This is a genomic window from Opitutus sp. ER46 (assembly GCF_003054705.1).
Lineage (GTDB): Bacteria > Verrucomicrobiota > Verrucomicrobiia > Opitutales > Opitutaceae > ER46.
On record NZ_QAYX01000022.1, the window covers coordinates 113,634 to 171,304 of the forward strand.

Consider the following 57,671-nt stretch of genomic DNA (forward strand, 5'->3'; position numbering starts at 1 on the left):
ATCGCGTTTCCCGCCACCGGCGAGCAGCGACTGTACGCGCTGGACACGCCGGTGCTGAAGCGCGTGGTGTTCCGGGTCGGCGAGAGCATCGCCAACCGCCAGGATCTACGCCTCACGATCGAGGCGGTGGAGGACGACGGCGGAGTCCTGACATACGTCGGCGGCGGGGTTCGGCTCCGGGAAGACGAGGTGTCGGACGTGACGACGGTGGCATCGCCGCCGGAGCGCCTGCTGGCGGGACAGTGTGATCCAAGCGACGTCTTTGACCTCCGTTACCGGGCGCTGCAGGCGCGGGCGCGGCGGCGAAGCGCAGACGTGCGCGGATTTCTCGGCGGCCGGGTGGAGCTGATCCCGCACCAGTTCTACATCCTGCACGAGGTTGCAGCGCGACAGATCCCGCGCGTGCTGCTGGCGGACGAAGTGGGTCTCGGCAAGACAATCGAGGCGTGCCTGATCGTGCAGCGCCTGCTCGCGGTCGGGCAGGTGAGACGCGTGCTGGTGCTCGTGCCGGAGTCACTGACGCACCAGTGGTTCGTTGAGCTCCTGCGGCGGTTCAACCTCTGGTTCAGCATTTACGACGAAGGCCGCTGCGCGGCGCTCGAGGCGAGCGATCCGGGGGAGAACCCGTTCCTCGCGTCGCAACTGGCGCTGGCGAGCGTGGACTTCCTCACGCAGATGGAGACGCGGCGTGATCAAGCGATCGCGGCGGGCTGGGACCTTGTGATCGTCGACGAGGCGCATCACCTCGTGTGGACGCCGGAGCGGGCGAGCCCGGAGTACGCGCTGGTGGAGGCGCTGGCGCAGCGGGCGCCCGGCCTGTTGCTGCTGACGGCGACGCCGACGCAGCTGGGACAACAGGGGCATTTTGCCCGGCTGCGGCTGCTGGATCCGAGCCGGTACGACAACTACGACCGGTTCGTGGCGGAGGCGGAACAGTACGCGGCGGTGGCAGGCGTGGCGGAGAAGATCGTCGGCAGCGGGCGGTTGACGGCGAAGGACCAGGCGACGCTGCGGCGCGTGTTCACCCGTGACCCCGAGCGGCTCGCGCAGCATCTCGCCGGGCTGAAGCAGGCGAAGGCCGGGGCGCGCGAGTCGCTCTTGCGCAGCCTGCTGGACCAGCACGGGACCGGCCGCGTGATGTTCCGCAACACGCGCGCGGCGATGCAGGGCTTCCCCAAGCGGCGGTACTGTCCCGTCGAGCTGGCGGATCCGGGGGTGGCGCTGCATGCGCGCATTGCCCGGGAGCTGGCGGCGGAGGAGGCGGGGACGGATGGGACGCTGCGGTATGCGTTCAAGGAGGATCCGCGGCTCGAGTGGCTGGTGGGTTTCCTGCAGGCGCACCGCGAGGAGAAAGCGCTCCTGATCTGCCGCACGCAGCGCAAGGTCGTGGCGCTGGAGCATGCGTTGCAGGAGAAGCGGAAGGTGAAGGTGGCGCTCTTTCATGAAGGCCTGCCGCTGGTGCAGCGCGACCGCCACGCGGCGTGGTTCGCAGAGCCGGACGGCGCGCAGCTGCTGATCTGCTCGGAGATCGGCAGCGAGGGCCGGAACTTTCAGTTCGCACATCACCTCGTGTTCTTTGACCTGCCGCTGAACCCCGGGCTGATCGAGCAGCGAATCGGACGGCTGGACCGCATCGGGCAGACGCAGCCGATCCAGATTCACGTGCCATACGTGGCCGGCAGTGCCGACGGATGCGTGGCGGAGTGGTACCACCGCGGGCTCGACGCGTTCGAGACGCCGCTGCACGGTGGTGAAGAGTACCAGGCCGCGTTCAAGGCACGGCTGCTGGAGGTCGCGCTCGCCTATGGCAGCGGCAAGGCGGCACCAGATGCTCTCGCGCAGCTCGTGGCGGAGACGGCCGCTTTTCGGGAGAAGCTGGCAGCGAAGATGAAGCAAGGCCGCGACCGGCTGCTGGAGCTGAACTCGTTCCGGCCGGACGTGGCGGAGACCGTACTCGAGCGGGTGCGGGCGGCAGATGCCGACCGATCCTGGCGCGAATTCCTCGTCGGACTGCTCGATCACTTCGGTGTGCGCGTCAAGGAGCACGATGACGGTGACCTGTTTCTCGACCCGAGCCATGCGTACGTGGAGTCGTTCCCCTCGATCCCGGCGGACGGCATGCTGGCGACCTTCGACCGTCAGCGGGCGCTGGCGCGGGAGGACATCCGATTCCTCTCCGCGGACCATCCGCTCCTGGGCGACGCGATTGACCTGCTGGTGGATTCACCGGCGGGGACGACGGCGTTCGGGCGCCTGACCACGGCCAAGCCCGGATTGCTGCTCGAGGCGGTATTCGTGCTGGAAACGGTGGCGGAGACGCGGTGGCGCGTGGATCAGTTTCTCGCGCCGACGCCGGTGCGGGTGGTGGTCGACGTACGCGGCCAGGAAGTCACGGCTGAGCACGATTTAGCGTCACTCGAAGGCTACATCGAAGATGCGGACCTGCATCGGTTCCTGGAACTGCCGGCGTTTTCCGGCCGCGTGCTGAAGGCGATGCTCGCGGCGGCCACCAACCGCGCGGAGGTACGCGGGGCGGAGATCACCGGCGCGGCGAGTGCGCGGGCGCAGGAGACACTGGCGGCCGACGTGCAGCGCCTGGCCGACTTGCGGAAGCTCAACGACCACGTCCGCCCGGAGGAGGTGACGCAGGCCGGTGAGCGCCTGGAGCGGACCTCGGCGGCGATCGCGGCGGCGCGGCTTCGCCTCGACAGCCTGCGGCTCATCCTCGCGGGCGCCTGAGGCGCAGGGACTTGGTGAAGGGCGGCTCGGAGCGCGAGGCGCGTCCACGCGGGCGCGCGGCTGCGCATCAAGGCACCGGGACGAGACCTGACAGGTGGGAGATGGCAGCCCGGGCTGGCCGCGACGGAGATCGGGGCGCGGTGGCCACGTGGCGCCAGCCGAAGCGGGTGTGGCGGGAGGCGGCGTTGACCGTCTCGCCCGCGGCTTCACCGCGCTGCGGCAAGGTGAACCAAGGACCGTGGCGGACGTAGTGGGCGAGGATCCCGGCTTCCGGGAATTTCATCAGGTAGCCATCGATCCGGAGGTGCCTGGCCATGGCGATGTCGTCGGCGTCGTTGGAGTACGTCGCGACGATCACGCGGACGTCATCGTAGCGCGGATTGTGCCGCAAGCCGGCGATCAACTCGCGGGCGCCATCCATGCGGATGTCGATGAAGAGCCGCGCGGGCAGGACGCCCAGCACGGCCGCCGACTGGAGCCCGGATTGGGCGGCGGCGCAGCAGTCGAACGTCGTAACGGGATTGGCAATACCGCCGGTCCGGAGCAGGTGCCGGAGCTGAAAAACGTCATCCTGGCAATCGTCCACGATGACGATCGGGGGAAGTGTTGGATCGGGAAAGTTCATGGGCAAAAACCTCCATGCAGGCTCCAACCCGTGTGGGGGAGCATACCAATACTCCTCAACTCGCGACGTCGCCACCGGAAATCCGTCCGCAAGGGGGCGCAGAAACGCTTACGAGATTCTCCCACGCCGCCACGGAGTTGGTTCGTAGTATGCTCTGATCCGGGATTGCCCGACCGGCACGCGCGACCCTTGCTGGTGCGGCTCTAGACAAAAACCGCGCCCCATGACGCTTCCTTCGCAAACACCGCGAACAACGCATCTCATGGAGGTCGCTGCCGATGAAACTTGGACAAGCTGGTTCCAGCGCTATGGCCCCAGGCTCCTGCTCTGCGCCCGGCAATGGACGCATTCGCAGGCGGATGCGGAGGACGTTGTCCAGGAGGCATTCGTGCGCTTCTGGCGGCACCAGCGGCACCTGCCCGGGGAGCCGATGGCGCTCCTGGTCACGTCCGTGCGCCGCGCCGCTTTCGACCGGGCGCGAAGCGAGTCCCGCCGCACGGCGCGGGAGGAGGAGGCACAGGGCGAAGAGAGCGGCGCTCGCGTTTCCTGGTTTGAGCCGCCGCTCCTCCAGGAGGAACGCCGCGCCGCGCTGGAGCGGGCCGTCGCGCAACTGCCGCCCGAACAGCGGGAGGTGCTCGCGCTCAAAATCTGGGGCGAACTCACCTTCCAGGAGATTGCCACCACGCTGGATATTCCCGCAAACACCGCCGCTTCCCGGTACCGCTACGCGCTGGCCGGACTGCGCCAACTTCTGACCGCCGCCGACTGCCATGGATGACGAGCTTCAGTCCCTCGAAGCCGAGTTGCAGGCCCTGCGCCCCGCCGCTCCTTCCGCCGCGCTGCGGCAACGAATCGCCGCGGCGCTGGCCGAGCCGGCGGGAGCTGCCCGCCCATCGCGTTCGCGCTGGTGGTGGCTCGCGCTTGTGCCGGTTCCCCTCGCCGCAACCGTGGCGGTGCTGCTCACCGTTTCCCGTTCCGGTCCCGATGCGCCGGCAGGGCGCGAAAGCCTCCCGCCCAGGGTCGCGACGCCGGGGGCAAACACCCCGGAGACCACCGCGACCGATCGCGTCGGCGAAGTTCTGAAGCCGATCGCGGCCGCCCAGATTCTGTATGCGGCCAACGACGAGGGATTGGTCTTGCTCGAAGATGGCACGCCGGCGCGCCGCGAGCGACTCCGCTACGTGGAGACGGTGCGCTGGCGCGATCCGCGCACCAACGCCGCGCTGACCTGGCGCGTTCCGCGCGAGGAAGTTCGCATCACCCCCGTCCGTTACCAGTGACCCATTTTTCCTTCCATGAAACCAAACCTCCGTTTCCTCCTGCCCGTGTTTTCCTCCCTGGCACTGACGTCTCTCGCGGGCGCGGCAAGCTCGCCCGCCGCGGCCGAACCGGTTCCCGCCCCCGACCCACAGGAGCGGCGTACCTTCACCGCCACCATGCAGGCCAGCGGCCCCGACGGCCACACGGTGCGCACGATCATTGGCCCCGTGAAGGGCACCACGCGCACGTATCAGGTCGATCGGGTCATCGGGCACGCCATCGAGAAGGAGAAGGCGGCCTTCCTTGGCGTGGAGGTAATCCTGGCGTCCGAGACGCTCGCCGCCCAGCTTGGCCTGGCGCGGGGCACGGGGCTGGTGGTGCGCGACGTGGTGACCGATTCCCCGGCGCGCGCGGTGCTGCAGGAACACGACATCCTGCTGAAGCTCGATGACCAGATCCTGGTCGACGCCCACCAGCTCGGCGTACTGATCCGCCAACACAAGGAGGGCGACGAAGTGACGGTCACCTACCTGCGCGCGGGCAAGCCGGCCACGGCGAAGCTGAAGCTGGTCATCCGGGATCTGCCCAAGTTGACCCGCGCGGACGAGGACATGCTCTACCGGCTGGACGGAAAGGGAATCTCCGCCCAGGCATTGCGCACCGGCACGCCCGGCCTGCGCGTAAGCGCCCTGACGTTTCCCGCCATGCCCGGCGAAGCCGGTCGGATCCAGATCGAAAAGCGTGGTGCCGGATTTCGGATGAACCGCTTCGACACGGGCAACAGCAGCCTCGTTTACAGCGACGAAACGGGGGCGATCGAGCTCACGGCCAAGGACGGCGTGAAGACGGTCGTGGCGAAGGACGCGAAGGGCCAGCAGACCTTCTCGGGCCCGGCCACGACGGATGAGGAGCGCAAGGCGCTGCCGGCAGAAGTCCGTGCCAAGCTCGAAAAGCTTGAGTCGATGCAGGAGATTACCTTCGAGCCGGCGGATGGCATCGAACACCTCGAAGGCGCCGTCGGCCAGCCGGGCGGGAAGTCGGTACGCGTGGAGCGCCAGCCGCATCACCCGGGAGTGTATTGATCAGATTGCCGGCCGGTCGCGCCTTGGGGGTGCAAGCGGACTGTCCGTGAGCGGCGGGGTGGCGTCGTTTGGCGCCCTGGCGGAAATGGCGTCACCGCCCCTCCCGCCTATGCGCAACTCACCCCGTCGGCTTGGCTTCCTCCTCCGTCTCGGCGCGTTCGGCCTCATTGGCCTGCCCGCCACCTACGCCGCCGCTAGCTCACCCGCGGCGGCGGCCCTGTCGGGTGCGACCGTACTGTCGACTTTCGACCAGGGGGAACTCGCGGTCTTCGAACGCAAGGCAAGCCTGGCGAAGCGGCTCGGCGCGACCCACGTGCCGCTCACCGACGGGCTGCCGACCGCCCGCTGGCAGTTCGTTCCGGCCGATGACCCGTACCCGGGTTGGTTCATTCAGCGTCCCGACTTTCTGAAGCTGTTTCCGCCGGCCGAAGTCGCGCCGTATGTGGATCAAGACTACGCGCGACGCATCTGCACCATTCTGGGCGAGCGCGCGCGGATCCTGCGGCAACTCGGGCTCAAGGCGCACTGGGGCTCCAACCTGCCGCAGGTGATGCCGGAGGCGTTCTTCACGGCGTATCCTCACCTCCGCGGTCCGCGCGTGGACCAGCCGAACCGCTCGCGCGTGGCGCGTTTCTCCATGTGCGTGGACCAGCCCGAGACGCTGCGGCTGTATGCCACGGCGATGAAAAGCCTGCTGGCGCTCTGCCCGGAGCTCGAATCGTTCAGTTTCCTCACCCAGGACTCTGGTTCCGGCTTTTGCTGGGTGCCGGCGTTGTACCCGGGGCTCAATGGTCACAGTGACTGCCGCGCCCGCCCGATGTCCGAGCGCATTTCCTCGTTCCTGATCACGCTGCAGACCGCCGCGCGCGAAGTGGGACATGAGGTCCAGATCAACCTGAACCCGATCGAGCCGCGGCAGTGGATGATTCCGTCATTCGGACCGGAGCAGCTCGACGCGATCGCGCATCGGCTGCCGCGCGGCATCGCGGTGCAGGGGAGGGAAGGACCGGACGGTCGCCCCTATCGGTACCTGGGCTCGAGCGACGCGTACGCGCATGGCTCGTTTTACCCCGTCGTCGGGCTGGCGGTGCCTGACCTGCGCTGGCTGCGAACCGGGCGGACTGCGCCGATCAAGGCGGAGGCGGGGATGCCGGCGCGCCGGCTGATCAGCCTGCGTCCGGACGAGGCGACGATGGCGTTTTCGGCCCAGCTCTATGAGGCGACGCGGGCGACGATCGATGGCTCGGTCGCGGAACGGCTGGGCGCGTTGCGGAATTTTGCGGCGACCGTCGCGGGCGAGGTGGGTGCCGACGACCTGCTGCAAATCTGGCTGCTGCTCGATGACGCCGAGCGGCGGCTCGAGGCGCTGAACTTTGGCGACATGCTCCAGTTCGGGCACGTGCTGAACCGGTGGGTGAACCGCCCGATGGTGCCGTTCCCGGCGGAGCTCTCCGCCGAGGACAAGGCGTACTACCGCCGCTTCCTGTTTCAGGCCAAAGGCGAGGAGCAGGCGGACAACCTGGCGGACATCCAGGCCATGCGGATGTACGAGGGCTTCGGCGCGCGACTGCTGTTCCAGCGCGTGATCGAGACCGTGGTGCCGACGGTGGAGGACGCGCAGGCGCGCGCCGAACGTCTGGCCCGCGGAGCACCCGACGCCGAGGCGCGGCAACGGTGGAAGCTGCTCGGCAAGCGGCTCGAGGTGATGGTCTGTCTCCTGCATTCGGCCGACCACATGGTGGCCTACCAGGCGCAGCTCGATCGCGTGAAAGCGCTTGGCGTCGAGCCCGAGCCGAATCCGCCGCTGGGCGCGGAGTCCAGTTGGGACCGCACTGATCTGGTCCGCCTGGCTCGCGAGGAGATCGACACGACCGTGCGATTGAAGCGCCTGCTCGAGAGCACGTCGGAACCACTGCTCGACCTGGCGTCGGTGCCGGAGGAGGAAACCATCATGCGGCTCGGTCCGACTCTGGCCGCCCAACTGCAGCGGAAGATCGACCTCATGAACGCGCACTGGATGGACTACGACCGCTTGTTCACGAAGCCGAATCCCTGAGGAGCGGAGGCTGAAAGCTGAAGACTGAAGGCTGAATCGGTCGGCGGTCGGCGGCGCGGAGCGTCACGTTCCAAAGCGCCAGGCAAGGATGCGTGACTTCTTCTGGCCCTGCGTGAGCTCGATCGTGCGGACGTCGGCTGGCGGCACGCGCGCGAGGGCGCGGCGGAGGGGAGGGAGGCTTTCGCGTTTCGATACGAGCGTTGTGAACCACCGGCACTGCGTCCGGAACTGAACACTCTCGGCGATCATGCGCAGGACAAAGCCAACCTCGCCGCCGGCGCACCATAGCTCGTGGCTCTGGCCGCCGAAGTTGAGCACGCGCTCGGGCGTGCGCTCGCCGGTCAGGTTGCGCAGCTTGCGCAGCGTGCCGGCGGCGGCTGCGGCGGCAGAGGTGTGAAACGGTGGGTTGCAGATGCAGGCGGCAAAGGAATCGCCCGGGCGAACGACGCCGCGAAAAATCTGCTGCGGGTCGGGTTGCCGCCGCAGCTCGATGCGAGGACCGAGCGTGCGATTACCGACGACGATCCGGCGTGCAGCCTCGAGCGCGACGGGATCGATGTCGGTGCCGACGAAGCGCCAGCCATAGCTTGCGACTCCGATGATCGGATACACGACACTCGCGCCTACGCCGACATCCAGGATCGACACCCCGGGCTGCGGCGGGGCGGCGGAGGGCTCAGGCGCTGCCTCGGCCAGGAGGTCGGCGAGATGATGAAGGTAGTCGGCGCGGCCCGGAATCGGCGGACAGAGATAGCCGCGAGGGAGCGCCCAGAACTTGATTCCGTAGTGGAGGCGCAGGAGAGCCTGATTGAGGGCGAGGACGGCCGCCGGGTTGGCAAAATCGATCGTGGGTTCGCCCCGCGGGCTGGAGTGGACGAAGCCCGTGAGCGCGGGCACGGCCTGGACGAGGGCGGCAAAGTCGTAGCGGCCGGCGTGCGGGTTGCGTGGATGCAGGCCGGCAGCTGGGCGGGCGTTGGCGGAAGTGCGGTTCAAGGCGCCCGAGCGTGGAGGATTCGCGCCGAAGTTCACCGCCAAAGTTTCGGATGGCGGTGGGTTGAGGCGCGGAGGGAAGCTCCGAAAGCGGTGCAGGAGACGGTTGCCGGAAAGGCAGCTCTCTCAGCGATGCGTGACGCCGCGGCGGGTGGGAATCCGGCCGAGGAGGGCAAAAAGCTGGGCGCGGTCGATGGGCTTTGCGAGGAAGTCGACGAAGCCGAGGCGCTCGCATTCAGCGCGAAGATCGTCGGCGGCATGGGCGGAGACGGCGATGAGCACGCAGTCCGGGGAGCACACTTCCTGGGGGCGGGTGGCAATGGCGGCCACGAGGGCATCGCCGCTTTGCCCAGGCATCTCGAGGTCGACGAGCGCAACGTCGAACTCCTCGTGCTGCATGGCCGCGAAGGCGTCGGGGACGGAGCCCGCGGTCACGACGGTGCTCGATGGCTCGAGGCAGGCGCGCAGCACCTCCTGGTTGGCGACGTTGTCGTCGACGACGAGCACACGCAGGCGCGGCAGCACCGGCTGTGCGGTGGATGGCAAATGGGGTCCCGGCGCGGCGCGCTCGACGGTGGCGGTGAAAAAGAACTCAGCTCCCGCGCCGGCCTCACTCTGGACCTGGAGTTCACCGCCGAGCAGGCTAACCAGACGGCGGCTGATGACGAGACCGAGGCCCGTGCCGGCGGCGGCGGGCTGGTCGGGACCGCTGATTTGGACGTAAGGTTGAAAGAGCAGCTTCTGCTGCTCGCGATTGAGCCCGGGCCCCTGGTCGATCACCGCGAAGCGCAGTCGGAGTTCCGTCGCGTTCTCCACGGCGGCGGTGATGCGGAGCCGCACCACGCCCGGCGGGGAAAACTTGAGCGCGTTGGCAATCAGGTTGGAGAGCACCTGCTGGAGGCGCGGCGCGTCGAGCTTGAGCCAGAGCGGAAGCAGCAGCGGGGTCTCAAGGCGGAGCGCGACCTGCTTCTGCTTCGCCTGCGCGCTGAACAGCCCGAACAGCTCGGAGACCAGCGCTCCGAGTTCGACGGGTTCGGGGCGGAGCTCGAGTTTCCCGGCTTCGATGCGCGAAAGATCGAGCAGGTCGTTCACGATGCCGAGCATCCGAATCGCCGCCCGGTGCACAGTTTGGAGGCGTTGAGCGTGCGGCCCGGGTGGCATCTCGGCAACCAAGCTCTCGGTGAGTCCGATCAGCGCGTTGAGCGGCGTGCGGATCTCGTGTCCGGTCATGGCGACAAATTCGGACTTCGAGTGATTGGCCGCCTCGGCGCGCTGCTGCGCTGCCTGCAATTCGCGGGTGCGCTCGACGACGCGGGCGTCGAGCACGGCATTGGCGCGGACGAGCGCGGCGTGGCCCTCGCTGACGCGACCGGCGAGGCAGTTGAACGCGGCGAAAACCATGGCGACCTCGCGCGGGACCTCCTGGACGGGCGCCGGCATGGCGGTGACTTCGCCGCTTTCCGCCTGGTCGACGGCATCGAGGGCGAAGCGCTCGAGGGGCGCGGCGAGGCGGTGGCTGGCGAGGGCGGCGACCCAGACCGAACCGCCGATCAAGAGCGGCACGAGGGCGGTGAGGATGTAATATATCCAGAGGACGTCGCCGAGCACCGCGGCGACCGGGCGAAAGGCGATGACCTTGATACCGAAATCGAAGGTCTGGGCGTAGACCAGGGCCTGCGTGGGGCGGTCGCCAGCCGCGGCGGTGGCGATTTCAAGGATGCTGAAAGCCCGGCCGCGGGCCGAGCCCAGCGGCGAGTGGCGGACGTTCTCGAGTGATTCGACGCCTGCGGCGGAGTCGGCGGCGATGACGCGCCCGGTGGCGTCGACCAGGACCACGGTGACATCGTGGCCGACGTCGGCCTGGCGGGTGGACGTGGCGAAGCGATGAACCTCCAGGGAGCCCTCGACGATGCCGGCGAACGCGCCGTTGGGGGTGCGCCAAGGCGCGCTGAGCGCGACCAGGATGTCGCGGCCAAAGCCGCGGCCCCGAAAGACGCCGGAGGTGTAGGGTTCGGACCGGGCCTGCGGAACAGCGAAGTAGTCCCGGTCGGCTACGCTGGCCCCGTGAAGCTCCGGACGCAGCGGGGCGGTTTCGATGAGGTGACCTTCGGCGTTGGTCACGAGCATCGTGACAAAGTCGGGATGGGCACGGAGCGATTCCTGGATGATAACGCCGGGCTGGCTGGCGCCGCGCGTGAGTGTGGCGGCAGCGGCGACCACGGCGGCGCGGTGCAGGCGCAGGTGTTGCTCGAGGGATTCGCCGACGGCGTTGACGGCGTCTTGCAGCCGGGCCTCGTTGGTGCGCCGGGTCACGTGGCGCAGGAGCAGCGAGCCGCCGAGGGCCATGAAGACGGCGGGCCCCGCGGCGAGCAGGAAGGCCCAGCTGAACATGAGTTGGCGAAGCCCGCGCGGAGCCGGGCGCGCCGGCAGACCGAGCCAGCGTCCGATGGGCATCGAGCGGCAAACCGCTTCGGCGAACAAGACGATGCTCACCGAGATGAGCACGTGGTCGAAGACGATGACTGCGGACTGCGCGGACGGGCAGCCCGTCACGCGGGTCAGCCAGGCAAAGGCGAGCGGGAGGCCGCAGAACGCCCAGAACAGGACATCGGCAAGCGCGGCGCTGCGCAGGCGGTGGCCAACGCCACTCAGCCAGGCCGCTTCGAGCGTGACGATCGGAAGGAGGATCGCGGTCTCGGGTGCGGGAGCGAAGACGGTGGGAAGTTGCGCGACCAGCGCAGCGAGGGCTGCCCACGGCGGCGGGAGGAGCAAGACCAGCGGCGTGGTGAGGAGCAGGCCGAGCTGGAGTCCCAGCCCGAATGACAGGTCGAGCGGGGAGGCGTTGAGCGCGGTCGCGAGGGCGACGAGCCCGACGACGCGCGAGGCACGGACGGCAAGCGTGCGCGTGGGAGTCATGCGGTGGGCGAGGCGGCGGCGGGTGACGGGGCCTCGGCGGGGCGCGCGCCGCTGAACTGGACCAAGAAGCGCGCGCCCTGGTCGGGCTGGCTCTCCGCCCACATGCGGCCGCCGTGGGCGTGGACGAGGCGGCCGATCAGGGAAAGGCCGAGGCCGACGCCGTCGCCGGTGGGCGCCCGACCCAGTTGTGAGAAGGCGCGGAAAAGGCGTTCGCCCTGTTCGGCGGAGAAGCCGACGCCGTTGTCCTGCACGTAGAAGACCGGCGGCGCTTCGCCGAGCAGGGCGCCGATCTCGATGCAGGGTGTCGTTCGGCCGGCGGAAAATTTCACCGCGTTGGTGAGCAGGTTGTAGAACACGCGCTCGAGCAGCACGGCGCTGGCGGCCACGGGCGGGAGGTCGCGCACGGTGAACTCGGCGGTGACCTGCGGAAACACCATGCGCACGTGCGACCACACTCGCTGGATGACGGGCTTCGGATCGATCAATTCGGCGGCTTCGCCGGTGTCGCCCTCATGCTCGTCCCGGGCGAGTTGGAGGATGTTCTGCACGAGGTCCTGCATCATGAGCGTGGCCTGGTGCGCGCCGTCCACGAGTTGCCGCGAATCCTCCGGCAAATTGGCTTCCCGGAGCAGCGAGAGGTACCCCTTCACGACGGTGAGCGGCGAACGAAGGTCGTGGGTGACGAAGTTGGCGTACGACAGCAGCATTGCGTTGGCATCGCGGAGCTGGCGGGTGCGCTCATGCACCTGGCGCTCGAGCTCGGCGTTCATGCGCTCGCGGGCCTCGGCGATGGCGCGAAACCGGTTGAGCGAAACGATGGTGCTGACGCGCGCACGCATCTCGTCGCGTGAGCAGGGCTTGGTGACGAAATCATCGGCCCCGGCCTGCAATCCCTCGAGGCGAGAGGCGGAGTCGTGCAGGGCCGTGACCATGATGATCGGCACCCGACCGAATTCAGGATCCGCGCGGAGTTGGCGGCAGACGGTGTAGCCGTCCATCTCGGGCATCATGACGTCGAGGAGGATGAGGTCCGGCGAGACGGCGCGGGTCTGCGCGAGGGCTTCCCGGCCGTTGCGGGCGACGTGGACCTCGTAGTCGTCGCGAATCAGGAACGACTCGAAGGTCAGGATGTTCAGCTCCTCGTCGTCGACGATCAGGATCTTGGGCTTCATTGAGGGGAGAAGGGAGGTTGGGAGGCGCTGGGTTGCGCCGGCAGCGTGAGGGAGAAGGTGCTGCCGCGGCCGGGCGTGCTCTCCACCGCGACGGTGCCGTCATGCAGGCGCACATAGTGGTCGACGAGCACGAGGCCGAGGCCGGTGCCGCCGAACCGACGCGAGAGCGAGGCATCGACCTGGGTGAAAGGTTGGAACAGCAAGTGGAGTTTCTCCCGGGGAATGCCGATGCCCGTGTCGGCGACGGTGATGACGACGCCGCCGGCCGCCGTGGCGCGGGCGGCAACGTCGACGCGACCACCGCTGGCGGTGAACTTGATCGCGTTGTGCAGGAGCTTGAGGACGGCCTGGCTGAGCAGGCGCTCGTCGACGTGCGCGAAAAGCGGTGGCGTGGGACGCTGGACGGAGACGGTCAGGCCCTTGGCGTTGAGATCGGCGCGGAGGCTGTCGGCGGCGGCGGCGCACACGCTGCCGATCTCGACCAGGGTGCGGTTGGGCTTGAGCCGGCCGGCGCCGATGCGGGCAAAGTCGAGCACGTCGTTGATTCTTTGATACAGCTGTTGGCCGGCGGTGCGGATGAGGTCGAGGAAGCGCCGGGTGCGGGCGGGATCGGCGTCAAGGGACGTCTCGACGAGGAGCGACTCCGAGAGGCCGAGCACCGCGTTGAGCGGGGTCCGGAGCTCGTGGCTCATGGCCGCGAGAAACTCGTTGCGGGCGCGGCTGGCGGCTTCGACCTCGGTCTTGGCGGCGCGGAGGGCGGATTCGGCCGCCTTGAGCGCGGAGATATCGACGATGGTACCGACGAGTCCGGCCTGGGGATGGACGGAACGGTCGGGGATGCGGGCGCTGACCTGGACCCAGCGGATCGTGCCGTCGGCGCGGAGAAACTGGACCTCGCAGCGGTGTTCAGGGCGGGTACCGCGGAGCAACTCGAGCAAGGCGGTGCGGTGGGTGCGGCGGTCGGCGGGCACGGCGAAAGATCCGCAGAAACGCTGCAGGGCGGTCTGAGGGTCTTCGCCGGTGAGGTTCCGCCAGGCGGCATTGAGATAGGTGAAATTGCCGCGGTGGTCCGTGCGGAAGACGACCTCGTTGAGATCGTCGAGAAGCGTGTTGTAGCGGGCTTCGATCAGCGCCTGGCGCCGGCAGTGGTCGCAGCGGTCGAGAGCGGCGCCAATAAGGCGGGCGCAGCGGCGCAGCGTCGCAAGGGCCTGGTCCGACCAGGAGGTCGCGGCGTGGTCGGTGAGAACGAGCACGCCCCAAAGCGCCGCGCGGCGGTGAATCGGCAGCACCGTGAGGCGGGACGGGGGCTGAGGCGAAGGCCGGGCGGGTTCGGAGGTGGTGGTAGCGGGCGGAGCGTCGGAGAATGGTGCGCCGGTGGCGGCGACGATGGCTTCGCCGCGGCTCAGGCGATCTACCCAATCGAAAGCCAGGACGGTTCGGCGCGACGGCCAGGCAGGCTGGGGCGTTGGCGTTGTGGTGGTGACGGGAGGCCAGGCCACGATGTGGACGACCTGCCAGTCGCTGGTCGTTTTGGGGGACAACGTGCAGATTTGGGCGGCGGTGGCCTGGGCGGCGGGAGCGAGAATTGCCAGGAGGTCGGAAAACCCATGCGGCGGGAGAAACCGGCGGACGACATGCTCGGCAAGTTCAGTGGCGGCCAGAAGCAATTCGGGCAGGTGCGGTTCGCGGATGGAAGGCGCGGGGAGCTGGGCCGCGGGGGCTGGCGGAGAAGCTGCTGATGCGGACATCATGCGGAGCAGCCCAAGAATGTGGCGTCACGGCGGTCGATGTGGCAGGGCGTTTCCGGTCGGCCGGGTGCGGTCGGCGAAAAGAGCGCAGCAGAAAGCATTAAGCAGCATACGGATTCCGTGGGAGCTGCTAAATGCGTACTTTCTGCCAATGCGGGCGTAGTTAGCCGCATCGAGGGAGAGGTGCTGCCAAATGCAATCGCGCGGATCCGAAGTCGCGGTGGTTTTGAAAGACTCTGGAGCAGGCTGAGATCCATCGCCATGGCGCAGGAACGGGAGCACGTGCGTTAGAAGCTGGGCCGGCACAATGGCCATTATGTAAAGTAAAAGTATGGCTAACTTCTGCCTTCCCGACTCGGTCTGCTCCCCTGGTTGCGAGATTCGGTCCGCAGGTGTCCCGATCGAAGGGCGACGAACTTCTCCCGCTGATCCCCGGCTGTGGCTCGATCGGTTTGGGAAAGTGGCGCGCGCTTTGAGTCCAAACTCACGAATTTGTGGTCAATCCACGGTGCTACTCTCCTGCCAGGCGCGGGTGGCGCTGCCCCGCCGCGCATTCTTCTCAGGAATCCGATTGCCGACAAAGCGAATGAACGCGCACAGCAGCGCGAGTGGCATGGTCTTCTCGCCCGCGGCTGCCACCAGATCTTAACCATCGCGACACTCCCGGCGCTTGACTCAACCGAGGGCGGCCCCGTACGCCAAGACCGTGCGGCAAGAACATGCTGCATAAATATACCACGAACCCCCTCCTCATGAAAACCTCCGGTCTCTTGGCGCTTGCGGCCGCCGTCCTCTCCCTCCCCGTCGTGAACTTCGCCGCGCCCGCCGGCAAACCCTACAACGTCACGGACCATATTCCGTTCGAGCAGATCGTCGTCCAAGGCCACCGCGGCGTGGGCGAACTTGCCGAGGAGAACACCATCGAGGCGTTCGAGATGGCATGGGGCATGGGCATCTACCCGGAATCCGACCTGCGGATGACGAAGGACGGCGTGATCGTGCCCTTTCACGATAATGATTTCCGCCGGGTGGTGAAGGACGCGCCGCCGGAGCTGGCGCGCAAAGGCGTCAAGGATCTCACTTTCGCTGAGCTTTCCGAACTCGATGTGGGTTCCTGGAAGGGCGAGCAGTACAAGGGGCGCCGGGTGATCCCGATGTCGGCCGTCTTCGAGCGCATGCGCGGGCGGCCAGAACGGCACCTCTACATGGACGTGAAGAAGATCGATTTCGCGAAGCTCGCGGCCGAGATCCACAAGTACGGGATCGAAAAGCAGGTCATCCTTGCCTCCCGCCTTCCCGACGAGCTGCGCCAGTGGAAGAAGCTGGTGCCTGAGTCTGGCACGCTGCTCTGGGTGCACGGCACGGAGAAGGAGATTCGCCGCGACTTCGCGGCGTACCGGAAAACTGGGTTCGAGGGGTTCACCCAGGTGCAGATCCACGTCTTCCCCAAGGTTTCCGATAACAACTACGCCACTCGCGTGGACGAGAGTTCGTCCGACAATCCCTTCCGCCTGCGCAATGACTTTCTGCGGGAGATTGGCGAGGAACTCCGCCAGCACGGCGTGATCTTCCAGGCGTTCCCCTACACGACCGATCCGACCGCCTACGGCCAACTGCTCGACCTGGGCGTGATGTCGTTCGCGACGGACCATCCCGACGTGACGATGCGCGAACTCAAGGCGTACTACGCGAAGCGCGCGGCGGCGCGCCAGTAATCTCCGGCCGCGTCGGCCGGCCAGTTTCATCCGTCGCTTCTGCACGGCGGGAACCTCCCGGGTTCCCGCCGTTGCCATTCTTGGGGGTCGACGCAAACGGGCTTGGAAAGCTCGTTTGCGGGGATCCGACCTCCGCTCGTTTCCGCTTCGGCATGGGTATTTCCCCTTAACGTTTGGGCCGGCTGGTCGATAACGGGAGTTGCCTCGCGACCTGCAGATTTGGTCGACCGGCCTTCCTCCTTCGGGACTTCAGCCCGAAAGACAAAGGAGCAGCGCGTGGCACCTCCATGCCGACGCGCGCCCTTGCGCGCCGGTTCCACTGGAATTTCCCGACACCTCCTCCGCCGCTTCTCCGCGCCGGTCCGGGACGTTCCATGCCCGTCGCACTCCGCGTCGGGCACTCAAACAGTCAAACCCTATGAATACCTGGACCGTCGGAAAACGTATCACGGTTGGCTATGCCACCGTCCTGCTCGTCACCCTAGCCATTGGACTTTTCGCCGCTTCGCGGCTCACCGTCATCGGTGACCACGCGGGCACGCTTACGCGAGACGCGATGCCGCAAGTGATCGCCTTGGGGCAGATTCAAACCAACACCGTCCTCGCAAACGCGTACTTGCTGCGGCACATCCTCCTCGCCGAGGCGAGCCAGCTCAAGGACCTCGACGAAGCCGTCACCACCCTCGCGGCGGCCAACGACAAGTTGTACCAGGTTGCCCAGGACGGGGCCCGCACACCCGAAGCAAAGGCGGCGATGGCCAAGGTCATGGCGGCGCGCGACCTCTATCTGAAACAACGGGCCGCGGCGTTTGCGCTGAGCCGGGGCGGCCAGAAAACAGAGGCCTTCGTCGCGTATGAAAAACAGGTCGGACCCGATTTCCGCGCGCTCAATGCCGCGCTGCAGGAATCGGTGAACCATTATCGCGACGAGGGCGGACGGGCGGGCAACGGCATCACCGGTGCGATCGTTGCCTCAAAGCGCTTTATCTTCATCGGCATTGTCGCGGCGCTGCTGCTCGCCTCCGGCATCGGATACCTGATCGTCCGGGCCACGAACCGCATCCTGGTGGTCACCTCCGAGTCGCTCGATGAAGGGGCGGCACACGTGACGGCCGCGGCGGGCCAAGTCTCGGCCGCGAGCCAGATGCTCGCGGAAGGATCGAGCGAACAGGCTGCAAGTCTCGAGGAAACCAGCTCCTCGCTCGAGGAGATGGCTTCGATGACGAAGCGAAATGCGGACAACGCCAACCATGCGAAGGAGCTCTCCGGGCAGACCCGGCAGGCGGCCGATACGGGAACGGCGGACATGGACGAAATGAAGGCCGCCATGAGCGCGATCCAAGAGTCGTCGACCGGCGTCTCGAAGATCATCAAGACGATCGACGAGATCGCCTTCCAGACGAACATCCTTGCGCTGAATGCCGCGGTCGAGGCCGCGCGGGCCGGCGAAGCCGGCATGGGCTTCGCGGTGGTCGCCGACGAAGTGCGCAATCTCGCCCAGCGCTCCGCGCAATCCGCCAAGGAGACGACGGCGAAGATCGAAGATGCGGTGGCCAAGGCCGAACGCGGTGTCGCCATTTCCGCCCGCGTCGCCAAGTCCCTGGCCGAGATCGCGGAGAAGACCCAAAAGGTCGACGCTATCGTCGGGGAGATCGCGACCGCCTCGAATGAACAGAGCCAAGGGATCGACCAGCTCAACACCGCCGTGGGCCAGATGGACCAGGTCACGCAGTCCAATGCGAGCAACGCCGAGGAGACTGCGTCGGCCGCCGAGGAGTTGAACGGCCAGGCGCTTTCGCTGCAGGACGCGGTGGTGGAACTGAAGAAACTCGTTGGCGGCAATGCCGGCGCAGGCCGTTCCGCCGCGGTGCGCACGGAGCGCGGGCGGCCGGCGCGCGCCCCGCAGAAACTGGCGCGAGTCGTGAAGACGCCGGCCAAAGAGGCCGTGATTCCCTCCGAGAGCACGCCGCCTGGCACGAATGGCGCAGCGCCCCGCAACGGCGCGATCAAGATTGCCTCGCCGGAGCTAAACTTCCGCGACGTCTGAAGTCGGTTGGGCCCGCTGCCGTCGCCAAGGGCGGCAGCGGCTGGGCGGTTGCGGGACTCGTGAACGCGGTGCCTGACTGTCCAGCGAAGTATGGCCGAACGGCCGAGCCGCCGCTTCGTCCTGCTGGTGGACATTCGGCACCTCGATTCCATCTTCATCAGTCCCCTTCCCCCCGCATGAAATTGGTCTCCCCTCTCCTCCTCCTTGGCGTCGCGGTGGTCGGTACGGCCGCGGCGCAGCCCGCCGCTTCCGTTGCGCCGACGGTGCCGGCGCTCCGACGCTTCGAGCCCGCCTACCCCGTGCGTTATGCCCCCATGCCAGTGCCGGAGATTCGGCAGGTCATGGAGCGGGTTCATGGTTACCTCGATGGCGTCACTCCGGCGCAACTGATCGACGCGAAGACCCGTCAGCCGGTCGACCTCGCGGCGGCGAATCCGAACGCGGTGATCGCACCGGGCGACTTCCTGCTGGTGACTTACGAATGGGGCGTAACCTACGCCGGTATGCTGCTGGCAAGTGAGGTGACCGCCGACGGACGCTATGCCGACTATGCCGCCACCCGCTTGAAGTTCATTGCGGATGCGGCCCCGCGGTTTCGGGCGCAGTTGGCCGCCTTGCCGGAAAACGCCCGGGAGCGCATGCGCGTGCCGTTTCGCTCGGTCAATGCGCCGCACACGCTGGACGATTCGGGCGCAATGGCGGCCGCCTTCATTAAGGCCGCCCGCGCGGGACACCACCCCGAGGCCTTTCGCCCGGTCATCGACAATTACCTGAAATGGATCAGCCGCGGGCAGCAGCGCCTCGCCGATGGGACGCTCGCGCGCAATCGTCCCCTGCCCAACTCACTCTGGCTCGACGATCTCTACATGAGCGTGCCAGCCCTCGCGCAGATGGGAGCGCTCACGGGCGACCGCGCCTATTTCGACGATGCGGCGCGCCAGTTGATTCAGTTTCACCGGCGAATGTTCGTGCCGGAGAAGGGGCTTTTCATGCATGGCTGGGTAGAGGCCATGGACCCGCATCCCGCATTCCACTGGGGCCGGGCCAACGGCTGGGCCGTGATGGCGGCGGTCGAATTGCTCAGCGTGATGCCTGACGACCACCCGCAGCACGCCGCCGTGCTCGCGATCTTCCGGGCGCATGCCCGCGGTCTCGCCGCGTGCCAGGGTGGTGACGGCCTCTGGCACCAGTTGCTGGACCGGCCCGATTCCTATCCCGAGAGCTCGGCGTCCGCGATGTTCGTGTATGCGCTCGCCCGCGGCATCAATCGCGGCTGGCTCCAGCCGCTCGTCTACGGTCCCTGTGTTTCCTTGGGCTGGAATGCCGTGGCGAAGACGGTGAACGTGAAAGGCCAGGTCGAGCAGACCTGCGTGGGCACGGGCATGGGCTTCGAGCCGACATTCTACTACTACCGGCCCACCTCGGTGTATGCGGCTCATGGTTACGGCCCCGTCCTCCTGGCCGGCGCCGAGATGATCACGCTTCTTCAGGGCCAGGGCGCCGACGCCAACGTCCATGATGGCGCCATTCAATTCAGCCGCGCCGCAGCCTGGCGCTAAGCCGCTCCGACCGGTCCTCATCAACCTCGTCCAGCCTATGCACTCCTCCCGAGTTCTTTCCTGCCTACTCGCCCTCGCGGTGGTGCAGGCATTCTGCGGCACGGCCGCGGCCCAGATGGGCCGGCGCTTCCCTTCGGAGAAGAAGGTCATCCCGGATCCCGTGACCGGCGTGCCGCTCACGTTCCTGACCAGCGCGCCGGCGGGCGACTCAAAGATCTACCCGACGCATCCTCAGTGGACGGCGGACGGGCAGTGGCTGATCTTTCGCTCAAACCGGGCCGCCGGACAGGCGTTCGCGGTCAACGAGCAGACCGGGGACATTGTCCAGGTGACGGAGACCGGCTACACCGGCGCCCTTGCCGTCGGTCAGAAGTCCATGCGGCTCTTCCTCACTCGCCCGGCGGATCACGTGGCGCGCATGGCGCTGCCTGAGGCAGACCGCCGCAAGCCGTCCAAGGAACCCTTGGAGGTCGTGGCGATCGATCTGGCGCGACTCTTTGCGGACAGCGCGGCCGGCAAGATGCAGGCGGCGGCGGCGTACGAGCAGGTGTTCGGCACCATCCCCACCGACATCGGTGGCGGGGGTGAACTCGCGATCGATGAGAACGAGAAAATCGCGTACTTCCGCATGCTGCGGGAAGCGGCGGCCAAGTATCTGCCGGCCGGGACGAAGCTCGAGGCGAACTATGGCCCGCGGAACATGGGGGCAGGCCCGGCGGGCGTCGCGATGATGAATCTCGAGACCGGTGAGGTGAAACCGGTGGTGGCGGTGCCGTTCCAGGTCGGCCACATCCAGTCGAATCCCTGGACCTCCGGCGAGGTCGTCTTCTGCTGGGAGACCGGCGGCAAGGCGCCGCAGCGCACGTGGACGGTGAAGTCCGACGGCACCGGGCTGCGTCCGCTGTACCGGGAAGCCAGTTACGACTGGGTGACGCATGAGGCCGTCATCGGACCGGATGAGGTGGCGATCGCCATCCTTGGCCACCGGCCCGCCGATCTCGTCGATGCCTGGGGGCAGTGTGGCAGCCGGGCGCATCCCACCGGGCTCGGGATCGTGAATCTCCGGACGGGGCACATCATCATTGCCGGCCAGACCAAGCATGGCAGCGGCTTCTGGCATGTGCATGGCTCGGCGGATGGCCGCTGGGCGGTGGGCGACGACTTCGCGCGGAACCTGTACCTGATCGATCGACGCACCAACGAGATGATTCTCCTGACGGCGGGACACAAGGAGACGGCGGCGGACCATGTCCATCCGACCTTCAGTCCCGATGGCACGCGCATCGAGATCCAGTCGGCGATGCTGTCAGCCGACAACCGTTCGATGAATATCTGCGTCGTGCCGGTGCCCAAGGCGTGGTTGGCGCGGAAGTACGATAGCAAGGTTCACCCGGAGTAAGGGCAAGCGTATCCATCCAGATCCGACGGGCGCCTCGCGGGGCGCCCGTTTTCATTCCGGCTGGGGTGATGGGGCTGCCATTCCCGGTTCCCGGTCAAGAACCGCGGTGCTGGAATCGTTGCCTCTCCAGGCGATGCAGAGGCCGAAATTCGACTAGCCGCTCGTCTACGAGATTGAAGGACAGTCGAGACGGCCCTCGCCTCAGCGGGCGGGTCCCCAGTGGCTCGTGAACGGGTAGTAGACGAACAGCGGGCGACCCACGACGTCCTTCGCCGGGACGAAACCCCAGAAGCGGCCATCGAGGCTGTTGTACGAGTTGTCGCCAAGCGCGAAGAACTTCTCTTCGGGAACCGTCAGGACCTCGCCGGTGCTCAGGAGACCGGAGTTGGCGTAGCCACGATAGCGGCCCTCGCGACGGTTGTTGGCGCGGAACGCATCGGAACCGGAGATCGGCTCGCCATTGCGGTAAAGCATCGGGCTGCGGATCTCGAGCTTGTCGCCCGGCCCGCCGACGAGCCGCTTGATGTAGTACTGCTCGACCTGGTTGCCCGCCTGGTCCCGCATGTGCGGGCTGTCGATGTGGTCCGTGCGGAAGACGAAGCCCTGCCCCACCTTTGGGCGCGCGAAATGGTACGTGACCCGGTCGACGAAAAGCTGGTCGCCGGTGATGATATCGAACGCGAGAAACGGCTCGCCCTTCACCGCCTTCAGGTCGACCGGGATTTCGCGCACCGCGCCCAGGCCAACACTCGGTGCCATGGCGCGCCAGGCAAGCTGGGCGGCATCGATGCCGGTGGCATCGTGGAAGGCTTGGTCAAAGTCGAAGTCCAGCGGCACCCGCAGCTGCACCGGGTGGCCGTTCACGAAGAACGTGTACTCACGGACCGTGGTCGGGATCACGAGCCACTTCCGCCCCGGTTTTGCTTCAAAGTAGATGCGTCCATCGCCGGCGCGGACGGGGATCGTGACCGGGCCGGTGTCGGGGGCCACCATTTCGCGGCGCTGGGCGCCGAACGCCAGGAAGCGGCCGACGCGCCCGAGGGCGCCGGGGCGTTCCGCCGGATTCCGCCAGACCTCGGCCGTCATGCCATTGTAGGTCGGCCACATCGAGTTCGTCGGGATCTTGAACGGCTGCACGAAGTACGTGCGGATGCCGAGGATCACCAACGCGGCCACGAGGAAGAATTCGACGTTCTCGACCAAGGCGGTCTTGGGGTAGATCGCGCCGCCGGTGCGCCGCAGCACTTCCTCCAGCCGCTCGATCGCCAGCTTCAGACGCTCAGCTCCGGCCTTCTCCTTGAGGAGTGCCTGGAGGCCGGCAATCTGGCCCTGGAGTTCGGCAACCTGGGCGGCCGGCAGGACGTCGCGGCGGAAGTGATACACCTTTTCCGCGAGCTCGAGCCAGTTGGCCGCGTTCTCGCGCATCTTTTTCTCCTGAGACTTGAGGAAGCCGAACATCGGAAGTGGGGAGTGAAGAGAGGTGGTGACCGAGCGCGCGGCGGCGGGCGATGGCGGAGCCGCCGTGCGGGGTGATCAGGCGGGATTCCGGGCGGCGCTCGTCACTGGTTTTGGAGCACCTTGATAAAGGCGTCGGGCGGGATGGAGACCTTGCCGATCTGCTTCATCTTCTTTTTGCCCTCCTTCTGCTTATCGAGGAGCTTCCGCTTGCGGCTGATGTCGCCGCCGTAGCACTTCGCGGTGACGTCCTTGCGCATCTCGCGGACGTTGTCGCGGGCGATGATCTTGCCGCCGATCGCGGCCTGGATGGCGACCTTGAACATCTGCGGCGGGATGATCTTGGCGAGACGTTCGCAGAGTTCGCGGCCCTTCGCTTCCGCTTTCTCGCGGTGGACGATGCTGGCGAACGCATCCACCGGGTCGCCGTTGATGAGGATCTCCATCTTCACCAAGTCGGCGGCGCGGTAAGCCCCAAGTTCGTAGTCCATCGAACCGTAACCGTGGGTGATGCTCTTCAGCCGGTCGTTGAAATCCACGAGGATCTCGTTGAGCGGCAGCGTGCACTTCAGCATCACGCGGTTCATGTCCAACGTGTCCGTGTGATCGCAGCTGCCGCGCTTCTCCATGATCAGCGCGAGGATGTCACCGAGACTGTCGTTCGGGACGATGATCGACGCCACGATCGTGGGTTCGCGGATCTCCGTGATTGTGCCGGGATCCGGCAGATTGATCGGGTTGTCGACCTCGAGGACCTCGCCGCCGTGCGGGACGACGTGGTACACAACGCTCGGGTACGTGGAGATGATCTCCACGTCGTGCTCACGGCGGATGCGCTCCTGGATGATCTCCATGTGGAGCAGGCCGAGGAAGCCGCAGCGGAAGCCGAAGCCAAGGGCAACGGAACTCTCCGAGGAGTAAACGAAGGCGGAATCGTTGAGCCGCAGGCGACCGAGGGCGGCCTTGAGCTTCTCGTAGTCGGCGCTTTCGAGCGGATAGAGACCGCAGAATACCATCGGCCGCACTTCCTTGTAGCCCGGCAGCATCTCGGTGGCCGGGCGGTTCGCGATGGTGATGGTGTCGCCGATCTTGATGTCGGAGGTCGTCTTGATGTTCGAAACGACGTAGCCGACGTCACCCGTCCCGAGTACGTCCACCTTCTCCATCTTTGGGGTGAACACGCCAACTTCCTTCACCTCGGACTTCACGCCGTTGCTCATGAGGAGCATCTGGTCGCCGGCCTTGATGGCGCCGGAGAACACGCGGGCGTAGGAAATCACGCCGCGGTATGAGTCGTACAGGGAGTCGAAGACGAGGGTCCGGGTCTGCGGGTACTCGGTCCAGCGCGGTGGCGGGACGCGTTGCACGACGGCCTCGAGAATATCCTGAATGCCGATGCCCGACTTGCCGCTGGCGAGGATGGCCTCCTCCGCCGGGATGGTGAGGATGTCCTCGAGCTGCTTGGTGCAGAGCTCGAGATTCGCGCTCGGCAGGTCGATCTTGTTGATCACCGGGATGACGCGAAGTTTCTGGCCGAAAGCGAGATGGGCATTCGCGACCGTCTGGGCTTCGACGCCCTGGGCGGCATCAATCAGGAGCACCGCGCCTTCGCAGGCCGCGAGCGAACGCGAGACCTCGTACGAGAAGTCAACGTGTCCGGGCGTGTCCATCAGGTTGAGCTTGTACGTGTGCCCGTCCTTGGCCGGGTAGTACATCGTCACCGGATGCGACTTGATGGTGATGCCGCGCTCCTTCTCCAGGTCCATCGAGTCGAGGTGCTGCTCGGTGAGCACCCGTTGCGCGACGGTGTTGGTGTACTCCAACAGGCGATCGGACAGGGTCGTCTTCCCGTGGTCGACGTGAGCGATGATGCAGAAATTACGGGTATAGAGGACCGACATCGTCAGACAGTCGCCAAATCGGAGTGCTCCGCAAAGGATTTCACGAGCCAGGCCTTCTCGGTTCGTCGCGCGAGGCCCGAGAGAACGGCGCCGGGCCCGAACTCCCAGAACTCGGTGGCGCCAGCGGCGGCGGCGCTGCGCATGCAGTCTTCCCAACGGACGGATGAGACGACCTGTTTGACCAAGGCGGCCTTGAGGTCGGCTGGGCTGTTGACGGCTTGGCCGGTGGTGTTGGTGAACACCGTGAACTTGGGGGCCGAGAACGCGATGGGTTCGAGGAACGTCGCGAAGGCGGCCCGCGCGGGCTCCATAAGCCGGGAGTGGTACGCGCCGGCGACGTTGAGGAGCATGATCTTCTTCATGCCCCGTTCCTTGCCGGCGGTTACCGCGGCTTCGACCTTCGCCTTCTCGCCGGAAATGATGATCTGGCCGGGAGCGTTGAAGTTGGCGGTTTCCACGTCGAAGTCGCGGCAGAGGTCCTGCACCTTGGCGCGGTCCTCACCAATGATCGCCGCCATCGTGCCGGTCGTGGCTTCGCAGGCCTGTTGCATGAGCCGGCCGCGCTCGGCGACGACTTTGAGGCCGGTGGCGAAGTCGAACACCCCGGCAGTGCAGTAGGCGGTTAACTCGCCAAGGCTCAGACCCAGCGCGTATTGAGGCGCGCCGGCGGGCACTCTGCCCTGCTCGCGCATTGCGGCGAGCGTGGCCAGACCATGCACAAATAGCGCAGGCTGACAGACTTTCGTTTGTGTCAGCTCGGCGTCCGGCCCTTCGAAGCTGATCTTCGCCAAGTCCCAGCCAAGAACCCGGTTTGCCTCGTCGTACAGCGCCCGAGCCGCGGGTGAGTTGTCGTAGAGCGACTTGCCCATGCCGACCTTCTGGGCGCCCTGTCCAGCGAAGATAAATGCGAGTGCCATGGTGAAAACACGCGAGACAATCGGTCGGGGCGTGGAAATCCAAGCCCTAAAAACGCTTCAGCGGCTTGAAGTATTTCTCGTCGTTCGCGGGCTTCACAAAGTCAGGAACCGCAGGCTTGGGCGCGGGTGCCGGCGGCGGTGGCTCAAGCAGCCGGGGACCAGGCGGCGGGGCTGTGACTGGAGGAGGCGTTTGGATACCGGCCGGCTTCAACTCCGATTCTTGCCAGAGGGTCAGGTAAGGATTGTCGGCGGGGGAGCGAGGAGGCGTTGCGGATGGAGGGAGCGCCCCCGGGTGGTCATTGCTCGCGCGTAGGTCTGCCAAGGTCTGCGTGATCGACGCGTCCTGCGCCGGCGCAACGTTCGTGGGATCGCCGCGTTCTCCGCTGGGGGCCAAGGTCCGGCGCAGGAGTGAATAGTCCTGCGGGGTCATCCAGTCCGAGAGATAGCGGGTGAATGGATTGGGCGAAGTCTCGGGGGAGCGTGGCGATGGCGCATGAGCGGCATCCGCATCGGCTCCAGTCGCGGTGGTTTCCGGATCAGCGGGATCGGCGGAGGCGTCGTTGGCCGTCCCGGTATGCACGCCGTTGTCCCGGTGATCGGGCCGTGGTCGGCGTTGGGCGCGAAGTCGCTCCGAGCCTCCCGTCTTCGAGGCATCCGCATCGGGCTCCATCATCGCGTCGACAAGCCAGTTTCCGGTGCGTCCCGGCCTCATTCGAGAATCCACGGGCTTGTCCGCCGGCCGCGGAGAGACGGGGGCTGGCGGATCTACGAGGTTTGGCGCGTGCAACTCCGGCACGGTCACGCCGGGAAGCGTCGCGTCGGTTGGTGTGACGGTTGCGGCCGTATTCCCCGCTTTGAGCGTGTCGAGCTGCTGTTTTGCCTCGGTGAGCGACGATGCGTCGCGTGCCTGTTGGACCGGAACCCGATCCGCGGCGGAGGCTTCCACTCCGGCCAGGAGGAGCAGTCCCAGAACCTGCGCGACCGCGCTCCAAGCCGGCATCCAGGGACAACACGACATGGGAGGTGAAGGAGCCCTCCGCTCAGCTCTTAATGAAAATGCCCTTCATGTTCATCTCCAGTTGCTGCGGATTCGGGGAGTGCTTGAGGGCGTCTTGTTTGTTGATCTTCCCGGCCTTCCACAGGCGGTAGAGGTCCTTGTTGAAGGAGAAGGTGGCGGAGTCCGCGTTGCTCTCGAGCAGCCCCTGGATCTTCTCGTTCTGCCCTTCCAGGATGAGATTCTTCACCGTGGCATCGGCGTAGAGAATCTCGTTGGCCGGGACGCGACCATGGCCCTCGGCGGTCGGGATGAGCTTCTGACAGATGAAGCCGCGCAGCGACCCCGCGATCGCGCGGCGGGCTTGTACCACCTCTTCGGCGGGAAAGAACTCGAACAGGCGCGTGAGAGATTGGGCGACCGTCGCGGCGTGCATGGTGGAGAACACCAGGTGGCCGGTTTCGGCGGCGGAGATGGCGGTCTCGAAAGTCTCCCGGTCGCGCATCTCGCCGATCAGGATGATGTCGGGGTTCTGGCGGAGCACGGCCTTGATCGCCAGGCCGAAGCTGGGGACGTCGAGCCCGATCTCCCGTTGCTGGAAGAGGGACTTGTCGTCCTGGAAGGTGTATTCGATCGGGTCCTCGATGGTGACGATGTGTTTGTCGAGATTCTGGTTAATCCAGTTCAGCATCGCGGCCATCGTGGAGCTCTTGCCGGAGCCGGTGGCGCCGCACACCAGCAGAATGCCGTCCTTCGCCTGGCTGAGGCGAACGAGGGCCGATTCGGTCTCGCCGAGCCCGAGTTGGGCAAAGCTGGGCACGCTGCTCTTGATGTGCCGCATCACGATGCTGACCAGGCCGCGTTGGTGAAAGGCGTTCACGCGAAACCGCCCCACGCCCTCGGCGGCGTACGCGAAATCGACCTGCCCCTCCTCTTCCCATTTCGCGCGAAAGACCCGCGGCACGTGCTCGCTCACGAAGGCCTCGGCCTCCGGGCACGTGATCGGATCCATGTCCACCGGCTTGAGTTTGCCCGCGATCCGCACGTAGCCGGGCTTGTTCGATTTGATGATGACGTCGCTGACGCCGCTCTCCACGGCGAGCTTGAGCAACTCGTTGAACAATTCCGTGTGAGGTGTGACGGTCGCCATGGGAGAAAAGCGTTGCGGATTCGGTAATTCGCCCTCGTCTCTTCAGCAAGGCTTCATTGCCCGCCTTCCATGAAACTCCGCCCGCTCACTGGCACGATTACCGCCCTTGTGACGCCGTTTTCCGACGGCGATGTTGCTTACGAAGACCTGAAGAAACTGGTGGCGCATCAGATCAAAGGTGGGATCAATGGTCTGGTGCCGGTGGGCACGACCGGCGAATCGCCGACCTTGGGTTACAACGAGCACATCGACGTGATTCGTTTCGTGGTTGAGCAGGCGCGTGGCCGGGTGCCGGTCATCGCCGGGACGGGCTCAAATTCCACGCGCGAGGCCATCGAGTTGACGCGTCTCGCCGACGAAGCGGGCGCGGACGCGATGCTGCTCGTCGCCCCCTACTACAACAAGCCGAGCCAGGAGGGGCTGTATCAGCATTTCGCGCAGGTCGCCGAGGAGACCGACAAGCCGCTTATCCTCTACTCCATCCCGGGCCGCTGCGGCATCGAGATCAGCGTGGGCGTGCTGGAGCGCCTCCGCGCCAAGTACCGCCACGTCGCCTGGATCAAGGAGGCCGGCGGCAGCGTCGACCGGGTTGACCAGATCAAGCAGGCGCTTGGTTCGGACATGACGGTCCTGAGCGGCGACGACTCGCTCACGCTGCCCTTCCTCTCCGTCGGCGCCGAAGGCGTGATCAGCGTCGCGTCGAATCTCTTCCCGCGTGAGGTGGGCAAGATGGTGCAGGCGGCGCTGGGGAATGATTTCGCGCAGGCCACGAAGCTCCACCGGCGCCTGTATCCGGTTTTCAAGGCGCTCTTCCTCGAACCCAACCCGGTGCCGATCAAGGCCGCCCTGGCCCGCGCCGGCATCATCAGTTCGCCCGAGGTCCGCCTGCCGCTCTGTGGCATGGCGGACGCGAACGCGAAGCTGCTCACCCAGGCGCTCGCGAAGCTGCGCTGATCTCCACCATGTCCCCCACTCTGCTGATCAACGGCGCCAAGGGCCGGATGGGCCACGCGCTGCTCCAGGCCGCGCAGGAGTTCAACCTGACGGTGGCCGCGACTGCTGATGCCGGCGATGACCTCGCCGCGGCGATGGACCGCGCCGACGTCACGGTGGACTTCAGTTCGCATCTGGCGACGCGCCAGCTCCTCGAGCTGGCCATCGCCGAGCGGAAGCCGGTCGTCATCGGCACCACCGGCCATGCGCCGGAGGCCAAGGCGCAGCTGCTCAAGCTGGCCGCGCAGGTCCCCTGCGTGTGGGCCGGTAATTACTCCGTCGGTGTGAATCTGCTCTTCGCGCTCACGCGCCGGGCGACAGCCGTGCTGGGGGCGACGTATGACGCGGAGGTCGTCGAGATGCACCACCGCTTCAAAAAGGACGCGCCGAGCGGCACCGCCGCCCGCCTGCTCGAGATCATCCTCGAGGAACGCAAGCTGGGGGCGGAAGCGCTGCGCCACGGCCGCAACGGCATCACAGGCGAGCGTACTTCCGCCGAGGTCGGCATCCATTCGCTGCGCGGCGGCGACGTCGTGGGCGACCACACGGTGATCTTTGCGGCGCTGGGCGAACGCCTCGAGCTCACGCACAAGGCGAGTGACCGTGCGATCTTTGCCCAAGGCGCACTGCGGGCGGCACGGTGGATCGTGAACCAGCCGGCTGGCGTGTACGACATGCAGGATGTGCTCGGACTGAAGTGAGCCGACCGAGACGCGGGGCGCTTTTCTCCTCGCCCCCCTCGCCGCGGTCGTCGGTACTTCCGCCATGATCACCTCCATCCAGGGAACCCTGACGGCCGCGACGCCGTTGCGTGCGATCGTCGCCTTGAACGGGTTCGAGTACGAGGTGCACATCCCGGTGACCACCGCCGAGAAGCTGCCGGCCACGGGGACGACGGTGAAGCTGCACACGCTCGTGATCTACCGGGAGGACGCGCAGACGCTGTACGGATTTGCCACTCCGGCCGAACGCGATTTTTTCCGGCTGTTGATCGAGAACGTGACGGGAGTCGGCCCCAAGCTCGCGCTGACGATCATGAGCCGGCTCTCCCTGCCCTCCCTGGAGAGCGCGATCCGGCTCGGCGACATTGCGACGCTTTCGAAATGCCCGGGCATCGGCAAGAAGACGGCGGAACGGCTGGTCGTGGAACTCAAGGCGAAGCTCGGCGCCGCCGACACGCCGGTGGCCCTGGGCGAGCACGAGGCGGCCGCAGAGGCGGGACCGAGCGCGCATCGCGACGCCGTGGCCGCGCTGATCGCGCTCGGCTACAAAGCCGCGGATGCCGATCAGGCCGTGCGCCGCGCCGCTTTGGCGTTGGGCGCGACGGCCACGACCGAAGCGTTGATCAAGAGGGCGCTGGCCTGACGTCCGCGCTGGTCAGTTCCGGGATGGCAACCAGCCGTTGAAGCGCATCCAGGCCTCGCACAGCTTGGGCCAGTCGGCGGTCGGGCCGAGCTTCGGATCCATGCCCGCTCCGTGCGGCCCCTTCGGATACAGGTGCATCTCGATGGGGCGGTTGGCCCGGCGCATCGCCTGGAAGAACAGCAGGCTGTTTTCGACGACCACGGTCCGGTCCTCGGTGGAGTGCACGAGAAATGTCGGCGGTGTCTGCGCGGTGACCTGCGCGTCGACGGAAAGGTGGTGCCGCAGCTCCGGCGATGGATTGTCCCCCAGCAGCGCGCGAATCGAGGCCGCATGGCCGTACGGCGGCTGCATGGAAATCACCGGGAACACCAGAATCATGAAGTCGGGGCGGCCGTTCACCGGGTCGAGCGCCGCGCCGGTGCGGCCCTCCGGCGCGTCGGCGAGGGTTCCGGCACAGGCCGTGAGATGGCCGCCGGCGGAACCGCCGAGCATCCCGATCCGGTCCGGCTTCACGCCAAATTCCGCGGCGCGCGACCGCACCATCCGCACCGCGCGCAATGCATCCTGCAGCGGCGCGGGGTGCCCGTACTCAGCGTTGCGATACTTGAGCATGAACACGGTCACGCCGAGTGAGTTCAGCCAGGTCGTGAGCTCGCCACCGTTGAGGCCCGCCGCCACGCGTACATATCCCCCACCCGGGGCATAGATCACCGCCGTGCCATTCGCCTTTCCCGGCGGCGGGGCAAAAACGGTGAGGGTCGGATGATGGATGTTCAGAAAACGTCCATTCTCCTCCCGTTCGGGACCGGCGTCCGGCTTCAGCCCCGGGACTCCCTCCGGCCAGAGATCGATGATGGGCGGGGCGGCGCGCGACAGCAGCGGCGCGACGAGCGCCAGCGCGAGGCAGAGCACGAGACGGGGGCTGAGGTGCATGCGGGGCGGAATTGGGTTTGAATTCTGTGGGTGGGGTGGCGCACCGCAATCGCCCGGGCGGCTAACAGTCAGACCGGCGGCGCGACTCCCCTACTTTCCCGCCGCCGCCCACCGGCGCAGCGCCTCGCCCGTCAGCGAGCCGGGCTCGGTTTCGATGTCGGCCCGCGACCCCGCGTAGATCAACTGGCCGCCGTGGCGACCGCCGCCCGGGCCCAGATCGATCAACCAGTCGGCCAGGTTGATCACGTCGAGGTTGTGCTCGATGATGATCACCGTGTTGCCGGCGTCGCGGAGTTTGAACAGCAGGTCCATCAGCTTCTGGATATCGGTCCAGTGCAGCCCGGTGGTCGGTTCGTCGAGGATGTAGAGCGTCGATCCCTGCTGCCGCTTGCTGAGCTCAAGCGACAGCTTAATGCGTTGGGCCTCGCCGCCCGAAAGCGTCGTGGCGGACTGCCCCAACGTGAGGTAGCCGAGTCCGACCGCCTCGAGCGTCTCGAGCTTGTCGATGACGCGCGGGATGTTGCGGAAGAGCTGAATCGCCTCGCGCACGGTCATGTCCAGGACGTCCGCGATGGAGCGACCGTGGAACAGAATCTCCAGGGTCTCACGATTGAAGCGCCGCCCGCCGCAGCTCGGGCACGGCGCGTAGGCGTCGGGCATGAACTGCATGTCGAGCTTGATCACGCCATCGCCCTGGCACCGCTCGCAGCGACCGCCGCGGACGTTGAACGAGAACCGGCTCGCCTTGTAGCCGCGCACCTTGGCGAGCGGAGCCTGGGCGTAGAGGTCGCGCAGCAGCGGCAGCAGATCGACATAGCTCGCCGGGTTGGAGCGCGGGCTGCGGCCGATCGGCTCCTGGTCGACCTGCACGAGCTTCTCGAAGAAATCGAGGTTCTCGATTTGGCGATGGGGCGCCGGAATGGCGCGGGCGCCATTCAGTTTGCGGGCGGCGGCGGCGGCCAGGATGTCCAGCACGAGCGTGCTCTTGCCCGAGCCGCTGACGCCGGTGACGCACGTCAGCAATCCGACGGGGAACTTCACGTCGATGCCCTTGAGGTTGTTCGCGCGCGCCTCCCGCACGGTCAGCCACGCGCCGTCGGGCGGCTTCACCTTGGTGTCGCGAACCACCGACATTTTGCGCGCGAGATAGGGCCCAGTCCGCGAGGCTTTGAGCGGGAGCTGCATGCAGGCGTCCGGAGTGCCCTGGAACAGCAGGTACCCGCCCTCGATGCCGGCCTCGGGCCCGAGTTCGATGAGTTCGTCGGCCGCGCGCATGGTGTCCTCGTCGTGCTCCACCACGAGCACGGTGTTCCCGCGATCGCGGAGCGCGACGAGCGTCTCGAGGAGTTTCTGGTTGTCGTGCGGATGCAGGCCGATGCTCGGCTCATCCAAGACATAGATGACACCGACCAGGCCCATGCCGAGTTGGGTGGCCAGCCGCACGCGCTGGGCCTCGCCGCCCGAGAGCGTGCCATAGTCGCGTTCCAGCGTCAGGTAGCCAAGGCCGGTCTCGAGCAGAAAGTGGAGGCGTTGCTCGATGCCGGTCACCACATCGCGCAACGCGTCGTTGTTGCCATGCGCGGCCACCAGGCGGCGCGCGAAACCGTGCGCGGTCTCCACGTCAAGGGCCATGAACTGCGGGAATGTGAGGGCCGGCGGCAGCGGCGCGGCGGGCTGTCCGGGCGCGACCGCGTTGGCCGCCGGGGCGGTTTCCGGCACGGGCTGATCGCGGATGAGGACGGCGCCGCTGCGCGCGTTGAGCCGCGAGCCGTGACACTCCGGGCAATCGCCGCTGATCATGTAGGCGGTCAGCCGCGCGCGGAAGCCCTCACTATCCGTGTGCCGGAAACTTTCTTCGAGGTCCGCAATGACGCCGGCGAAAGGCATGGCCTTGGCCTCGCGCATGCGCCGCAGCTTGAAGGCAAACTGCCGGTCTCCCGCGCCGACGAGCAGGACGCGGCGCGTCTCCTCGGGCAGCTTGCGCCACGGCACGTCGGCATCGAAGGGCAGTTGCTCAGCCAGCTGCTTCAGCAGGGCATTGTGCTTGATGATGAGATTTTTCCCGCCGATCCGCCACGGCTTGATCGCGCCCTCACGCACACTCTTCTCCGGGTCGGGCACGATCAACTCCGGGACAAATTTCAGCTTGCGGCCAATGCCGTCGCAGGACGGGCAGGCGCCCTCACGATGGCTGAAGGAGAAGTGTCGCGGCGTGAGCTTGTCGAAAACGTCGCCGCAAATCTCGCACGCGAGCGATTCACTGAGCAGCAACTCGCGCCAGGGCTCGTCCGCCGTGCGTTGCGCGAGGACGATGGCGCGGTCCTTGCCCTCGCGAAACGCGAGCTCGAGCGAGTCTGCGAGACGGCTGCGTTGGTCGACGGACGCGACCAGCCGGTCGACCACCAGGTCGACCGCAATCTCCCTCGTCCCCACGCCTACCGGGAGAATTTTCGGGTCGTCGAGGGTCTTGATCTCGCCGTTGAGACGCACGCGCTGAAAGCCGCGCTGGCGCAGGCGGGGCAGTTCATCGCGCAGCACGCTGGGTTTTGCGCGCATGAAGGGCGCCAACAGCATCACCCGGCAGCCCGCACATTCGGCGAGCACCCGCTGCACATTGTCGTCGAGGGAACGTTGAATGATCCGGCCGCCGTCCTTGGGACAATACTGTTCGCCAGCGAGCGCCCACAGGAGCTGGGCGTAATCGGCAATCTCCGTCGCAGTGGCGATCGTGGTGCGCGGGCCGCCAGCTCCGGTGCGCTGCTCGATCGCGAGCACCGGCGACAGGCCGTGTATGAAATCGACGTCGGGGCGCTTGAGCTGATCGAGCACCTGGCGGGCCTGCGTGCTCAGCGATTCGATGTATTTCCGGTAGCCCTCCGCGTAGATGGTATCGAACGCAAGCGACGACTTCCCCGAGCCGCTCGGACCGGTGATAACGACGAGTTTGCCGCGCGGAATCCGCAGCTCCAGGTTCTTTAAGTTGTGCTCCCGTGCGCCTTTAACGTGGATGGTGGTCGCGACCTGCATGTATGACCCGGAGTCTCGACGAAATTAGGCGCCGGTCAAAGCTGCATCAGTGTTTTTGCCTATGGTTGGCTGCAGGGGATTTACCCTTGGCGGAGGCCGGCGGGGTGTCTTTTCTCCCGGCCGCTAGTGTAAGTCTGTCCAGCTACTTACTAACCCAATTCGACAGGGTCCGCTGAGGACCTTTGCCTAATTATGCAATCCCTACGGATGTTTTCGTTTCGCGGCCGCGTTGGTGCGGTGGCGCTCGCGTTGTGCGGCCTGGCCACTCTGGCCAATCCCGTCCAAGCCGTGCCGTTTTCGGCGGGCGAGTTGAAGGGCAACTTCGACAGCACGCTCTCGTTCGGCGCGATGTATCGACTGTACGACCCGAGTGCAGATTACTACGGCATCTCGGCCACCTACAACGGTGTCCCCGGCCTGCAGAACTCGGTCAATGCGGACGATGGCAACCTGAACTATGGCCGCGGTCTTGCCTCCGCCCTGGTCAAGGGCTCGCACGACCTCGAATTCAAGTATCGGAATTTCGGCGGACTCGTCCGCGGCTACTGGTTCTACGACTTCAAGGCGGACGACACCGACCGGACGAAGCTGAGCGATCTGGCGAAGGATCGCGTCGTGCACGGCGGCCAGCTGCTCGACATGTATGTGCGCACGACGTTCGAGCTACAGAACTCCGCACCAGTCGAATTGCGCGTCGGCCGCCAGGTCCTGAGTCTCGGCGAGAGCACCTTCATCCCGAACGGTCTCAATATCGTCAACCCCGCGGACCTCTCGAAGCTCCGCACGCCGGGTTCCGAGATCAAGGAGGCGCTCCTGCCCGTGAATATGATCAAGGCCTCGGTGGGGCTGACGTCGAACATCACGGTCGAGCCCTTCGTGCTGCTCGAGTTTCGCCGCAATGAACTCGAGCCGGCCGGCACCTTCTTCTCGACCAACGATGTCGCCACGCGCGGCGGAAACACGGTGTGGCTCGGCTTCGGCAGCATCGCGGACCGCTACAGCACGATCGGCGGCATCCCGCGTGACCGGGACCGCGACGCGCAAAACTATGGTCAGTGGGGCGTCGCGGTGCGCGCGATGGTGCCACAGATCCAGGACACCGAGTTCGGGCTTTATTATGCGCGATACTCCAGCCGCTCGCCGATCCTGAGCGCGTTCACGCCCACGGCCGGCATCAGCTCGGCGCTGGTTCAGTCCACGGCGGTTTCGATCGCGCAGGGCACCTTGGCGCCGGCTCTGGTCAACGCCGGCCTCCCGCCGACCTCCGTGCCGGGAGCCGTCCAGACATTGCTCGGTGCCGCCCTTACGGGCGTCCCGGCGAGCGCGCTGCCGGCCAACCTGCAGCCGTTCTATCCCGCCGCCGCCACCATCGCGGCCAACGCGGGCAAGGTCGGCCTGCTGACCGCTGCCGGCGCCGCCCGCTATTTTGCGGAGTATCCGGAGGACATCTACATGTACGGTGCCAGCTTCAACACCTCGATCGGCACCACCGGCATCTCCTGGCAGGGTGAAGTTGGCCTCAAGGAGGATGTGCCCCTGCAGGTCGACGACGTCGAACTCCTGTTCGCCGCGCTCTCGAGCCTCTCGCCGAAGTTCGGCGCGAGTAATCAAATCGGAAGCTATCTCGGCCAGTACAACCGGGAGATCTCCGGCTATCGCCGCCATAACGTGTGGACTGCGCAGACCACGCTGACGAAGGTCTTCGGCCCAATGCTCGGCTCCCAGCAGTTCACCCTGCTCGGTGAAGTCGGCGGCGTCTGGGTCAACCTTCCCTCGAAGGACGTGCTCCGGTACGACTCCTCCGGCACCTTTACCTCGGGCAGCCAGACCGCAATGGACAACACCGGCTTTGCGCAATATGCGGCCACGCCCGCGAGCGCGTTTGCCGACAAGTTCTCCTGGGGTTACGCGGTGCTCGGGCGGCTTGAGTATTCGGGCCTGCTGCCGAACATCACCACGCTGCCGTCCGTCGCCTTCACCCATGATGTGCGCGGCAATACCCCCCTCCCGCTCGGCAACTTCCTCCAGGACCGCAAGAGCGTGACCGTCGGCGTCGAGTTCAGCTACCGCAACGCGCTCTCGGTTGAGCTGCGGTACGTCAACTTCTTCGGTGCTGGTAAATACAATCTGATGGCCGACCGGGATTTCTTCACCACCACGGTGAAATACTCGTTCTAAACCTCCCCTCCAACCGGCGGTCGTCTTGCGGCCGCCTCCCCCATTTTCCCCGGGCGTCGGCAAGACCGCCGCCCATTTGCTTCCCCTTCACGATGAAAATCCGCCTCCTGTTCGTCCTGTCGTGCGCCGCCGTCGCGGCGTCTGCCACCCGGGCCGCCGTCTCCGAGGCCGAGGCCGCCCGCCTTGGCAAAGACCTCACTCCGATGGGAGCTGAGGCCGCCGGAAATGCTGCCGGCACCATCCCCGCCTGGAATGGCGGCATCATGACCCCGCCGGCCGGTTACAAGCCGGGTGACCACCACCCCGATCCGTTTGCGGCCGACCAGCCTCTCTATACGATCACGGCCGCCAACATGGCCGAGCACGCCGAGCAGTTGACTGCCGGTCATCAGGCGCTGCTCAAGGCGTACCCGACCTACAAGATGGTGGTGTATCCGACGCGACGCAGCGCCTCGTATCCGCAGCGCATCTATGACGCCACCCGGGCCAACGCCACGACGGGGCAGATCGTCGCCAACGGCAACGGCATCAGCAACGCCACCATTGGCGTGCCGTTTCCGATTCCCCAGAGCGGCATCGAAGTCGTCTGGAACTTCCTGACCCGCTTCCGCGGCTACGCGGCCGTGCGCTACATCGACCAGGCCGCCGTGGAGCGCGGCGGCGGTTACCAGATCGTGAAGTTCGAGGACGAGTTCCTCTACAACTACTCGCGCCCGGACATCACCGTGAAGGAACTCGATGAGGGCAACGTGCTCGTCTACTTCAAGCAGGCGACTCTCGCCCCCGCCCGCCTCGCCGGCACCATCCTGGTGGTCTGGGACAGCCTCAATCAGGTGAAGGAGCCGCGTCGGGCCTGGCAGTACAACGCGGGCCGGCGCCGCGTGACGCGCGCACCGAACGTCGCCTACGACAATCCCGGCACCAATGCCGACGGCCAGCGCACCACCGACCAGTTCGACTTCTTTTCCGGCGCCCCTGATCGCTACGAATGGAAGCTCCTCGGAAAGAAGGAAATGTTGGTCCCGTACAACTCCTACAAGCTCCATGCCAAGGGTTTGAAAGCCTCGGAGATCCTCAAGCCGCTGCACATCAACCAGGACCTCGCGCGTTACGAGCTGCACCGTGTCTGGGTGGTCGATGCGACCCTGAAGCCGGGTGTCTCCCACCTCTATTCGCGTCGGACCTTCTACATCGATGAGGACAGCTGGCAGATCCTGGCCGCCGACCATTACGACGGTCGCGGGCAGATGTGGCGTCCCTCCGAGGCCCACTGTATCAATTATTACGATGCGCCGACGTTCTGGAGCACGCTCGAGGTCATTCACGACCTGCAGAACAACCGGTACCTCGCCCTCGGCCTCGACAACGAAAACGCGATGTACGACTTCACGCTGAAACGGGCGCCTTCCGACTACACGCCGGAGTCGCTCCGGCGCGAAGGCGTTCGCTAAGCATCTCCACCCGGCCGCGCATCCGCTTGTGCGCGGCGAGATCGGCGCCGGGTTCACCCCCGGCGCCGTTTTGTCCAACCGGCTGCATTGATGCCGGCCATTCTGCGTTGTTGCCGGACGCGCCCGTTTTGCCCTTTTCTGATCAGCCGATGAGGTCACCAGCTCCGCTCGTCATGCGCTGCACGCGCATCCTCCCCCTCCTCCTCCTTTCCCTTCTTGCTCCCGGAGTCCAGGCGTTGCCCGTTGCCTCCCGCACGTTGCTGCTGGACGCCACCCAGGCCGGTGAGGCCATCGTGGCTGTCGGGGAGCGTGGCACCATCCTGCGCTCGGTTGACCAGGCCCGGACTTGGGTCACGGCGCAGAACCCATCGGCGGCCGCGCTCACCGGCGTCAGTTTCGGCGACGCACAGCATGGCTGGGCGGTCGGACATGACGCGATCATTCTCGCCACCACTGACGGCGGGGTCAGCTGGACCCGCCAGTGGCAGGGCGAGAACCTCAGCGACTCGTTTCTCGACGTGCTGGCTCTCGACGCGACGCACGTCATCGCGGTCGGCGCGTACGGCCTGTGCCTGAAGACGACCGATGCGGGACGCACGTGGACGCGCCAGCGGATTCTCGAAGACGACTACCATCTCAACCACCTGACCCGCGGACCGACCGGGACGCTTTATCTGGCGGGCGAACATGGCACCTTGCTGCGTTCCACCGATCGCGGGACAACTTGGTCGCCGATCCCGACCCCGTACGACGGCTCGTTCTACGGTATCCTGCCGCTCGGTGAGCGGAGAATCCTGGCCTACGGGTTGCGCGGGCGCGTGTATCGCTCGGAGGACGACGGTGGTACCTGGCAGTTGGTGACGACGCCAGAGCCGGTGCTGCTGGCGACGGGCGTGCAAACCACTTCCGGCGCGATCCTGCTCGCCGGCGGGGCCCGCGGCCTGGTGGTGGCAACCGGAGCCGGCGGCGAGTTCAGTCGACGCGACGTCGGCGTAGCCACCGGCATTGCCGAGCTTCTCCTGCTACCCGGCGAGGCGCTGCTTGCTGTGGGCGAAGCGGGTGCGATCCGTCTCGAGGCTGCGCAGATTCAATCGGCCATCACGCCCGCTGGCGCCCCGACGTCGGCCCACCCGCAACGCTGAAGCCCGCTCCTTTCATGCTCGAGAGATTCACAACTTGGATGTTCCGCTGGCGCACGCCGCTCATCGCGGTGTTTGCCGCGCTCACGGCGGTGATGGCGTACTTCGCCGTCAACGTTCGCGTTGACGCCAGCTTCAACAAGTCGCTCCCCCGCGAACATCCCTACATCCAGACCTTCACCAAGCACCAGGGCACCTTTGGCGGCGCCAATCGCGTGCTCGTCGCCCTGGTCGCGAAGCGCGGAGACATGTTCAACGAGCAGTTCTTCCGGGAACTGAAGCGTGCCACCGACGAGGTCACGTTCCTGCCGAGCATCGACCGCGCGCAGGTCCAGTCGTTGTTTACGCCGAACGTCCGGTATATTGAGGTCGTCGAGGATGGTTTCACGGGCGGCAACGTCATCCCGGGCGATTTCACGCCGACGCCGGCAAACTTCGCCACGGTGCGAGAGAACATCATCAAATCGGGCAAGCTCGGTCAGCTTGTGGCCAATGACTTTACCGGCGCGATCGTCAGTGCCCCCGTGCTCGAGATCGACCCCAACACGGGTGAGAAGGTCGACTACGTTAAGGTGGCGCGCGGGCTGGAGCGTATCCGCGACCGCATTGCCGCCGACACGCACGGCGAGATCGAGGTACACATCATCGGGTTCGCGAAGGTGATCGGTGACGTCACCGAGGGCGCCTACGGCGTGATGGTCCTGTTCGGCGTCGCCGTGGTCGTCACCGCCCTCCTGGTCTGGCGCTATGCCGGCCGGTGGAAGCTCGCGGCGGCCCCGATCGTGGCCTCATTGGTGGCGGTCGTATGGCAACTTGGCGCCCTCACCGCGCTGGGCTATGGCATCGACACGTTCTCCATTCTCGTGCCGTTCCTGGTGTTCGCGATTGGTGTCAGCCACGGGGTGCAGAAGATCTGCACGTTCCGCAACGAGATGTTCAAGGGCAGCGACGGCCCGACCGCCGCCCGGGCCGCGTTCATGCAGTTGATTCTTCCGGGCATCGTCGCGCTCTGCACCGACATCGTCGGCTTCGCCACGATGCTCGTGATCAAGATCCAGACGATCCGCGAACTCGCGATCACCGCGAGCCTGGGCGTGAGCGTCATCATCATCACCAACTTCTATCTGCTGCCGCTGATGCTCTCCTACCTGCGGCTGCCGGAATCGTACGCCCGTTGGGTCGCCGGGCAGCGCGCCTGGGGCGACCGCTTGTGCGAGCAACTCGCCCACAAGATGAAGCCGCGGCCGTCGCTGCTCATCATCGTGGTCGCGCTTGCGCTCGGCCTTTGGGGACTTTCGAAGGCGGAGGACGTTCGCATCGGCGACACGCAGGTCGGCGTGCCGGAGCTGAAGCCAGACTCCCGGTACAACCGGGACACCGCGCTCATCACGTCGAAGTTCAGCATCGGCGTGGATATCCTCCAGGTGATGGTGGAAACCGTGCCGAACGGTTGCGTTGACCACGAGGTGATGACCTTGATGGACCAGTTCGAGGGCCGGATCCGCGCCCTCGATGGCGTGCAGTCGGTGATATCGATTGCCTCCGTCGCCAAGACCGTGAACGCCGGCTATAGCGAGGGCTCGCTCAAGTGGCGGGTCCTGCCGCGCAACGAACAGGCCCTGGCCCAGGCGGTTTCACCGGTCGAGACCTCGACCGGCTTGCTCAATTCCGACGGCAGCGTGCTGCCCATCATGATCTTCCTCCGCGACCACAAGGCCGAGACGCTGCGTGCGGTGACCGACGCCGTGAAGGCGTTTCAGGCGGACCATTCCGGAGCCAAGGCGAAGTTCGTGCTCGCGAGCGGAAATGCCGGCGTGATGGCCGCGACCAACGAGGTCGTCGCGGCCGCGGAACGACCGATTCTGTATTGGGTGTTCGGGGCTGTCGTGGTGCTTTGCCTCCTCACGTTCCGCTCGCTCCGCGCGGCGCTGTGCATCGTCACTCCCCTCGTGATCGTGAGCTTCCTGGCCTACGCGCTGATGGCTTACCTCAACATCGGGCTGAAGACCTCGACGCTCCCGATGCTGGCGCTGGGTATCGGCATCGGCGTCGACTACGGCATCTACATCTTCGCGCGGCTCCAGGCCTCGTTGAAGGCGGGCGAGTATTTCGAGGACGCAACCGTGACGGCGTTGAAGGATGCCGGGACGGCGGTCGTGTTTACCGGCCTGACCCTGGCGATCGGCGTGAGCAGCTGGCTCTTCTCCAATCTCAAGTTCCAGGCCGACATGGGCCTGCTCCTCACGTTCATGTTCCTCGTGAACATGGTCGGCGCGATTGTCCTGATGCCCGCGATCGCGCGCTGGTTCTGGCGCCACCACACCGGACACACGGCCGTGCCTTTCCCAATGCGCAAGAGCGGAGATGCTGGAGTCGGAAACGGCGGCTGAGGATCGGCGTGCGTGGGCACCCCGCGCGTGCCTGCCGCCCCACTGGTGGCGGAAGAACCCAACCGGCGCTCATTCGCGAACTTGCCCCAGGGAAGATTCCCTGTCTGCTGTCTCCCACCCGCGCCTCTCATGCCTGCTGATCCCACCGCCGCCCCACTCCTCTCGGAGACTCAGCGCCGCATTGTCGGGTTTGCGCTCACGTTGCTGGCCCTGTTCGCGTCGCTGGCGCTCATCGTGGCGGCGTTCGCCGGATTCGGCGCGCTGCTTGGATTCTTCTCATCGGTGATCTGGCCCCTCGCGGTGGCCGGAGTGCTCGCGCTGATCCTGCGGCCGGTGGTCGACTGGCTCGAACGGCGGATGCGACTGCGGCGGCTGGCGGCCGTCATCCTCCTCTATGGCGCGGTCCTGCTCCTGATCTCCGGTGCCCTGCTGCTCATCCTTCCTCCGCTGATCGACCAGACCCTCGAGTTCATCGCGTACGTGCCGACGCTCTGGGAGAACGTCACGACGTACGTCCAGCAGCACTATCCCGCGTGGATGGAAACCGTGCGTGGCCAGCTGGAACGGCGCGGGCTGCCGAGCATCTCGGAGATGATCGGCACGGAGACGAAGGCGCTGCTGGCGCAAACCGTACCGTCGCTGCGCATGGCCTTTGGCGGACTGCTCAACGTGGTCGGGTTCCTCACCCACGTGGTCATCATTCCGGTGTACCTGTTCTTCTTCCTGCTGATGCGCGGGGAGCCGACCCAGCATCTCGGCAGCCACCTGCCCTTCCTGCGGCCGAGCGTGCGCGACGATGTGGTGTTCCTGGCAAACGAGTTTGTCGGCATCATCGAGTCGTTCTTCCGCGGGCAGCTGCTGATTGGGCTCTGCATGGGGCTGCTCTATGCCGCGGGCTTCACGATTGTCGGATTGAAGTTCGGCCTCTTCATCGGCCTCGCGCTCGGCTTCCTCAACATCATCCCCTACCTCGGTACCATCCTCGGCCTGGCGACGACGCTGCCGCTTGCCTTCTTCCAGCCGGACGGTGGCCTGCAACTGGTGGGTTGGGTGATCGGGGTGACACTGATCGTCCAGGCGATCGAGAGCTGGGTGCTGACGCCGAAGATCATGGGGGATCAGACCGGGCTGCACCCGGCTGCGATCATTTTCGCCGTCTTCTTCTGGGGCACGGCGTTTCACGGCGTGCTCGGCATGCTGCTCGCGGTGCCGCTGACGGCGTTCTTCGTGACGGCGTGGCGCCTGGCCAAGCGCAAGTATTTCCGCGCCGATGCCTGAGCTGCCTGCGCCCGACGAATGCGCCAATTGCGGCGCACGCATCCCCCGCGGAGCCAAGGCGTGTCCCGAGTGTGGCGCCGACGAACGCACGGGATGGCGGGACAGCTCGATCTACGACGGTCTCGACCTGCCGGAGTCCGCCTATGCCGACGAGAACACCCCGGCCCCGCGGCGACGATCCACCCGGGTCAATGGGCTGCCCTGGTACTGGTGGGCGGTTGCCGCTGCGCTGCTGGTGGGATTGCTCCTCTGGTGGCTTGGGGCGCTGCGGTGATGCGGCCCGCGGTGTGGTCGGAGCTGAACGCGATTCCCTCCGACTGGTTGCGCCGGCCGGCACTTTCCGAATGCTTGCGGTCTTTCTGACGCATGCCCTGGCAGGTTGAGTTTCGCGCGGGTGTCTGGCTCCCCCAGATCGACTGGTGGCTGGATGCGCATTTCCCCAAGCCACGGTCCTTTGTCTCCCACGCGCACTCCGATCATATCGCCCCGCACGGCGAGATTCTCTGCTCAGCCGGCACCTCGCGCCTCATGCAAGCGCGGATGCCCGGGGAACGCGTGGAGCACGTCCTGCCGTTTGGACAGGGCGAGCGCCTGACGCCCGACTGCGACGTCACGCTCTATCCCGCCGGCCATATCTTCGGGTCGGCACAGGCGCTGCTCCTGCACCAGCAGCACGGTCGTTTGCTCTACACGGGAGATTTCAAGCTACGCCAGGGGCGCTCGGCGGAAGCGTGCGCGACACCTCGGGCGGACGTGCTCGTGATGGAGACGACGTTCGGCCGACCGCACTACGTGTTTCCGCCCACGGTCCAGGTGCTGCGGGACATCGCGGCGTTCTGCCATGCGTGCCTCGATGACGGAGAGGTCCCCGTGTTGTTTGGCTATAGCCTCGGCAAAAGCCAGGAACTGCTGAGCGGCCTGGCGGAGGCGCGGCTGCCGATTCTGCTCCACCCGCAGACGCTGCGGTTGACGCGAATCTACGAGGAACTCGGCATGACGTTCCCCGTGTACCGCGGGGTCGGGACCGGACCCGCGACAGGGCATGTGGTCATCTGTCCACCGCAGGCGCCCGACAGCACGTTCCTCCGGCAGCTCGGGCCGCGGCGCACCGCGATGGTTACGGGCTGGGCGATGGATCCGGGCGCAAAGTATCAGTATCGATGTGACGCGATGTTTCCGCTGTCGGATCACGCGGACTACCCCGATCTCCTGCGCTTTGTGGAGGCGGTGCAGCCGAAGCTGGTGTTCACCCTGCACGGGTTCGCGCAGGATTTTGCCCGCACGCTGCGCGACCGCGGCGTCGAGGCGTGGGCGATCGGCGAAGACAACCAGCTTGAGTTCGGGTTGGCGGGACGAACCGAAGCGCGGCCGGCGTCGGCCGGGACTGATGCGGACTCGGCCGCCGCGGCACCGGCGAGCCCCTGCGAGCCGGGCGCGGCCAACTGTTTCGGGCGGTTTGCGGCGGTGGCCGAACAGGTCCGTGCGACGCCCCGCAAGCTGGAGAAGGTGGAGATCCTGCGCGCGTACCTGACGGAACTCTCGGCGGCGGACGCGGCGACCGCCGTGGTCTTTCTGACCGGCCGGGCGTTTCCCCAAGCCGACGGCCGCGTGCTCACGCTCGGTTGGGCGGTGATCAAGCGTGCCGTGCTCGAAGTGGCGGGACTGAGTGAGGCCGACTATCGGGCGGCGTATCATCGTTTCGCGGACGCCGGCGAGGCGGCGGAGGCGCTGCTGCAGCGAGCGAGGCCGGGCCAGGCCCACGCGGCGGCGAGCCCGACCTTGGCGGCAGTGGCGGAGCTCTTCGCGGAGATTGCGGCGACGCGCGGACCGGTGGCGAAGCTGGAGTGGCTGCAGCGGTGTCTGGCGGTGATGACACCGGCGGAGGCGAAGTACCTGGTGAAGATCGTCACCGGTGATCTGCGCATCGGGCTGAAGGAGGGCCTGGTGGAGGAAGCAATCGCGGCGGCGACGGCCGAACCGACGGAAGCGATTCGACAGGCAAATATGCTGGCTGGCGACATCGCGGAAGTGACGCGCGCGGCGCGGGAGGGGCGCTTGGGCGCGATTGAGTTGAGAGTGTTTCGCCCGCTGCAGTTCATGCTGGCGAGCGCCGAGCCGACGGCGGAGGCAATCCTGGCGCGACTCGGCGCACCGGTGTGGCTGGAAGAGAAGTACGACGGGATCAGGTGCCAGGTGCACAAGGCCGGGGATCGTGCGGAGCTATACTCGCGCGACCTGAAGCGAATCACGGAGCAGTTCCCGGACTTGGTGCGGGGCGTCGAAAAGGTGCCGGGGGACTTCATCGTGGATGGCGAGTTGCTGGCGTGGCGCGACGGACGGGCGTTGCCCTTTGCCGAGCTGCAGAAGCGGCTGGGGCGCAAGGGCGACGACTTCTTTCTCGGCGCGGAAATCCCGGTCTCGATCTCGTGTTACGATCTCCTCTGGGCTGGCGGCCGCGCGCTGTTGAACGAGCCGCTGGCGCAGCGGCGGGCGGAACTCGAACAACTGTTGGCCCGCGTGCCGGCAGGGGCGCCGCTGGTGCTGGCGCCGACGCGCCAGGCGGAAACGGCGGCGGATATCGAGGCGGCGTTCCTGGTGGCACGGCAACGAGGCAACGAAGGCCTGATGGCGAAAGATCCAAGCAGCGCCTATGCGCCGGGGCGGCGGGGACTCGCGTGGCTGAAGTTGAAGAAGGCATACGCGACCCTCGACGTGGTGGTGGTGGGCGTGGAGTACGGGCATGGCAAGCGACGCGATGTGTTGAGCGACTACACGTTCGCGATCCGCGATGGCGCGAGCGACCGGCTGCTGACGGTGGGCAAGGCGTACTCCGGACTGACGGACCTGGAGATCGCGGCGATGACCGAGCATTTTCTGGCGCACACGGTGGAGGAACGCGGCCGCTATCGCGTGGTGGTGCCCGACACGGTGTTGGAGGTCGCGTTCGACACCATCCAGCCGAGCAACCGGCACCAGAGCGGTTTTGCGCTCCGCTTTCCCCGGATTGTTCGCATCCGCACGGACAAAACCCCTGCCGAGATCGATACCCTCGACACGTGTCGGAAGCTCGCCGCCGCTGCCCAGTCGATTCCCTCGCAAGGAACGAATCACTAGCCTAGCCATCGCTTGCCGGGGGGGCGAATTCGATGGCCTGGGCTCCGATTCCAGGCGCCGACACGTCGAGTGTGTCGGGTGGAGACCGGGTCGACGGCCGGCCGGGAATAGGTATGGTCCGCCCATGTTCACTTGGGTCCGGGAACCTGCCCACGATGCGCCGTGGCTCTTGCGAGCGCTCCATCCCGAGCTCGCAACCTGGTTCCGCGCTCGATTTGGGGCGTTTGCCCCGGCCCAGCTGGCGGCAGTACCCGAAGTACTCGCCAGGCGTTCTCTCCTGCTTTCCTCGCCCACGGGCAGCGGCAAGACGCTCGCGGCGTTTCTCGGCGTCTTCGACTACCTCGCCCGAGCGCACGACGCAGGCGCAGCCCGGGACGGGATCGTCGCCGTGTACGTCTCTCCGCTTCGGGCCCTCGCTTACGATCTCAGCAAGAATTTGCAGTCGCCTCTCGATGAACTCGGCTGGTCCTGGCTGCGGGTCGGCGCGCGGACGGGGGACACCACCGTCAAGGAACGCGCACAGCAGCGTCGGCACCCGCCGCACATTCTCGTCACCACTCCGGAGAGTCTGACGATCCTGCTCAGCCAGCCGTCCTGGCTGCCAGCGTTCCGCACGGTTCGTTTCTTCATCGCGGACGAACTGCATGCATTGGCGGAAAACAAGCGCGGCACCATGGCCGTTCTCGCCGCCGAACGCCTCCACGAAATTGCGGCGACCGCCGCATCTAGCGCCGCGACCGATGGGCCCGGCCCGCCGGGCAACGCCGCTCCAAACGCCCTCGTCCGCATCGGGCTCTCCGCCACGGTGACCCCGCTCGAGACCATGGCCGCGTTCCTCGTGGGCCCGGAGCGCGATTGTCGCCTGATCGAGATCGCCGAGCGCCGGCGGGCGCGCATCGAAGTGTTTTCTCCCCTGCGCGACCACGCGTACCCACCGGCCGGCTACACCGCGTCCCGCGTGTTGCTGGAACTGGGCACGCTGCTGGGGAGTAAACGCACCACGCTCATCTTCACCAATACGCGTTCCGGCGCCGAGCATATCGGTCTGCGCCTGAAGCAACTCCTGCCCGCACTCACGAACCAGATTGAGGTCCACCACGCCTCGCTTGACCGCAGCGTCCGGCTCGAGGTCGAGGATCGCCTCAAGCGCGGCGAGCTCCGCGCGGTCGTCTGTTCCACGTCACTGGAGATGGGCATCGATATCGGATCCATCGACACCGTCGTGATGGTCTCCGCGCCGAAGGGCGTTGCCCGCGCCCTGCAGCGCATCGGCCGCTCCGGTCACTCGATGCGCGAATCCCCTCACGGCGTGCTCGTCGCGAGCAACATCAACGACCTGGCCGAGTGCGCCGTCACCGCCCGGATGATGGAAGGTCGCGCCCTCGAGCCCGTACGCATTCACGACGCCCCGCTGGATGTGCTCGCGCAGACGCTCGTCAGTCTCGCTGTGTTTGGCAGCGTCACCTCCGAGGAAGCGTTCGCCTTTCTTCGCCGCACCTACCCGTATCGCGCGCTGGCCCGGGCGGATTTCGACCGCGTGCTGCGCTATCTGCGTGGCGGCGGCGCCGCGCTCGAGGCGAATTACGAGGCTCTCTTCGGCAAGGTCCGGGTCGACGCCTTGGGCCTACTGACGCTCCCCGCGCCCCGCGTCGCCCGCGAGTTCTTCCAGAACGTCGGCACCATTGCCACGGAGAGCATGGTGCAGGTGCAACTTGGCCGGCGGAAGATCGGTCAGGTCGAGGAGTCCTTCATCAAAGGCCTGCGCGTCGGCGATGTTTTTGTTCTCAACGGCCGCACGCTCCGGCTTCTCGAAACGCGCCTGCTCACCGCCAAAGTCGCTGCCGCGGACAGCGCGGTTCCGACCGTTCCCCGATGGTACGCGAACAAAATGCCGCTCGCCTCGGGGCTTGCCGCCGCCGTGGTGCAGCTCCGCACGGAGCTTGCCGCCCGCCTCACCACCGGGACGCCAGCCACTCCCCGGTCCCACTCGATTGCGGCCGCCGCCCCGCAGGCGCCCGACCAGACTGATCCGCCGGCCGCGGCCGTGGCCGCGCACTGGCTGCAGTCGGAATACGCCCTCTCCGCAGCCAACGCCCGCGCTCTTGTTGAGCACTTCGCGCTCCAGGCGCGCGTCTCCGCGATCCCCACCGCCGCCACGTTTCTCATCGAGCGTTACGACCATCGCGGGCTGATCCACTACTTCTTTCACGCGCTCATCGGTCGCTCGGCCAATGACGCCGTGTCGCGTATCATCGCGCAACGGGTCCAGGAGACGAAGGGCGGCAATGCACTCGTCACCATCGATGACTATGGATTCCTCCTCACGCTGAAGCCCTTCCAGGCGATGACGCCCGACGAGTGGCGGTCGCTCTTTCGGCGCGAGGACGCCGAGTCCGCCCTTCGCACGGCGTTGGCGGAGAGCAGCCTTGTAAAGTGGCAGTTTCGCGGCGTCGCCCAGACGGGTCTCATGGTGCCCCGTCGGGTCCGGGGCCAGGAACGGGGCGCACGGGCGCTGCAATGGAGTTCGGAGATCATCTTCGAAGTGCTGCGGAGGCACGAGCCCGACCACCCCCTGCTCGTCGAGGCCTATGCCGAGGCGACGTTGCGATTTCTCGATCTGCCCCGCGCCCTTGCCTTCCTCGAAAAAGTCGCCGATTTGCGCTGGGACTTTCGTACGTTGCCGCGGGTCAGCCCCTTCTCTTTCGGCATCTACGTTTCCCGCATCAGAGAGACCATGACCCTTGAGGACCCTGAGACCACGATCGAGCGGCTGTACCACGAAATGTATGGCACGGGTGCCGGCTAACGCTATTTCTCCGCGTTCCTGTCATGCTTCCATCCACGCCGCCTTCGCCTCCCGCCCGCGCCGAGATTCGGCCCGGGGTGTGGATCGATTCGCGGCTGGCGCTCTGGCTGGAGACCGCGCGCCTGTTGGTCGTCGCCGACCTGCACTGGGGGTATGCCGCATCGCATCGCGTACGCGGCAACCTCCTCCCAGCTTGGGGTGATGACGACATCGAGAAACGGCTGCATACCCTGATCGACGACTACGCGCCCGCCGAGATGATTTGGCTCGGCGATGTCGTGCATGCCGCCGAGGGCGCCGCCCGCGCCGAACGATTTCTTTCTGCGGCCGTCGTCCCAATCACCGTTGTCATCGGCAACCACGACCGCTGCTGGCGTGGCGCAGGCACAGCGAACGTCCAGCGCGCCGGGTGCTTCTTTCATCACGGCGACAGACCGGAGGTTGTGCCCGCCGGATACGTTGAGGTCGTCGGTCACCACCATCCCGCCGTCGTGTGGCGGGACGGTGCCGGCGGGCGGTTGAAACTCCCTGCCCTGGTGGCTGAGCCCAGCCGCATTGTGCTTCCTGCGTTCTCCCCTTGGGCTGCGGGCGCCAACTGGACGCCGCGCCAGTGCCCCGACAGCACCCTTTGGGCGATCGCGCCTCATCGAATCTTCACCCCTTCCGTTTCGGAGCGGGTCTGTACCGTCCCATGAAACTCAGGCCCGTCATCGCGTTTTGCCTTGGTCTGGCCAGTGGCGTTCTGCCGCTGGTCGCCAATCCCGGTCCTCCACTGCGGGCGGGAGAGATGCTGCGGTTCTCCGTATCCTGGGCGATCGTTCCCGGCGCCGGCGAGATTGAGATCAACGCCGCCGCCAACGGGCCGGACCAGATCAAGATCATCTCGAGCACGACGACCCGCCGCCTGGCGCGGATGCTCCTGCCCTTCGATGCCACGGCCGAGTCGGTCTACGACGCGCGCACTGGCGATCTGCTCTCCCTGCATGAGCGGAGCAAGACCCGCGGCAAGGTGCAGGAGCACCTCGTCACCTTCAACTACACCAACCGCCAGGCCAATTATGTACCGGTGGGCGGTGAAGGTGGCCCGCGGATCCTGGAAATGCCCCCAGGTTCCCCCACGGATCTCATCAGCGCGCTCCTCAGCACGCGGGACTGGAATCTGCAACCGGGCGACAAACGCGACGTGCTGGTGCTCTTCGACGACGATTTCTACGAGTTGACCATTCACGCGCTCCGCTATGAGGAGGTGCGCAACCGGCTCGGAAGGTTCAACACCCTCGTTCTGCAGCCGCGGATGGAGAAGACACCGCCCAAGGGCATGTTCAAGCGGGGCAGCACCGTGCAGGTTTGGATCGCCCAGGATGCGCAGCGTTTGCCGATCAAGTTCGAGGTCGAGTTCAACATTGGCACCGGCACGGCCAACCTCGTGGCGTACAACTCCCCGACGGAGCCTGTGGCAGGCGGTGCAGGGCCGCAAATCGCGGCGCCGGCTGCGGCCGGGACGATGACGCCCGGCCCCCAGTCCCCTTCGCCCGGCAGCCCGACGAACACCAGCAGCACGGCTCCGGGGCGCTGATCGGTCGGGGGGCTGACGGTCACTCGAAACATGCGTCGCATCCTCGTTCTTCGCGGCGGGGCATTGGGCGATTTTCTGGTAACGCTTCCAGCGCTCTGGGCCCTGCGCGCGCGATGGCCGGAGGCGCGCCTGGAACTCGCCGGCAATGCGGACGCCGCCGAGCTCGCCCGCACCCGCGGGCTCCTAGACGCCGTGCACTCGCAGCACGCAGCACGCTGGGCCTGCCTCTATGCGGCCGAGCCACCGCCACCGGATTTCGGGGCGTGGCTCGCGGAGTTTGATCTGATCGTCAACTTCTGGCCCGACCCGGATCGCGAGCTCGCGCGAAGGTTCCCGTTGCGTCCAGGACAGCAGTTTGTCCCGGGGGCCGCGATGCCGGAGTGTGCCCCGGCGTCTGCGCACTATGCAGGCGCGCTAAGGAGTGTCGGAATTGATTCTGCACCTCGTTTCTGCTGCCTGGCGGCCGATCGTATCGTGCCGGAACCCAATGAACCACGCGTGGGCGCCGCATCGCTGCCGCCGGCCAGCCAGGAGATTTGGGCGAGGCGTGGAGTCGCCGATCACACGGCTCCCATCGCCATTCACCCGGGCAGTGGGTCACCTCGAAAGAACTGGCCGGCGGACCGTTGGCTCGAAGTGATCAACCAACTCGAGGCACCGATCGTGCTGGTACTCGGAGCAGCCGAGGAGGCGCGATGGCTCCCAGCCGGCGGCCCACCGGCCCTTGTCGCGCGTCGAATCGAAGCCGGGACACTGCGGCTGGCGGCGGGGCTTACCCTTGAGCAATTGGCAGAAGAGCTCCGCTCGTGCCGCCTGTTTCTCGGCCACGACTCCGGTGTGAGTCATCTTGCGGCAGTCGTTGGTACGCCGAGCGTACTGCTCTTTGGCCCCACCGACCCCGCAGTTTGGGCCCCACCGGCGGGCCACGTGAAGATCCTGCGACATGGGCCCAACGTGAACGAAATAACGATTCCCGAGGTATTTTCAGCTGCGCAAGCGGGATGAGGCGCATCCGCCTGAGGCGGGACCATCCCTGCGGCAGCGTCGAACTCAGGGTCTGTCGCCCGAGAGACGGTGGTGGTCCAACGCCCTGGGGGTCTGTCCCTAAACCCTGAACGCGTGCGGCTCCGCCCGTGTGCGCACCAAGGGACCGCAATCAGGGTCTGTCCCCTAACGACCGGGGTGCCCGTGACGGTCTTCGGGGTCTGTCCCCTGAATCGTCAGCGCCGCGGTCGAGGTCGGACCAATTGGGGTCTGTCCCCTGAAACGGCGGCCGCCGATGCGTTCGGAAGGTCGGAGGTAGAGAGCGAAGCTCGGACCGAGATAACACGCCAAATCTGGCGCGTTATCGCCGATAACCCGCCAGATTTGGCGTGTTATCTCGAACGGGGTGTCGCGGCTTACTGGGCCCATGGCCAGTCCGGTTCATGATGTCTCGATCCGGCGCGGCCGCCGGCACGCCGGTCAGGAGGCGGTGTGCCCCGTTTGCGAAATGCGGGCTTTCAGCAACTTGGGATCAACGTGAAAGCGCCAGTGCTTCTGCGACCAGATGGGGCCCGCGTAATCGACGCCGATACGTGGCGTCGCTGCGATCAATCGGCGCGGCACGACCACACCCCGGTCCTCCAGCCAAAGCCCGGTCGTCTCCTCGAGCGCTGGACGGGCATTGAGCGTGCGGTCGATCGCCAGTGCCTTGGTCACGCGGCCTGGTCCAACCGCGCCTTCCACCCCGCGGATCAGCAGCGCGGCCGGCCAGTCTTTCGGACCGACGACGAGGTTGAGCATCTCGTGGATGCCATAGCACAGGTACACATACCAGATGCCGCCGGCAGCGTAGAGCGGCTCGGTCCGGCGCGTTCGTCCGGCGCGGGCGTGACACGCCTGGTCCGCTTCGCCATTGTACGCCTCCACTTCGATGATCATGCGCGCGTCCCGGCGTCCGTCGGGCAAGCGTCGCACCAAGTATTTTCCAAGAACCCAGCGGGCCAGGGAAATGACGCGTTTATGCTGAAGCTGCGGCGCGGTTAGGCGTTCGGACATGCCGGCGTGATTCCAACCAAACCCACCTTGAACGCAACCGCCCAGCCTGCCGCCGGTCGCAAAGAGGATCTCGAGAAGAGCCTCCGGCTCTGCATCCAGGACGGACTCGCCGCGATGCCCATCGTGACGATGTCACTGCCGGTAAACGTCTTCATCACCGCGCTGGTCACCAAGGGCTGGGTGCTCCCCAAGCCCGCGATCGGCCTGCTCTGCGCCATGCCGTTCGCCGCTAACTTCGTCCAGGTGTTCGCTGTTCCCTACCTCTCCCGGCTGCGTCCGCCGAAGACACTCACCGTCGTTACGGCATCCCTGAATCTGCTGTGCTGGTTTCTGCTCGCAGCGCTTTTGGAGGTCGTACCCCGCGACCAGCCCAACGTCGCCGCGGCGTGGTTCATCGGCTGGTTCTTCGTCGCGAGCATCTTCGCCGCGCTCGCCGGTGTGACGTGGAACGCGTGGATCCAAGAGTGGGTTCCGTCTCGCCTTCGCGGCAAGTATTTCGGCCACCGCAACCGACTGCTGCAGATTTCCCTTCTCTCATTCCTGCTGATCACCGGCTGGGTGCTCGCGCATTGGGAATACTCGGTGCGTGCCTTCCAGGCGGTCATCGTCGGCTCCGGACTGTTGCGCGTGGCCTCGCTCTATTGGCAATGGGTGAGCCCAACCCAGCCCCATCGCCATGTCGAAGTGCCCACCCTGTCGTTCCACGCCCAACTAGCCGTGCTCAGGCGCTCTCACTCGCTGCTCTGGTTCATCGCATTCGGCGCCACGTGGTCCTTCGCCGCGAACTGCTTCGGGCCGTTCTACCAAGTCTTCATGTTCGAACAGTTGGGGTTCTCGGCCTGGGACGTCGGCGTGCTCTCGACGGTCTCAGCACTCGGCGGTGCGTTGTCGTTGCCGGCCTGGGGGCGGCTGCTCGACCGGTACGGCAACCGCCCTGTCATGGCCGTATCGCTGCTCGTATGGCAGGGCGTGAACGTGCTTTGGTGCACGCTGACGCCGAGCAGCAACACCCTGCTCTACCTGATCTGGGCACTCGGCGGCATGACGAGCATGGGCGCGATCGCCAGCGCCGGCTTTGTCCTGGGACAGTTCACGATTCTCCTACGGCTGATTCCACTCGAGGCCAAGAGTCTCGCCATCGGCCTTAACTTGGCAGTCACCTCGCTCGCGGCGGCCATCGCGCCGGTGATCGGCGGTGGCGTGCTGAGCTGGGCACTCACGCGCTGGACCGATGCCGTGGCTGTCTATCACGCTTGCTTTCTCCTGCAGCCGGTGCTCGCAACTGCCGGGTGTCTGCTGCTTCTGCGGGTGCATGAACCGCAGGCGAGTCCGCTCACGATGGTGTTCGGCGCGATGCGGAACATCCGTACCCTCAGCGGCGTCCTCGGCCTCGATTTTCTGGTCAACTACGTCTTCTATCGTCCGCCCAAACGATGACGTCGGCGCCCACTCCATTTTTCACGCTCACGGGCAACCTCCTTGCTGAGAGCACGCTCGAGTATTCGCGCTGGTCGCCTGGCGCCACCCAACGCGCGGACCGCGAGACGTTTCAGGTGGGCGGCAAGGGGATCAACGTCGCGAAGATGCTGGGCCGGCTTGGCGTCCCGGCTCTCGCGCTCGGCTTCGCCGGCGGCAGCTCCGGCGCGCAATGCGAGGCCTGGCTCCGCGACCACGGGTTCACCGCGCAACTATTTTCCACCACCGCGCCCACGCGCCGCGGCACGGTGATTCGGGCACCCGGACAGCCTGAGACAACCTTCCTCGGACCTGACGCCTCACCTGACGCCGCCGCGCTGCGGGCCTGCGCCGATTTCCTCGACGCACAGCCCGGCGGACGCGTCCTCGCCCTATGTGGTAGCTTCCCCGGTTGGAACGACGCGCGTTACGAGCCATTGCGCGACGCCCTCGCGCGGTGGTTGTCCCGCGGCATCCTCGTGGCGGACACCTATGGCCCGCCCCTTGCCTGGGTCGCGCAGCAGCCGGTCGAGCTCCTCAAGGTCAACGCCGCCGAGTTGCGCACGATCGGAATCGAAGATTCTGCCGAGATTTCCGTCGCCGCGCTTCGCTACGTCATCACCGACGGACCCAACCCCGTCCGCCTCAGGGAGGGATTGGGGCAGGAGATCCGCGTCTCTCCCCCGGCAATTCACGAGGTTTCGCCGACGGGCTCGGGCGACGTGATGCTGGCGTGCCTCCTCGATGCCGTATTTCGGCAAGAAAAAGCATTGCGCGACGCTGTTTCTTTCGCCCTACCTTTCGCAGCGGCTAATGCGGCGCATCCGGGAGTGGCTGAATTTCCGATACCGTTGAGCGGAATTCAGAAATAATCCTTGCTTTCACTTCTGCGAAACCGCTTATTCCGCGGTTTTATTTATGAAAGCGACCATCCGGACCCAAGGCCAGCAGTTCACTGTGTCTGAGGGCGACATTTTGACCGTTAACCGCTACCCTGGCACCGAAAAGGGCTCGACCGTCGAGATTAAGGACGTGCTGGCGGCCGGCGAAGGCGAGAGCTTCAAGGTTGGTAAGCCGACTCTGTCCGGAGCCACCGTCTCGGCCACCGTGCTCGAGAACAAGCGCGGCGATAAGGTCGTCGTGTTCAAAAAGAAGAAGCGCAAGGGCATGGAGCGCAAACGCGGCCATCGCCAGGAGCTGTCTGTCATCAAGATCAAGTCTATCAACGCTTAAGGAGATCACCACGCCATGGCGCACAAGAAAGGTCAGGGAACATCCACCAACGGTCGCGAGAGCCACTCGAAGCGGCTGGGCGTGAAGTTGTACGGCGGCCAGAAGGTCATTGCTGGCAACATCATCGTCCGTCAGCGCGGCTCCAAGCTGCACGCGGGCAAGAACGTCGGCACGGGTCGCGACTGGACGCTCTTCGCCCTCAAGGACGGCACCCTCGCGTTCGACAAGACCCACCGCACGGTGTCGGTCGTCACGAACTGAGCGTCGCACATATTTAGCTTTCCAACGCAGCCCAAACCGGGCTGCGTTTTTTTGTCGATTCGCCAGCCGGTCAGGCTTCGTCGGCTGACGCGTGGACCAGGAACCCGAACGACCTCCGGGCATGTCTGACTTCGATTCCCTCGCCGAACTTCGCCGCCAGCGTGCGCTGGTACACGAGCATCTTGCCTGGCTGGACCAGCAGATCGCTGCGGCGGAGGAGTCTGGCGGCTCGGCTTCCACGCTGAGTTCGGTGGCCGCCAACGAGTCGATCGGTTCGGGCGCAGTCAAGATGCCTGACGCGGCATCCCGCGCGCCGACGACGTCCCATTCACCTGCCGGCTCGGCTGACCCGCGCGAGTTACCGCCCGAGGCTGCCGTCGAGGCCGAGGCCATCATCGAGCAATACCGACGGCCGAGTGGCGACGTGGCCCGGGACGTCCGCAGTGGTTGCCTCCTCTATTTCACGCTTGGATTCGTCTTACTCGGCTTGGTGATCGGCCTGCTCTACCTCGCATTCCGACACTGAGCCGATCCGCTCAACCCCGGTTAGTTACCCCACAATGTCACGGCCCACTCCGCTGAACATTGCCCTGCTCGGTCCCACGGGCGCCGGAAAGGGCACGCATGCCGCCAGCCTCTCGGCTCGCTTTCACCTCAATCACGTCGCCACCGGCGACCTGTTTCGCGACAACCTCGAATCCGGCACCCCTCTTGGCCGCCTGGCGAAGAAGTACATGGACGTCGAGGAACTCGTACCGGATGAAGTCGTGGACGCGATGGTCGAGGAATGGTGCCAACGCGTGCCGAAGGAAAGGGGCCTGCTCTTTGACGGTTTCCCCCGGACGAACGCGCAGGCGCGCTACTTCGAGGCGATGCTGCAACGGCTGGGACGCACACTCGACGCCGTCATTTACCTCGACGTTCCCGACCCTGAGGTGTTGCGACGCCTGGAGGGCCGCCGAATCTGCCATCGTTGTCAGCAACCGTACCACCTGACGGCCAATCCCCCACGGCTGGCGGGACGCTGCGACGAATGCGGTGCCGAGCTCTACCACCGAGCCGACGACACGGCCGAGCGTGTGACCGCGCGGCTCCGGGTGTTCCATCGCGCAACCGACCCGGTGCTCGACCACTTTACCGCGGCTGGCCGGCTCATCATCGTCTCCGGCGAGGGCTCACTCAACGCAGTCGAGGACCGGCTGATCCGCGCGTGTGAAGGCCTGCGCAATCGTGCCTACGGTTTTGCCACGGCCCGCGACCGCGCGGAAATCGCGCGTCCGCCCCTCACCTCGCCCATGGCGGCCCACGTTGCGCGCGCCACCCGTGATCTCGTGCTGCTGGGCGGTCCCGGCTCCGGCAAGGGCACGCAGGCGGTGCGGCTCAGCACGAAGCTGGCCCTGCCCCACATCGCCACGGGCGACCTCTTCCGTGAGAATCTCCGGCAGGCGACGGAGCTGGGGCGACTGGCCAAAACGTATATGGACCGTGGGGATCTCGTCCCTGATGACGTCACTGAGGCGATGGTCGCCGAGCGCCTGGGGCGGCCCGACGCGCGCGAAGGGTTTATCCTCGACGGTTTTCCCCGGACGCGCCCACAGGCGCAGGCCTTGACGGAGATGCTGACGCGGCTCAAACGCCGGCTCACCGCGGTGGTGTTGATCAATGTTTCGGACCAGACGCTCGTCGACCGGATTTCAGGCCGGCTGATCTGCCGCAGCTGCCAGGCGCCCTATCACGCCACGTTCAAGCCGCCACATCAGGCCGGAGTGTGCGACGCGTGCGGCGGCGAGCTGTACCAGCGTTCCGATGACAATCCGGCGACCGTAGGTGCCCGCCTGGTCACGTACCATCACCAGACCGAGCCGCTCATCGCATACTATCGTGGGCTTGGGTTGCTCCGTGAAATCGATGGCGAGCAACCGGTCGATGAGATTACCCGGCAGCTGCTCGTGGCGCTGAGAGATCTCTCCCCGCGCGGAGCGTTCGCCATCGCTGGTGCGGTGCCTTGATGGGCAAACCCGCGCGCGGCCGGTTCATCGGACTGCGCGCGCCAGCAGCGACCGGCCCCCTCCGGGGTTGGACACTGCACCTTCCGGCACCCGTCGTCACCGCTGCCGGCGTGACTGCATTCTTCGCTTTCTCCCGACGGTAAGGGCGGATACACGTGCTGCGGTCTGCCTGCGGGCCCACACTCGCCGGCGATGCCCTCTCCTCCAGCCATGCCCGAAGCGAAGCCTCAATATCCGTTGATCAATGAAGTGTGGGGCGGATTTGCCGCCACGCTTGTCGCCCTGCCGGCGGCGATCGGCTACGGCGTGGCGGTGTATGGTGGGCTCGGGGCGGAGTACGTCGGCTACGGAGTTCGTGCCGGCCTGATTGGCGCCATCGTGCTGGGGTTCGTGACGGCCGCGATCGGTGGCGCTCCACGGCTCATCTCTGCGCCGAGCGCACCTGCGGCGGCGATCCTCGCTTCGGTCGCGGCCACGCTATCGGCCGCGCAATCCAGCCAGGTGCCGGAGCGGGTCCTGATGCTGCTCGGGATCATGGTCCTGATCGCCGGTGCCTTGCAGGCATTGTACGGCGCGCTGGGCGGCGGCAGGCTGATCAAATTCATCCCCTATCCGGTAGTCGCCGGTTACCTGAGCGCGGTCGCGGTCATGATCCTGCTGCAGCAGCTCCCGAGGTTTCTCGGCGTGGGGGCCAAATC

43 protein-coding genes (2 of these 43 cut by a window edge) are annotated in these 57,671 nt (G+C 66.3%); 30 read left to right on the forward strand and 13 right to left on the reverse strand.

Annotation, left to right across the window (positions count from 1 at the left end; translation table 11 throughout):
- Positions 1 to 2,739 carry the 3' portion of an RNA polymerase-associated protein RapA gene (gene rapA, locus DB354_RS10990; protein WP_107835678.1) on the forward strand. It extends 102 nt beyond the left edge of the window, so 2,739 of the gene's 2,841 nt are visible here — the last part of the coding sequence; its start codon lies beyond the left edge, outside the window; its stop codon occupies positions 2,737 to 2,739.
- Positions 2,740 to 2,806: 67 nt separating this feature from the next.
- On the opposite strand, the gene DB354_RS10995 is transcribed toward rapA, so the two are convergent.
- Positions 2,807 to 3,364 (reverse strand): response regulator, encoded by a 558-nt coding sequence (locus tag DB354_RS10995; protein ID WP_107835679.1) that lies wholly within the window; start codon positions 3,362 to 3,364, stop codon positions 2,807 to 2,809.
- Between the two features lie 262 nt (positions 3,365 to 3,626).
- On the opposite strand from DB354_RS10995, the gene DB354_RS11000 reads away from it, so the two are divergent.
- From DB354_RS11000 to DB354_RS11015, 4 genes are all read left to right on the forward strand, one after another.
- Positions 3,627 to 4,142, forward strand: a complete 516-nt coding sequence (locus DB354_RS11000) for a sigma-70 family RNA polymerase sigma factor (RefSeq protein WP_107835680.1) — start codon at positions 3,627 to 3,629, stop codon at positions 4,140 to 4,142.
- Positions 4,135 to 4,644 (forward strand): hypothetical protein, encoded by a 510-nt coding sequence (locus DB354_RS11005; RefSeq protein WP_107835681.1) that lies wholly within the window; start codon positions 4,135 to 4,137, stop codon positions 4,642 to 4,644. Before DB354_RS11000 ends, DB354_RS11005 begins: the two co-directional genes overlap by 8 nt.
- A 15-nt stretch (positions 4,645 to 4,659) precedes the next feature.
- Positions 4,660 to 5,706 (forward strand): PDZ domain-containing protein, encoded by a 1,047-nt coding sequence (locus DB354_RS11010; RefSeq protein WP_107835682.1) that lies wholly within the window; start codon positions 4,660 to 4,662, stop codon positions 5,704 to 5,706.
- A gap of 109 nt (positions 5,707 to 5,815) precedes the next feature.
- A complete protein-coding gene (locus DB354_RS11015) occupies positions 5,816 to 7,762 on the forward strand; it encodes a hypothetical protein (protein WP_107835683.1) in 1,947 nt (648 codons plus the stop codon).
- A 63-nt stretch (positions 7,763 to 7,825) separates the two neighbouring features.
- Here DB354_RS11015 and rlmF read toward each other — a convergent pair whose 3' ends face one another.
- The 4 genes from rlmF to DB354_RS11035 all read right to left on the reverse strand — a co-directional run bounded on the left by rlmF (position 7,826) and on the right by DB354_RS11035 (position 14,591).
- The gene (rlmF, locus tag DB354_RS11020) at positions 7,826 to 8,755 is read right to left on the reverse strand and encodes a 23S rRNA (adenine(1618)-N(6))-methyltransferase RlmF (protein WP_107836042.1); all 930 of its coding nucleotides are present in this window, start codon (positions 8,753 to 8,755) and stop codon (positions 7,826 to 7,828) included.
- 123 nt (positions 8,756 to 8,878) lie between these two features.
- Positions 8,879 to 11,668, reverse strand: a complete 2,790-nt coding sequence (locus DB354_RS11025) for an ATP-binding protein (RefSeq protein ID WP_107835684.1) — start codon at positions 11,666 to 11,668, stop codon at positions 8,879 to 8,881.
- Positions 11,665 to 12,840 (reverse strand): response regulator, encoded by a 1,176-nt coding sequence (locus DB354_RS11030; RefSeq protein ID WP_107835685.1) that lies wholly within the window; start codon positions 12,838 to 12,840, stop codon positions 11,665 to 11,667. Before DB354_RS11030 ends, DB354_RS11025 begins: the two co-directional genes overlap by 4 nt.
- A complete protein-coding gene (locus tag DB354_RS11035; protein WP_107835686.1) occupies positions 12,837 to 14,591 on the reverse strand; it encodes a PAS domain-containing sensor histidine kinase in 1,755 nt (584 codons plus the stop codon). Before DB354_RS11035 ends, DB354_RS11030 begins: the two co-directional genes overlap by 4 nt.
- Before the next feature lie 749 nt (positions 14,592 to 15,340).
- Between DB354_RS11035 and DB354_RS11040 the strand changes: the two genes are divergently transcribed.
- From DB354_RS11040 to DB354_RS11055, 4 genes are all read left to right on the forward strand, one after another.
- Positions 15,341 to 16,303 carry a glycerophosphodiester phosphodiesterase family protein gene (locus tag DB354_RS11040; RefSeq protein ID WP_158277488.1) on the forward strand — a complete coding sequence of 321 codons (963 nt, stop codon included), beginning with the start codon at positions 15,341 to 15,343 and terminating at the stop codon, positions 16,301 to 16,303.
- A gap of 418 nt (positions 16,304 to 16,721) precedes the next feature.
- A complete protein-coding gene (locus DB354_RS22920; RefSeq protein WP_107835688.1) occupies positions 16,722 to 18,350 on the forward strand; it encodes a methyl-accepting chemotaxis protein in 1,629 nt (542 codons plus the stop codon).
- A 176-nt stretch (positions 18,351 to 18,526) separates the two neighbouring features.
- Entirely contained in the window at positions 18,527 to 19,909 is a 1,383-nt protein-coding gene (locus tag DB354_RS11050; protein ID WP_107835689.1) for a glycoside hydrolase family 88 protein, read from the forward strand.
- Between the two features lie 37 nt (positions 19,910 to 19,946).
- Entirely contained in the window at positions 19,947 to 21,308 is a 1,362-nt protein-coding gene (locus tag DB354_RS11055) for a PD40 domain-containing protein (protein ID WP_107836043.1), read from the forward strand.
- A gap of 201 nt (positions 21,309 to 21,509) precedes the next feature.
- Here the strand turns inward: DB354_RS11055 and lepB are convergent, their stop codons facing one another.
- The 5 genes from lepB to DB354_RS11075 all read right to left on the reverse strand — a co-directional run bounded on the left by lepB (position 21,510) and on the right by DB354_RS11075 (position 27,725).
- Positions 21,510 to 22,766, reverse strand: coding sequence for a signal peptidase I (gene lepB, locus DB354_RS11060; RefSeq protein ID WP_107835690.1), 1,257 nt, complete (start codon positions 22,764 to 22,766; stop codon positions 21,510 to 21,512).
- 101 nt (positions 22,767 to 22,867) lie between these two features.
- Positions 22,868 to 24,664 carry a translation elongation factor 4 gene (gene lepA, locus DB354_RS11065; protein ID WP_107835691.1) on the reverse strand — a complete coding sequence of 599 codons (1,797 nt, stop codon included), beginning with the start codon at positions 24,662 to 24,664 and terminating at the stop codon, positions 22,868 to 22,870.
- 2 nt (positions 24,665 to 24,666) lie between these two features.
- Positions 24,667 to 25,581, reverse strand: coding sequence for an ACP S-malonyltransferase (gene fabD / locus DB354_RS11070; protein WP_107835692.1), 915 nt, complete (start codon positions 25,579 to 25,581; stop codon positions 24,667 to 24,669).
- A 46-nt stretch (positions 25,582 to 25,627) separates the two neighbouring features.
- On the reverse strand, positions 25,628 to 26,599 hold the full coding sequence (locus DB354_RS21975) for a hypothetical protein (protein WP_146180195.1): 972 nt from the start codon (positions 26,597 to 26,599) through the stop codon (positions 25,628 to 25,630).
- 22 nt (positions 26,600 to 26,621) lie between these two features.
- A complete protein-coding gene (locus tag DB354_RS11075; RefSeq protein ID WP_107835693.1) occupies positions 26,622 to 27,725 on the reverse strand; it encodes a PilT/PilU family type 4a pilus ATPase in 1,104 nt (367 codons plus the stop codon).
- A gap of 69 nt (positions 27,726 to 27,794) precedes the next feature.
- Between DB354_RS11075 and dapA the strand changes: the two genes are divergently transcribed.
- The 3 genes from dapA (at position 27,795) to ruvA (ending at position 30,083) form a co-directional block, all read left to right on the forward strand.
- The gene (gene dapA, locus DB354_RS11080) at positions 27,795 to 28,679 is read left to right on the forward strand and encodes a 4-hydroxy-tetrahydrodipicolinate synthase (protein ID WP_107835694.1); all 885 of its coding nucleotides are present in this window, start codon (positions 27,795 to 27,797) and stop codon (positions 28,677 to 28,679) included.
- Positions 28,680 to 28,687: 8 nt separating this feature from the next.
- Positions 28,688 to 29,419, forward strand: a complete 732-nt coding sequence (gene dapB / locus DB354_RS11085; protein ID WP_107835695.1) for a 4-hydroxy-tetrahydrodipicolinate reductase — start codon at positions 28,688 to 28,690, stop codon at positions 29,417 to 29,419.
- 64 nt (positions 29,420 to 29,483) lie between these two features.
- Positions 29,484 to 30,083, forward strand: a complete 600-nt coding sequence (gene ruvA, locus DB354_RS11090) for a Holliday junction branch migration protein RuvA (protein ID WP_107835696.1) — start codon at positions 29,484 to 29,486, stop codon at positions 30,081 to 30,083.
- A 12-nt stretch (positions 30,084 to 30,095) separates the two neighbouring features.
- On the opposite strand, the gene DB354_RS11095 is transcribed toward ruvA, so the two are convergent.
- Together DB354_RS11095 and uvrA are read right to left on the reverse strand one after the other, a co-directional pair.
- A complete protein-coding gene (locus DB354_RS11095; protein WP_107835697.1) occupies positions 30,096 to 31,016 on the reverse strand; it encodes an alpha/beta hydrolase in 921 nt (306 codons plus the stop codon).
- 90 nt (positions 31,017 to 31,106) lie between these two features.
- A complete protein-coding gene (uvrA, locus tag DB354_RS11100) occupies positions 31,107 to 34,043 on the reverse strand; it encodes an excinuclease ABC subunit UvrA (RefSeq protein ID WP_107835698.1) in 2,937 nt (978 codons plus the stop codon).
- Between the two features lie 192 nt (positions 34,044 to 34,235).
- Between uvrA and DB354_RS11105 the strand changes: the two genes are divergently transcribed.
- From DB354_RS11105 to DB354_RS11155, 11 genes are all read left to right on the forward strand, one after another.
- The gene (locus DB354_RS11105) at positions 34,236 to 36,221 is read left to right on the forward strand and encodes a DUF1302 domain-containing protein (protein ID WP_107835699.1); all 1,986 of its coding nucleotides are present in this window, start codon (positions 34,236 to 34,238) and stop codon (positions 36,219 to 36,221) included.
- 92 nt (positions 36,222 to 36,313) lie between these two features.
- Positions 36,314 to 37,672 carry a DUF1329 domain-containing protein gene (locus DB354_RS11110; protein ID WP_107835700.1) on the forward strand — a complete coding sequence of 453 codons (1,359 nt, stop codon included), beginning with the start codon at positions 36,314 to 36,316 and terminating at the stop codon, positions 37,670 to 37,672.
- A gap of 149 nt (positions 37,673 to 37,821) precedes the next feature.
- Entirely contained in the window at positions 37,822 to 38,814 is a 993-nt protein-coding gene (locus tag DB354_RS11115; RefSeq protein ID WP_107835701.1) for a YCF48-related protein, read from the forward strand.
- Positions 38,815 to 38,828: 14 nt separating this feature from the next.
- Complete coding sequence (locus DB354_RS11120; protein WP_107835702.1) at positions 38,829 to 41,201, forward strand: MMPL family transporter; 2,373 nt, start codon at positions 38,829 to 38,831, stop codon at positions 41,199 to 41,201.
- A gap of 129 nt (positions 41,202 to 41,330) precedes the next feature.
- The gene (locus tag DB354_RS11125; RefSeq protein WP_107835703.1) at positions 41,331 to 42,479 is read left to right on the forward strand and encodes an AI-2E family transporter; all 1,149 of its coding nucleotides are present in this window, start codon (positions 41,331 to 41,333) and stop codon (positions 42,477 to 42,479) included.
- Positions 42,472 to 42,753, forward strand: a complete 282-nt coding sequence (locus DB354_RS11130) for a zinc ribbon domain-containing protein (protein WP_107835704.1) — start codon at positions 42,472 to 42,474, stop codon at positions 42,751 to 42,753. The genes DB354_RS11125 and DB354_RS11130 overlap by 8 nt, the downstream gene beginning before the upstream one ends.
- Positions 42,754 to 42,845: 92 nt before the next feature.
- The gene (locus tag DB354_RS11135) at positions 42,846 to 45,593 is read left to right on the forward strand and encodes an ATP-dependent DNA ligase (protein WP_107835705.1); all 2,748 of its coding nucleotides are present in this window, start codon (positions 42,846 to 42,848) and stop codon (positions 45,591 to 45,593) included.
- Between the two features lie 124 nt (positions 45,594 to 45,717).
- Positions 45,718 to 48,399: a DEAD/DEAH box helicase gene (locus DB354_RS11140; RefSeq protein WP_107835706.1), complete on the forward strand. Its 2,682-nt coding sequence runs from the start codon at positions 45,718 to 45,720 to the stop codon at positions 48,397 to 48,399.
- A 23-nt stretch (positions 48,400 to 48,422) separates the two neighbouring features.
- Entirely contained in the window at positions 48,423 to 49,094 is a 672-nt protein-coding gene (locus tag DB354_RS11145; RefSeq protein ID WP_107835707.1) for a metallophosphoesterase, read from the forward strand.
- The gene (locus tag DB354_RS11150) at positions 49,091 to 49,975 is read left to right on the forward strand and encodes a DUF3108 domain-containing protein (RefSeq protein ID WP_107835708.1); all 885 of its coding nucleotides are present in this window, start codon (positions 49,091 to 49,093) and stop codon (positions 49,973 to 49,975) included. Before DB354_RS11145 ends, DB354_RS11150 begins: the two co-directional genes overlap by 4 nt.
- Positions 49,976 to 50,005: 30 nt before the next feature.
- Entirely contained in the window at positions 50,006 to 50,980 is a 975-nt protein-coding gene (locus DB354_RS11155) for a glycosyltransferase family 9 protein (RefSeq protein ID WP_107835709.1), read from the forward strand.
- 459 nt (positions 50,981 to 51,439) lie between these two features.
- Here DB354_RS11155 and DB354_RS11160 read toward each other — a convergent pair whose 3' ends face one another.
- Positions 51,440 to 52,015, reverse strand: coding sequence for a DNA-3-methyladenine glycosylase (locus tag DB354_RS11160; RefSeq protein WP_107835710.1), 576 nt, complete (start codon positions 52,013 to 52,015; stop codon positions 51,440 to 51,442).
- Positions 52,016 to 52,042: 27 nt separating this feature from the next.
- Between DB354_RS11160 and DB354_RS11165 the strand changes: the two genes are divergently transcribed.
- The 7 genes from DB354_RS11165 to DB354_RS11195 form a co-directional block, all read left to right on the forward strand.
- The gene (locus tag DB354_RS11165; RefSeq protein WP_233256614.1) at positions 52,043 to 53,452 is read left to right on the forward strand and encodes an MFS transporter; all 1,410 of its coding nucleotides are present in this window, start codon (positions 52,043 to 52,045) and stop codon (positions 53,450 to 53,452) included.
- On the forward strand, positions 53,449 to 54,342 hold the full coding sequence (locus DB354_RS11170) for a PfkB family carbohydrate kinase (protein ID WP_107835711.1): 894 nt from the start codon (positions 53,449 to 53,451) through the stop codon (positions 54,340 to 54,342). Before DB354_RS11165 ends, DB354_RS11170 begins: the two co-directional genes overlap by 4 nt.
- A 46-nt stretch (positions 54,343 to 54,388) precedes the next feature.
- Positions 54,389 to 54,703, forward strand: a complete 315-nt coding sequence (rplU, locus tag DB354_RS11175) for a 50S ribosomal protein L21 (RefSeq protein ID WP_107835712.1) — start codon at positions 54,389 to 54,391, stop codon at positions 54,701 to 54,703.
- A gap of 15 nt (positions 54,704 to 54,718) precedes the next feature.
- On the forward strand, positions 54,719 to 54,964 hold the full coding sequence (rpmA, locus tag DB354_RS11180; RefSeq protein WP_107835713.1) for a 50S ribosomal protein L27: 246 nt from the start codon (positions 54,719 to 54,721) through the stop codon (positions 54,962 to 54,964).
- A gap of 121 nt (positions 54,965 to 55,085) precedes the next feature.
- Positions 55,086 to 55,490, forward strand: a complete 405-nt coding sequence (locus tag DB354_RS11185; protein ID WP_146180196.1) for a hypothetical protein — start codon at positions 55,086 to 55,088, stop codon at positions 55,488 to 55,490.
- A gap of 34 nt (positions 55,491 to 55,524) precedes the next feature.
- A complete protein-coding gene (locus DB354_RS11190; RefSeq protein ID WP_107835715.1) occupies positions 55,525 to 56,973 on the forward strand; it encodes an adenylate kinase in 1,449 nt (482 codons plus the stop codon).
- 210 nt (positions 56,974 to 57,183) lie between these two features.
- Positions 57,184 to 57,671, forward strand: partial view of a SulP family inorganic anion transporter gene (locus DB354_RS11195; protein ID WP_158277490.1) — the 5' portion only. 1,717 nt of this gene lie beyond the right edge of the window; only the first 488 of its 2,205 coding nucleotides appear in the window; it begins with the start codon at positions 57,184 to 57,186; its stop codon lies beyond the right edge, outside the window.

Excerpts from the sequence above, each read along its gene's own strand:
- rplU (WP_107835712.1), top strand. The coding sequence starts at position 54,389 with ATGAAAGCGACCATCCGGACCCAAGGCCAGCAGTTCACTGTGTCTGAG.
- DB354_RS11150 (WP_107835708.1), top strand. The coding sequence starts at position 49,091 with ATGAAACTCAGGCCCGTCATCGCGTTTTGCCTTGGTCTGGCCAGTGGC.
- DB354_RS11025 (WP_107835684.1), bottom strand. The coding sequence starts at position 11,668 with ATGACTCCCACGCGCACGCTTGCCGTCCGTGCCTCGCGCGTCGTCGGG.
- DB354_RS11120 (WP_107835702.1), top strand. The coding sequence starts at position 38,829 with ATGCTCGAGAGATTCACAACTTGGATGTTCCGCTGGCGCACGCCGCTC.
- DB354_RS22920 (WP_107835688.1), top strand. The coding sequence starts at position 16,722 with ATGAATACCTGGACCGTCGGAAAACGTATCACGGTTGGCTATGCCACC.
- DB354_RS11075 (WP_107835693.1), bottom strand. The coding sequence starts at position 27,725 with ATGGCGACCGTCACACCTCACACGGAATTGTTCAACGAGTTGCTCAAG.
- DB354_RS11105 (WP_107835699.1), top strand. The coding sequence starts at position 34,236 with ATGCAATCCCTACGGATGTTTTCGTTTCGCGGCCGCGTTGGTGCGGTG.
- DB354_RS11005 (WP_107835681.1), top strand. The coding sequence starts at position 4,135 with ATGGATGACGAGCTTCAGTCCCTCGAAGCCGAGTTGCAGGCCCTGCGC.
- DB354_RS11170 (WP_107835711.1), top strand. The coding sequence starts at position 53,449 with ATGACGTCGGCGCCCACTCCATTTTTCACGCTCACGGGCAACCTCCTT.
- DB354_RS11135 (WP_107835705.1), top strand. The coding sequence starts at position 42,846 with ATGCCCTGGCAGGTTGAGTTTCGCGCGGGTGTCTGGCTCCCCCAGATC.
- fabD (WP_107835692.1), bottom strand. The coding sequence starts at position 25,581 with ATGGCACTCGCATTTATCTTCGCTGGACAGGGCGCCCAGAAGGTCGGC.
- DB354_RS11130 (WP_107835704.1), top strand. The coding sequence starts at position 42,472 with ATGCCTGAGCTGCCTGCGCCCGACGAATGCGCCAATTGCGGCGCACGC.
- DB354_RS11160 (WP_107835710.1), bottom strand. The coding sequence starts at position 52,015 with ATGTCCGAACGCCTAACCGCGCCGCAGCTTCAGCATAAACGCGTCATT.
- DB354_RS11115 (WP_107835701.1), top strand. The coding sequence starts at position 37,822 with ATGAGGTCACCAGCTCCGCTCGTCATGCGCTGCACGCGCATCCTCCCC.
- lepA (WP_107835691.1), bottom strand. The coding sequence starts at position 24,664 with ATGTCGGTCCTCTATACCCGTAATTTCTGCATCATCGCTCACGTCGAC.
- lepB (WP_107835690.1), bottom strand. The coding sequence starts at position 22,766 with ATGTTCGGCTTCCTCAAGTCTCAGGAGAAAAAGATGCGCGAGAACGCG.
- dapB (WP_107835695.1), top strand. The coding sequence starts at position 28,688 with ATGTCCCCCACTCTGCTGATCAACGGCGCCAAGGGCCGGATGGGCCAC.
- DB354_RS11015 (WP_107835683.1), top strand. The coding sequence starts at position 5,816 with ATGCGCAACTCACCCCGTCGGCTTGGCTTCCTCCTCCGTCTCGGCGCG.
- DB354_RS11110 (WP_107835700.1), top strand. The coding sequence starts at position 36,314 with ATGAAAATCCGCCTCCTGTTCGTCCTGTCGTGCGCCGCCGTCGCGGCG.
- DB354_RS11040 (WP_158277488.1), top strand. The coding sequence starts at position 15,341 with ATGAAAACCTCCGGTCTCTTGGCGCTTGCGGCCGCCGTCCTCTCCCTC.
- DB354_RS11190 (WP_107835715.1), top strand. The coding sequence starts at position 55,525 with ATGTCACGGCCCACTCCGCTGAACATTGCCCTGCTCGGTCCCACGGGC.
- DB354_RS11030 (WP_107835685.1), bottom strand. The coding sequence starts at position 12,840 with ATGAAGCCCAAGATCCTGATCGTCGACGACGAGGAGCTGAACATCCTG.
- DB354_RS11000 (WP_107835680.1), top strand. The coding sequence starts at position 3,627 with ATGGAGGTCGCTGCCGATGAAACTTGGACAAGCTGGTTCCAGCGCTAT.
- DB354_RS21975 (WP_146180195.1), bottom strand. The coding sequence starts at position 26,599 with ATGTCGTGTTGTCCCTGGATGCCGGCTTGGAGCGCGGTCGCGCAGGTT.
- DB354_RS11050 (WP_107835689.1), top strand. The coding sequence starts at position 18,527 with ATGAAATTGGTCTCCCCTCTCCTCCTCCTTGGCGTCGCGGTGGTCGGT.
- uvrA (WP_107835698.1), bottom strand. The coding sequence starts at position 34,043 with ATGCAGGTCGCGACCACCATCCACGTTAAAGGCGCACGGGAGCACAAC.
- dapA (WP_107835694.1), top strand. The coding sequence starts at position 27,795 with ATGAAACTCCGCCCGCTCACTGGCACGATTACCGCCCTTGTGACGCCG.
- rpmA (WP_107835713.1), top strand. The coding sequence starts at position 54,719 with ATGGCGCACAAGAAAGGTCAGGGAACATCCACCAACGGTCGCGAGAGC.
- DB354_RS11010 (WP_107835682.1), top strand. The coding sequence starts at position 4,660 with ATGAAACCAAACCTCCGTTTCCTCCTGCCCGTGTTTTCCTCCCTGGCA.
- ruvA (WP_107835696.1), top strand. The coding sequence starts at position 29,484 with ATGATCACCTCCATCCAGGGAACCCTGACGGCCGCGACGCCGTTGCGT.
- DB354_RS11145 (WP_107835707.1), top strand. The coding sequence starts at position 48,423 with ATGCTTCCATCCACGCCGCCTTCGCCTCCCGCCCGCGCCGAGATTCGG.
- DB354_RS11035 (WP_107835686.1), bottom strand. The coding sequence starts at position 14,591 with ATGATGTCCGCATCAGCAGCTTCTCCGCCAGCCCCCGCGGCCCAGCTC.
- DB354_RS11155 (WP_107835709.1), top strand. The coding sequence starts at position 50,006 with ATGCGTCGCATCCTCGTTCTTCGCGGCGGGGCATTGGGCGATTTTCTG.
- DB354_RS11095 (WP_107835697.1), bottom strand. The coding sequence starts at position 31,016 with ATGCACCTCAGCCCCCGTCTCGTGCTCTGCCTCGCGCTGGCGCTCGTC.
- DB354_RS11055 (WP_107836043.1), top strand. The coding sequence starts at position 19,947 with ATGCACTCCTCCCGAGTTCTTTCCTGCCTACTCGCCCTCGCGGTGGTG.
- DB354_RS10995 (WP_107835679.1), bottom strand. The coding sequence starts at position 3,364 with ATGAACTTTCCCGATCCAACACTTCCCCCGATCGTCATCGTGGACGAT.
- DB354_RS11185 (WP_146180196.1), top strand. The coding sequence starts at position 55,086 with ATGTCTGACTTCGATTCCCTCGCCGAACTTCGCCGCCAGCGTGCGCTG.
- DB354_RS11140 (WP_107835706.1), top strand. The coding sequence starts at position 45,718 with ATGTTCACTTGGGTCCGGGAACCTGCCCACGATGCGCCGTGGCTCTTG.
- DB354_RS11125 (WP_107835703.1), top strand. The coding sequence starts at position 41,331 with ATGCCTGCTGATCCCACCGCCGCCCCACTCCTCTCGGAGACTCAGCGC.